Raw genomic sequence first — 55,450 nt, forward strand, 5'->3', positions numbered from 1 at the left:
ATCTTTCACAGAAAAAAACCTATCGTGCTATACACTAGCCACAATAGGTTTCCGTTGAGAACAAAGATCCCGACACCATTATTTCTTACTAATTTATCGACGTTCCATAAGATTGATACCTACTCCCATACAGACGACCCCGAATAAAACCATAAAACTTAATGGTGTTACCATGTCTAGAACACTATAGTCATATATGGCTGCTCCCTTTAAAGTGTCCATTGCATAAAAGATAGGCATTCCTTTGGAAAGCAGAAGCATAATATCATTTGTCACTATTTCAATTGGCCAAAAAGCACCCCCTAGCATGGCAATTGCAGTTGCAACAATTGGTATAATGGCTTGAAGCTGCTGTGATGTTCTTACTAAACCGATTAAAAGCATACCAAGAGAGACAATAGCAAACGTATAGCAGCCGATAATTACTAGCATAGTCCCATAGCGGTTTCCTAAGTCAAAGCCTAACACTTGCTGAAATAATAGGAACACAACAATAATTTGTGCATACCCAATCATAAAGCAGTACAGCAAATGTCCTAAGTAAACCTCCCATTTACGTAACGGGGAAACAATGAGTCGATTCCACGTCCCCCACTTTTTTTCCTCTGCTACATTCATTAAGCTAAAAAGAATGGTATAGATGACGAAAAATAATGTCATTCCAAATAAAACTTGAAGTCGTTCATCATGAATAAAGGAACCATCTACCCCTTCTATGGATGAGCTAGTTACTGTAAGAACAGGTTCTTCCATTGCTTGAGTAACGTCAGAACGAAAGTCTATTCCTACTCCACTATTTTCAATCTCTCTCAGTCGTAATTCCTCCATAAAGACTTGATTTACATAATTATCCACGATATAGCGTGTTTGTTCCTCTGCAGCCAATAGTATCCGGTAATCCTCCTCCATTAATTGGAGTGCAAGACTAACCTCCCCAGTCGCTACAGCATTTCTTGCCTCAGACTCCTCCATCCATTCAAAGTGGAAAACATCTGATTCATTTAACATATCTAACCATGCATCTCTTTCCTCTTCCCCAAGAGATTCATGGGAATACGTGTAGACGGTCAGTTGATTGGTAGAATGAATTCCAGCAATAAAAAATACAAATACAACCGTTAATAGAAACATAGCTAATACTAAGATAGGTGCCCTTCGAAATCTCTGCCACTGTAATAGAAAAACTGATTTCATGATGAGGCCGACCTCCTCTTTGGAAAAATAAACACACTAACAATTAATAGAAGAATAAATGTACCTACTATTCTGCTTAGGGGTGAAATTAATGTACTCATTTCTAACCCTTGCATCCATTGTAAGTAAGCTGTTAACGCTGCACCATTTGGTGTCCAGTTTCCAATTGTAGCTACCATCGCTGGCATATCTGATGTTGGAAAAAAACTTCCTCCAACAAAGGCAAAGAGGCTTACTAATCCTCCAGAGAAGATATGAGAAACGGAATCGCTATTTAAACGAATGGCAATAGATGTTAAAAGTGTAGCCACTCCACCGACGCATAAAGCTACAACGATAGATATAAATCCCATGCCTAACCAAAACTCTATTGTTTTTCCCCTAAATGCGCCAAAAATAAGGGTAGATAAGCTAAATAATATAACTAACTGTATTAGGGTAATCATGGCAGCAGAAATGGTTTTCCCACCTAAATACATGTAAGAAGGCTTACCGGAAAGCAAGATCCGATTAAATGTGTGATTCCTTTTCTCAACATAGGCTTTACTGGATATAGTAGCACCTACGAAAAGAACGAACATAACAGCCATTCCTATCGTGTAATATTGAAAGGAGTTAATAGGTTCTCCAGCAGAAATAGTTTCCGTTCCTCCTAAGTTCCTATCTATGGTAGATTCTCTAGCTGTATTCTCCCCAAGTGTTAAGGAAATAGCTGTTTCAAAATTAAGGTTGTGTGCAAAGCCATCAATAATGTCTTGAAACATACTTGCATATAAAGAACCATAATCATTTACTGTTATTTGTAGGTTACTCCCATCTCCTTGGTTCAATAGCATTTTATGCAAGCTGTCGTACGTAAAGTTTTCTGGAATCGTAAGGACCGCTACAATATTCCCATCCATTAATTCCTTTTCTGCTTCTTCTTCACCAAGCTCCATTACATGTATCATGTCCTGAAGGCTTTCTTCTTCTAACATATTTGTTAATAAGTGATATGGACTAATTTCAGAGGCAACTACTTGAAGTTCAGTATGCACCTCTTCTGGAAAACCTAATTCATGTAGCTCTTCACTAAATTTCTCTATTCCCACTTGCTCATTATCGTTAATAACCATGGCCACATCCATATTTAATTCGCCCGTATCTCCACCTAGTACTCCTCTTAAAGCGAAGCCTAAAATCCCAATTAAAATAAAGGGCATAAAGAGAAGAACAATTAATTCCGTTCTGTCACGAGCTATGACGAGAATATCCTTCTTTAAAAAATCTATCATCGTTTCTCCTCCCCCTTTAATCTCTAAGCTTACGACCTGTTAAATGTAGGAATACATCTTCTAACGTAGGAATTTGTACATTAACATTTAATATTTGCGCATGATGACGTTCTGCTATTTGGAATACTGTTCCTAGTAACCTGCTCCCTTTTGGAACAATAAGCTTTAAACCTTTCTCCGTTTCTAGTGCTTGAAGAATTGATTTATTCCCTTCAAGCTCCTTGAAAAGCTTCGGATGTTGACGATCTAAATCGATTAAGATCGTTTCCTCTCCAGACAGAATACTTTTCAATTCCTCTTTTGTTCCGGAAGCAATAACTCTACCGTGATCCATAATATAAACCCGATCACATAATCTTTCCACTTCCTCCATGTAATGGCTTGTATACAATACGGCTAATCCTTTTTTCTGATTTAACTCTCTCACAGTTTCAAGAATATGACTCCTTGATTGAGGATCTATTCCAACAGTTGGTTCATCCATAATAAGGATCTCTGGTTCATGAAGCATGGCAGCTGCCATATTAACACGCCGCTTCATTCCTCCAGAATAGGTTGTTACTACTTCCTTTTGTCGATCCTTTAATCCCACTAGTTCTATAACCTCTTGTACTTTTGATTCCAATAACTTTCCTCTAAGACCATATATCCTTCCAAAAAACTTTAAATTTTCGTAAGCAGTCAACTCTTCGTACAATGCAATTTCTTGTGGAACAACCCCCAATACTTGGCGCATATTCGTTGGATCCTTTATTATACTTCTCCCATGTAGCCTTACATCTCCAGAGGTTGGCTTAACTAACGAGGAAATCATGGAAATGGTTGTTGATTTCCCAGCCCCATTTGGTCCAAGTAACCCAATGGATTCCCCTTTATCCATGTATAAATTAACACCGTCCACAGCTGTTTTCCCTTTAAAAATCTTTCGCAATTCTTCCGTCTCTAGCATGAAGCATGCCTCCCTTTTCACTTCTATTTTTCCACGGAAAATGATTCCGCCCTTTTTGTAATATGTCATTTGGACTCTTTCATTTATGTATTTATCTTATATGAGAAAAAACATAGCTCCTAGTATCCTCCGTCACATAATAATTTTCCTTTCGTGACTTTAGTCATTTTTCTGAAAGACTTTTATAGGATTCTCTACTCATACTAATGAATTTGGCACCATGGAGGATGAAAATACTCAATAAGGTGGTTCATCCGTTCTATTTTGAGGGTAGACCGCCGATGCAAGTGGAGATTTGCACCATGGGAGGTGAAAATGTTCTTTCTAAAGTATACTACCTTCCGTCATTTCTTCCTTTTCCTGTTTGCAGGCTCATTAGCTGCCTTCTATACTACTGCAAACTTGTTTTTCCGATTTGCAGGCTCATTTGCGTCCTTCTATACTTCTGCAAACCTTCCTTTTCCGATTTGCAGGCTCATTGACGACCTTCTATATTACCGCAAACTTATTTTTCCGATTTGCAGGCTTATTGGCGTCCTTCTATACTACTGCAAACCTTGCTTTTCCGATTTGCAGGCTTATTGGCGTCCTTCTATATTACTGCAAACTTATTTTTCCGATTTGCAGGCTTATTGGCGTCCTTCTATACTACTGCAAACCTTGCTTTTCCGATTTGCAGGCTTATTGGCTGCCTTCTATACTACTGCAAACTTGTTTTTCCGATTTGCAGGCTCATTGGCTGCCTTCTATACTACTGCAAACTTGTTTTTCCGATTTGCAGGCTCATTGGCTGCCTTCTATACTACTGCAAACCTTCTTTTTCCGATTTGCAGGCTTATTGACGAACTTCTATATTACCGCAAACCTTCTTTTTCCGATTTGCAGGCTTATTGACGAACTTCTATATCACCGCAAACCTTCCTTTTCCTGTTTGCAGGCTTATTGACGAACTTCTATATTACCGCAAACCTTCTTTTTCTCCATTTGCTGGTACATAGGCTGCTTCTTTCGTATTTTCAGGAAGACCTAGAAAGTTAGAATACTAAATAGAAAGAAAACAGACAAAGGGAACAACGTTTAGTTGAACATCACGTTGTTCCCTTACCTCATACAATATTTCTCCGTATAGCATAAATAGCAATTTGCGTCCTGTCTCTTAGCTCTAATTTATCCAAAATAATGCTTATATGATTTTTAATTGTACCTACCGATAAGCCTAGCTCCTCTGAAATTTCCTTATTACTTCTCCCTTCACCAATTCTTCGTATAATATCAAGTTCACGAGGGGTAATGGACGGATCAGCTCCTTCACTTGCTTCTTTATTAATTAGCTTTGGCATCACCTTTGCTGCCACTTGATCCTGTAGCATAATTCCACCAGATAAACAGCTACGAATAGAACGAATCAATTCTTCCGGTTCTGCATCCTTTAGCATATAGCCCCTAGCCCCACTCTTCAGTGCCTCTAACGCATACTTATCATCATTAAAGGTTGTTAAAATGAGCACCTTCCGTTCTGGCCAACGAGAATGAATAATTCTACTTGCCTCTAAGCCATCCATGACGGGCATACGAATATCAAGGATAATAAGATCAAATTGGTGGGTTTCGCATAAAGTAACAGCATCCTTACCATTACTAGCTTCACCTGTAACCTTCAGCTCTGGATCCGTTTCTATCATCATTTTCAAGCCTTGACGAACCATCCCCTGATCCTCTGCTAACAATATTCGAATCATTTCCTCTTCCTCCCTCCATCACCAACGGTAAGGTACCTCTTACAATAAACTTTCCACCATATTGATTTACTTCTAACACTCCACCAACCTGCTCAACTCGTTCTTTCATTGATGATAATCCAAATCCTTCTCTATATGTAGACTGATCTTCATTTGTTTCATTCGTTACTTCAAAGCGAAAGGCTGTTCCTCCTGGAGCTTCAAATAAAATATCAACCTCTTTTCTCTTCCCGTGCTTCATCATGTTCGTTAATGCTTCTTGAACGCTTCGATAAACAACGACAGCCTGGTCATTACCAAGTGGTGCAGATAATGCTCCATGCTTAACAGTAAAGTGTACTCGAATAAAGCTCTCCACCTCAAGCTTTCGAATGAGACTAATGATTGCTGATAAGCCACCAGCATCGTCCTCTTTCAGTGCTTTTACCGCTTTTCTCGTTTCCTCTAAGCTTTCTTTTGCTAACATTTTTAAATCGTTTACACGTTCTTTTTTATCATTGTCTGTTTCCATACGAAAAACCTCAAGCTGCATTAATAACGCTGTTAGCTTATGTCCAACCGAATCATGAATGTCTCTTGCAATTTGTCCTCGTTCCTCTTGCCGTGCAAGCTGTTCACTAGTTGCTAACCGCCGCTTCATAAGTCGATATTCACTAAGAAAGGCTTCATTTCTTGCAGAAACCTCTTCCTCCAGCTGTAATGTATTACGGTATATTACGAATGCCGTTCCAAGTAAAACTGCATAGATGACTGTAAATAATGGTGGAAAAACAGCGTATCCAAAAAAATGAGGGACTAGCGCACCAACAAACAGGATGCCACCAACAATAGCGCCTTGAATGGAACGAAGGCGATATATAGCTTTCCCTGCAAGGATAGAAAAAACAAAGAGGATATAATAATTCAACTCACCTTCTTTTTCTGGCCATAGTACTACTATTGCTAAAATCGACACAACGGATAAAAGAACTGTTAATACTCCTTTGTTTTTTCTAAATAAAGGACATAGAAAAAACAGAGCAAAAAAGAAGGCTGTTCCTAAAATTCTCTCAGGCATTTCATTTATAGGTAACGAATAATGCGTAATTGCAAGATTCCACGAAATCACAAGAACTATTAACCAAATCCAAAATGAACCCATCTCATCCCTACTTCCCGAACATTTCTCTATTCACCGTAAGTATATAGACTTTTATTTACGTTGTACAAGGGGAATTTTTATAGCTAATTCACTATCACAATACCAAATAATATAAAATCGGGTATACTTCCAAATTAGAATTGACAGAATGACAAATTATAGAATAAAATGGTAATAAATAGAATCGAATGTGAATATATATACAAAGAAGTTCTAATCCTATTTATTAATAAACTAACAATTGAATGTGTACTTTCGAAATCTAAATTTCCTTATTAGAGATGCCTTCAATATATACGTTTTAGAATAGATGATACTTCTATGTTTAGCCCAAAATGTGTTTGACTTTATGGGCGTACCTATGCCTCCAATTCTAATTACTAGAAGAAGGAGGTATTTTTTGTATGAAGGATCTAGGACAGAGTACGTAAAGTTCCAAAAATAATTAATTGGGAAAGAAAAATAAATATCAGAAAATTATAAAAACTACTTGCAATAGTTTGGAACCAGAGGTAAAATATGTAACATGTGATATATCAGATATCATATATCAGTTAATTTAATGATACTCCCCCTTCTTACTGAAGATAGAAATACTTGATACGTCTCATATCATAAAACATTAAAACTTAAACTTGTAATTGAAATACTTAAATTTATAACATTTTCCTTCTCATAAATGTAAGCGTATTCATATCTATGGTTCTCAACAACTCTATCAATGAGATTAAAAAGGAGGGAAGAAAACTTCAGAACAACTTTATTTTTAAGGGGGAATGGAGGAATGAACTGTCAGAAGCTACAGGATAGTTTAGGAGTACCAATATCAATATTTAGCTAATCTAGTTTGTATGACGTATGCGTAGGTTTTTTTATCAAACAATGAGATTGATAGATCAATTAAAAATGGAGGAAAAAAATGAATAACAATAGACTTTTTCTTTTATTACTTACAGTTGTAGGGTCACTGTTTATTTTAGTTGGTTGTGGAGACGGTGCGGAGGATACTGGTGCTGAAGGGGCTGATTATCCCAAACAGGCAATTGAAATCTATGTACCAGCTAGCCCTGGAGGAGCAACAGATGCTTCTGCAAGGATTATTGCTAAACATATAAATGAGTACCTTGGTGAAGACTTTATCATCATTAATGAAAGTGGTGGTGGTGGTACATTAGCCTTTGAAACGGTTAGAAATGATGATACAAATGGATATAAACTTTTATACTTTCACCAGGCTTTACACACTGGATATGCAACAAATCGCTATGAATACCCCGCAACAGATCTTACTGCTATTGGAACATACAGTGCAGTAAACCAAGCTTATGTTGTTAGCGCAGACTCTCCATGGGATTCGCTAGATGATTTTGTAGAAGACGCAAAAAGTAATCCTGGTGAGTACAGTTTTGGTGCGCAGTTAAGTGGAACGACACACTTTATGGGGGCAATGCTAGCACAAGAAGCTGGAATTGAGTACGATATTTTAGATTTTGGAGCTGAATCTGATCGAATGGCTGCCCTTCTAGGCGGACAAATAGATATGATTGTTACTAGTGTAGGAAATGCCATAGAGTATGTAGAATCAGGAGATTTCAAGGTTCTTGCAGTTTTAAATGAGGAACGAGATCCAGCTGCACCAGATTTCCCAACAGCTGTAGAGCAAGGCTATGACATTGTGTTCTCAATTACTCATGCTTTGTTTGGACCAAGTGATTTACCAGAAAATGTTATTGCAGCTTTAAATGAGGCAACAGCTGAATTAGCTGAGGATGAAGCATATATTGAAGCATTAGGAAATTTAGGACACGTACATGTATTAAATGATAGTGAAGCTACCACCGATTTGATTGAAAGAGAATTTAACATTATTCAAGACCTTGGTAAAGAACTAGGGTTTTAATGCAAGGAAGGATATCGTGAAAAATTCACGATATCCTTACATATATCATCAGTATAGTAATTAAATAATATCGTCCATTGCTCCATTTCATTGATGATAAGGAGGGGGAAAAATGACTAAAGCTGATAGAAACATAGGAATAGTATTGATTATGATAGCTGTTATCATGCTTTATCAAGCATTAACTTTAGAACATCCTCATTTTAATAGGGATCCAGGGCCTGTTTTGATGCCTGTAATCTATTCTATATCTTTAATAATCTGTTCCTTAGGTTTACTATTTTGGCCACGAATAGCTGAGAATAAAAAGGAAAGTAAAACACAGCAATCAAAAGAGCAATATAGAAAAAATACAACTAAAATGGTTGGGTTATTTTTGTTTTTAGTGTTTTATGTTTGGTCTTTTAAAACTCTTGGTTTTATACTTAGCACTATTATTTTTTTAGGTGGTAGTATCCTCTTCTTAGCTAAAAAAAGAGAGAGGAAATTTATTATCATTTCTATTTTAACATCTATCCTTTGTACAGGATTTATCTACTATATATTTAAAATTCAATTAAAAATTCAACTTCCAGTGGGAGTATTTTTCTAGAGACGGGAGGTATTCACATGGATATATTAATTAGTAGCTTTCTAGATGTTTTTAGTCCCATCTCTTTTCTTTTACTCTTAGGCGGTATTGGGATAGGTATTATCTTTGGTTCGATTCCGGGATTAACTGCTACGATGGGAGTCGCCTTGTTACTTCCCGTTACATTTGGTTTAGGACCTGTTGCTGGTATCTTGTTGCTTGTTGGTGTTTATGTTGGGGGAATATCAGGTGGACTAGTTGCGGCAACTCTTCTCGGTATACCTGGAACTCCCTCTTCCATTGCAACGACGTTTGATGCATATCCAATGTCAAAGAATGGAGAACCTGTCCGAGCAATGGGGATTGGAATAGTTGCATCACTTATAGGTGGTATTTTTAGTTTCATTATTTTGATAACTATTTCTCCCTTTATCGCAAGAATTGCCGTAAAAATGGGACCCTCTGAGTATGTTGCATTGATTTTCTTAGCATTAACATTGATTGCAGTATTATCTTCTGGCAACATGATTAAAGGGATTACATCTGGAATTATTGGGATGTCCTTAGCACTAATTGGTTTTGCCCCTATTGACGGTACTGCAAGATATACTTTCGGACAATTACAATTAACTGCAGGAATTGACCTACTGCCACTTATCATGGGATTGTTTGCAATCACCCAAATTCATATGGAAATTCAGAAGGGGGAAATAAGTAAAGAAATCAATCTTAAAGTAAAAGGCTTTGCTGTCTCCATTAAGGAGTTACTAAATAACACAATAAACTTACTTCGTTCCTCCTCCATTGGTGTTGCTCTAGGAATGCTTCCAGGAATGGGGAGTGGCGCATCAAACCTAATTGCTTATGCTCAAGCAAAACAAGCCTCTAAAAATCCAGAGAAGTTTGGAAAAGGAGCTCCAGAAGGAATTTATGCTTCTGAATCAGCCAATAATGCAAGTGTTGGTGGTGCTCTAGTACCTATGATGACTCTTGGAATACCAGGGGATAGTGTAACAGCCATTCTTTTGGGTGGATTTATGATCCACGGTATTCAGCCAGGACCATTGTTGTTTACAAATAACGCAGGAATAGTAAATGTTGTGTTCATAGGGTTCTTTTTGTCTATTATTATTGTATTTATTCTACAATTTTTAGGAATGCGTCTATTTCCTAAAATCCTTACTATACCTCAACATTTCCTATATCCTATATTGTTGACCATGACTGTGGTTGGTGCTTTTGCAATGAACCATCGTATTTTCGATGTATGGATCATGCTCATCTTTGGAGTTGTAGGTTTTATTTTAATAAAAAATAATTACCCTATAGCCCCACTTATTTTAGGCTTTGTATTGGGACCGATGTTTGAAATATATTTAAGAAGAGCTTTCATGGCTGCTTCTAACCCTATTGAAATTTTATACAGTCCAGTGGCCGTAATCTTAATAACAGCTGCAATTGTAATATTAATCGTAACAACCGTAAGAGAAGTGAAAGATGTAAGAAAAAAAAGGAAAACAACTCCTCCAAATATTAATATTTGATAGACTCTCTTTAAGACGACAATTGACAATGTGTGGAAGCTAGCATAAAATGGCAGTAACATGTATGAAAGGGTGACTTTTACGACAATGAAGTACTAATCCTATTTTTCAAAAGCTATCAATTGAAGGTGTTTTTCGCAGCCGTGGTGCTGCTTTATTAGGAGTGCCTTCAATGAACGTTTTTAGAATAGGATTATATTTCTATAGTTAAACCGAAACAGAGTTCGTCTCTTTTTTGGCGTACCTATGCCTCCTATTCTAATTTCTAGATGGGGGCATTTTTATGTCTCCAGAAAAGGAGATGATACGATGTTGTTAATGGATGCTACGAATATTAAACACTATGTCATAGATCGATTACTTTTGGATATACCCAAGCTTCAAATTTTTTCAAAGGACCGTATAGGTCTTGTTGGAAAAAATGGAACGGGAAAAACCACACTGATGAATATACTTGCAAAAAGAATTACCCCAAGCGAAGGTTCCGTTAACATGGAAGGAACATACGACATTTTACCTCAGCTGAAGAGATCAGATACAACAAAAAGTGGTGGAGAGATAACACAGGAATATATTACTGCAGCACTAAGTAAGGATCCTGCCATTTTATTTGCTGATGAGCCTACCACAAACCTAGATACAAATCATATTGAATGGGTAGAAAAAAAACTTGCAAATTGGCAAGGAGCTCTCGTGATTGTCTCTCATGATCGGGCTTTTTTAGATGCCCTTTGCACAACTATTTGGGAGATCAGTGCGGCTGGAAAGCTTACCGTACACAAAGGAAACTACTCCGATTTTTCCACCAAAAAAGAGCTAGAGAAGCAACAACACGAAATGGCTTATGAAAAATATCAAAGGAAGAAAAAACAATTAGAAGAAGCCATAGATAGAAAATCAAATAAAGCAGATAAAGCAACGAAAAAACCGAAAAGTTTGAGCTCATCGGAGGCAAAAATAACTGGATCTAAACCCTATTTTGCTAAAAAGCAGAAAAAACTGCAGCAAAATGCAAAAGCAATCGAAACGAGATTGGAAAAGCTAGAGAAGGTTGAAAAGCCCTTTGAAACGAAGGGAATTAAGATGACCCTTCCAAATGAGGAGGATGTTAAGGGGCGAATTCTTTTACGTGCAGTAGAAGCTACTGGAATGGCTGGAAGTCGGAAGCTTTGGGATCCTGTATCCTTCCATATTCTTGGCGGAGAAAAGCTTGCCATTATTGGACCAAATGGTAGTGGCAAAACAACATTAGTGAAAATGATAATGAACAAATCTGAAAGTCTATCCCTTTCACCTTCAATGAAAATCGGATATTTTAGTCAAAATCTTAGTATATTGAATACGAACAGTTCCATATTGGAAAATGTTCAGACTACCTCTATTCAGGACGAAACGTTCATTCGTACCGTCCTTGCTAGACTTCACTTTAAGAGAGACGACGTGTATAAAAAAGTTGACGTACTTAGTGGTGGTGAACGTGTAAAGGTAGCTTTAGCTAAACTATTTGTTAGTAATAGTAACACGTTAGTTTTAGACGAACCAACGAACTACCTAGACATTGAAGCTGTGGAAGCTCTAGAGGGACTTTTACAGGAATATGAGGGAACCGTACTATTCGTCTCTCATGATCGGCGATTTGTAGAGAATATAGCTACCCGAATTCTAGCCATTAAACATCAGAAAATAGAATTATTTGATGGCACCTTGCAGCAATATCACGCTTACGAACCTGCTCAGGAACGTGATCTTTCGGTGGAAAAACTGGCTGTTCTAGAGACGAAAATTGCAGACGTTTTAAGTCGTCTCAGTATTGAACCAACTGCTGAACTAGAAGCTGAATTCCAAAAGCTATTATCAGAAAAACGGAGGCTAAAAAAACTGTAACGTCCTGTTTAAAGCGATAATCAATGTGTTGCCTTCTCCATCGAGGTAGAGTAAAAGTACTCCCTTGGCGAGAGGCAACACAATAAAATTTAAAATAGAAGGATGATCAATAATGGATACGATCTCATTTCATGACATTAACAAACTAGGAAATATTGTTGAAGAAACAGAACTATATAGGCAGTTTCACTTTCAAAAAATGCTCATTATGTACGATAGCAATTATTTAGAGTTTAAGAGGATGCCTTCCTTATTAGAGTTTAAAGAAAAAGAGAACTATTTGAAATCGTATCACCAAAAATATAAACAAAATCACTTAAAGTTTCATTTTCCTGAAAATGAAAAACTATCGGAGGAACTAAAAAACTACCTTGCCAACTCTCCATACGATATCGGCTTTAATGAACTATATACCATTTTGCCTAGTCAGTTCCCTTATGTAGATTCTAACGGAAAAATTGATATCCAAGTGGTAACGAACAGAAATCTACAGGCATTTCTAGATTTAAACTACAAACATGACTCGGAATATGGTAAGCAGTATGCTATTGAAAAAGGAGAACTTCTAAAGGAGCAATTTCACGACTCAAAACATTTACAGCTTGTAGCCAATTATGAAGGCATTTCAGTAGGCTATGTGCACATTATAATTTCCGACGGGATAGTGGAAATAGACAATCTCCATGTTGACCAGCCGTATCAGAAAAAAGGAATAGGTAGCCAGCTACAGAAAGCTGTAATGGATACCTTTCCTGACAAAAGGGTAATTTTAATTGCTGATGGGGAAGACACACCAAAGGAGATGTATCGGAAGCAAAACTATCAATACATGGGCTATCAATATGAAGCATTAAAAACTTATTAAAAAGGCATTCCTTTCTCCTTTTATAAATATTTATAATGATAAACGTAGTAGTAGGTAACGATTGCAACCAAGATGGAAATATGTGCTCATGCACTTTTCCATCTCCATGCAAAGGAAACCTTATCTGCAAATGCAATAATTTGACTACGTTATTATTATTTCCCTTTGGCTATTAAATCGCAATATTCTCTGTCGGTCTACCAAGAGCATAACCTTGACCAAAGTGGACTCCAATTTCTCGTATATAATTCAGATCATCAACTTGCTCAATCCCCTCTGCTATTACTTTTGTTCCTGATTCATTAGCGAATTCTAATAATAAGCTAGTCATCTTTTGAAGACTTTCTTTTTTACTAATATTATCTATTAGTGAACGATCCAATTTAATAAATTCTGGCTTAATATGTACGATTGACTTTAAGCTGTTAAAACCGCTTCCTGCATCGTCTACCGCGATACGAAACCCTTGGGAACGATAATTGGACAGGACCCTTTCAAACATTACATAATCGGAAACAGCTTGTTTTTCAGTTATTTCAAAGATTATTTGACTCGGATGAATGTTTAATTGTTTCAGTAGCTTCATTGTTTCCCCACTTTTGTAGTCTGAATCCATTAATACCTGAGGATGGATGTTTAAGAATAATAATCTACTTCTATGTTCTTTCTGATCAGACGTACTTTCATAAAATTTGGCAATGGAGAGATTTCTACATAATAGATCTAGATGAAATACTTGATTAGTCTGACCAATAAACTCATAAAAATTTTCAGTAGTGGGAAACCACTTAGACATAGGGGGGCGATTTAAAGCTTCATAACCAATTGGTTCATCTTCTTGAAGTTGATAGATAGGTTGAAAAAAGGTTTTTAATTTATTTTCCCTCATAATATTTTTTAATTCAATAAATTTTAATAGTCTATTAAAGTCGTTATTTTTCCTTTTCCTACAATATAGAATGTAGGAAAGCACATCAGAAAATCCAGCTTTCATCTTTATACTTTTATTCATGGAATAATTTACACATCCCCTGTAGATATTTGTTAATGTATGTCCTATATATACTATCAGCACTTTGTTAACTATTGATAAATATTTTGTAAATATTTTGTAATCGATTATCACCTTCTCCCTTTCAATACCCTACTCTTTTTTGTTACCATAAAAAGAACAGTCAAAGTAAGGGGAAGGCGAAATTGTCCTTACTGAAATGGGAGGATTTAATTAATGGATGACGGTTATTTGTACGTACTAATAAACCCTTCTATAGAGGGAAATGTAAAAATAGGGACGTGTAAACAAGACCCCGCTTCTATACTAGATGAATTGACGAAAGAACCGAATGTAGCAACCAACTCCACTTTAGTCTATCGAGATTATGTTGAAAGAAATTGTGAGATTCTTGAAAAAGAAATTTATCGTAATTTACTAGAATCCTATAGCGTTCAACAGGATGACCTTGGTTTTTTAAAAGTGGAGCCGTATGAAGCAATTGAATGCATCCAAAAAGTGAAAAGTAGCCCGTTGCCAATTTCACATACAAGTTCCATGCAAAATGATATTCCTAAAAGGGCATTCGAGTTATTTGATGAAGCGTGTAACTATTATTACGGTCGAGGAAGCACGGTGCAAGATTATAGAGAGGCAGAAAATCTATTTAAACAATCTAGTGAGCTCGGCGTTCTCCCTTCCTACATATATTTAGGACGAATCTATGAATACGGCGATGGTGGTGATCCAAACATAAAGAAAGCTTTAGAATACTATGAAGCTGGGGTGAGAAGCGGTAGCAATGTATGTAACGCTAAAATTGCCTGTCTTTATTGGAGAGATACCGAGATAAAAGACATTGAGATTGGGAAAAAATATTGGAAGACGTATTTTAAACAGTTAGACCATAGTATTATCACAAAGGATGATTATGCTAACTTTTCTTTCTATCTTTCCTTATCGAAAGAGAATCACTTGGAGATAGATTATAAGGATATTTTAGGAGCATATAAAAAGCCATTGTTAAAGCTTCTACAAATACGTAAAGATGTTTGCCTTGAGCAGCACGCTGGTAACCAACCATTTAGAGACTATATGTTAAGCATCATTCATGAAGAAATGGATTTTGTTGATGCTTTGGCGCCTGTCCACTTAGAGGATGGATACAGTAATTTTGCCATTAGCTCAGATCTTCTTCATATTACAAATATGGGAACGATACTCCTAGCAGATGTGGAGAGAGGAGCCTTTCATGTAGGAGATGATCTCGAAATTTCAGCACCTGGCATCTCTGTAAAATCTACTATAAAAAAAATTGATAAATACGGCCAATTCATCGAAAAAGCTTCTGAGGGAGATAGCGTAGGGTTCCTTGTTACAGGTAGTGAAGAAGAACTAAAATTCGTAAAATTGGGTGCTTCCATTTTAAAAAGTATATGAAACGATCGTACAGCTCATAGTAATAATTTTTTCCCGGGACGAATGGGGACGGTTGGACGGTTCCAACTTGCCATTTTGTACAAGGTAGATAAATTTCTTCACAAACGTAATATAAGAAGAGTGTGAAGACGATAAAAAAATCAATATACACTCTTCTTTCGAGAAACGGGCCAATGGGAACCGTCCCGGTTGGCCTCAATTCTCGTTGGGTGTGTTGCTGTGGGATCGATCTTCTAGGGTTGAACCTTTATCCTCGATGTCTCTACACATAATGGGATTTATTGATGTTTGGTAATTTTATTAGTGGAAAGGTGAATAAAATTATCCTTGAAGTAATTGCATATAATACAATGTTTCACCTTCTAGTTCTACACTCAAAATACCTACATCTATTTCATTTTCACTAGTGAAGTAAATTTTTGTTCCAACTGGTAGTTTAGTAGCTGTATAATCTCTAAAAAATAACCAGTTTGTGGATTGGTTCTTTATTTCTCCGATTAGACCATGCTTTGTATACTCCTCCTTTCTCTCTTGGAACCATTCAAGTTCTGTCACATTATTGTACATCATCCCATTATATTGAAAAACATCTGCATCAGAATTTCGATTTAGTACATCTCTTGCAGTCACTTTTCCGCCATCGGCTACACCGCAACCCAAAAGAAAAATCAAAGGTAAGATTACAAGTAAAAATGCAATAAATGATTTTTTAATGGTCAACACTCTCCCTTCAAATACACGCTTATTTAAGGTGAATTTTAAATTAAACATCATGTTAGAGAATATAACATCGTATGCTACAAGGGGAAAATTTCTTTAAAATGGTTATCTTAGAAATCAACTCTTCAAACAGAAATGATTTCTGATTAGTTATCACTATTATTCTTATCCTTTTCCATTTCAAGTTTATTTAGTTTTTCCATTTCCTTTTCTCGTTTATTTAGTTTATCTATTTCTTCTTCAGACATTGGTTGAGTCTCTGAAAATTTAGCAATATAAGGATTTGATTTTAATAATTTATCAATATTCGTTTCATCAAACGTTCTATGCATATTGACAGAATGTGACTTATCTAATTTAGCTGTAAATTCGTTCCCTTGAATTTCAAAATGACCTTGTCCCAATCCTACAAGTCGATAGGCATCATCGATAACTGGACCCTCATATTTTACAAGGAATAATAATGCAGGTTTATTATTAATTAGTGGATCATGATCTCCTAGATCAATTTGCAATAATGTTAGTTTACTTATACCTTCAAGTTCTTTATTCACATCACGATAAATAGAATCAATTTGTATTTCAGTCTTATAGAAAATAACATCACTATATTTAAATTCTAACTAGACCAATTTTTATGATACCATTCGTTCAAATATAATTCCTTCGGGTGACTAGTATAGTATGCTCTACCAACCCATCCAACATCTCCATAATCATCGCTAACCCACATAGCATTTGCATTATGTGGACTTACCCAAGAAAAGTTAAAAAAGCTAAAGCTATCTCTCCATACGTTTCCTCCAAGGAGTATTCGATTACTATATCCATATTGTCCACGTTGGTCATAAGCATAATTTATGTTTACATTACCATTTGAATCAGGGTTCCAACCTCCGTAAAAAAAGTAAGTAGAATAACAATTTGAGTTGGAGATATAAGCATCATCATGAGCTTTTATAGTTGTTGTAGAAAATATTTCTCCTATTAAACCAATTAGAAAAATAATAGTTTGTAACTGGTACAATTAAAATAAACTGAAATATGTTAATAAAACAGACCTTATAAGTTAGTTTTAAACACCTCCTTGTTTCAATACCAGACAGCATATTTAAATAAAACTCTTGAAGAATGCTATTAATCTAAAGACGGTTTATTTTGAAAAATAGTTTCCGAAATATCGAATTTTTTTGAATGAACTTTACAAATTTTAGCCTACATAGCTCCTATAATAATTTTACACTGCAGTACCCATTAATTTTGGCTGCCAATAATACTAATGACGATCAGGATACTGTTGATAAAAAAGTACGGTTAGTTTCAGGATTTATAGATAACTTCATATGCCCCTGCTAAAAAGTCGGTTCTCGTCCCCTCCCCCTCCTCACTCCCCTCAAACCCTTGCCACTCTAAGCCCCACCCCTCTTATCTCGCCTTTTTTCTTCATTCCATTATGCTAAAAAGTTCTTCCCTCAAAAGGCTTTTTTTTCTCCATTATCCCTCTTTTTTCTGTTCTGGATTGTATAGAATATTCGGACAATGTTATTAAGTTGGTACCGATAATGGAGAGAAGAATCAGGAGAAAAGAAAGGAAATGCAGCTATACTAGGATGGTATTGCAGTTAGCAAACACACGGAATAGAGGTTGAATATCCTACGGTTCTATGAGTTGAAATAACACTGAAACGCTTATTGGACAAGGGGTTGAAGATATATTGGATAAAAGAAAAAAGACTGGACCCGTATTGGATCCAGCCAGAGTTTTGATTGATTTAACGATTGAAATAACGTGATTGTCTCTTTGTTCTTTCTCCCCCGTTCTTCCCTCCGTAATACCAACAATTTAGCAGTAGGTACCGACTTTTTAGCGTGGGGAAAGAGAATTTAGCAGGGAGATAGTTGTTTATACATCTCCAGGAAGAAACTATAAATAAGCCTTATTTCAAACAAAAAGAGCTATCCAACTGGATAACTCTTTTCAAGTTTTTTAAACTATCTCTCTCCCGTACATAGTATAATTACTCTGTTTAGTTCCAACTTTTTTTGTCCTCAACACACACTTTTTCACGGACCTTTTTACTATTCCACCGTCACGCTCTTGGCTAAATTTCTTGGTTTATCTACGTCACAGTCTCTGTGAAGTGCTGCGTAGTAGGCAATTAGCTGGAGTGGAATCACTGTTACTAATGGTGTTAAATAATCGTGAACATGTGGGACCACTAGTTGATCGTCCTCATCTTCGAAACCTTCCATACTAATCATGCATGGGGATGCACCGCGAGCAACGACTTCCTTCATGTTTCCACGAATGCTTAAGTTTACGTGCTCTTGAGTTGCTAACCCAATAACAGGTGTCCCATCCTCAATTAACGCAATGGTACCGTGTTTTAATTCTCCACCAGCAAATCCTTCTGCTTGAATATAAGAGATTTCCTTTAGCTTTAATGCGCCTTCAAGGCAAACGTAGTAATCAATTGCACGGCCAATGAAGAAGCAGTTTCGTGTAACGCTTAGGTATTCTCTTGCGATTTTTTCTAACACTTCTTTTTTATCTGTCAATGTTTCCATAGCACTAGCAACGATAGCAAGCTCCTGCAGTGGATCAAAGGACATATCAATTCCTGCTGCTTTTGCTGTATCAACAGCAAGAATAGCTAATACAGCCATTTGAGCTGTATAGGCTTTTGTTGAAGCAACAGCGATTTCTGGTCCTGCATACGTGTGTAAAGTGTAATCCGCTTCTCGGGATAATGTTGATCCTGGCACGTTCGTAATCGTTAACGCCTTGTGCCCCATTTTCTTCACACTTACAAGTACACCTCGGCTATCTGCTGTTTCTCCGCTTTGAGAAATGAAAATAAAGAGTGGTTTTTTACTTAATAAAGGCATGTTGTATAAAAATTCGCTAGCAATGTGTGTTTCCACAGGTTTATTGGCAATACGTTCAATCAATTGTTTTCCAACTAAACCAGCGTGGTAACTCGTTCCTGCTGCAATAATATAAATACGATCAGCATCAAGCATCGCTTGGCGAATATCTTCATCAAGCTTGATGTTTTCATTTTCATCCTTATATTTTGAAATAATATTTCGGATGACGTACGGCTGCTCATCAATTTCCTTTAACATGTAGTGAGGATATGTTCCCTTTTCAATATCGCTTTCATCTAATTCAGCAATATAAGAATCTCTAGATACAACGTCCCCTTGTAACGTTTTAATTGTGGCTCCTTTTCTCGTAACAACGACAATTTCTTTATCCATTAGTTCCACAAATTCATTCGTCACCTGAAGCATTGCCATAGCATCACTGGCTACAACGTTTACCCCATCGCTTAATCCTACAAGAAGGGGACTTTTATTTTTACCAACATAGATTGTATCTGGACTTTCACTGTCTAATAATGCCGTAGCATAAGAACCCTTCAACAAGTCTAATGTTTTACTGAAAGCCTCTTCTGTAGATAGTCCTTCGCTTGAAAAGCGTTCTACTAACTGAACGATAATTTCTGTATCTGTATCACTAGCTAAATTTACGGCTTGAAGATACTCACGAGTAAGCTGAGCATAATTTTCGATTACTCCATTATGAACGATCGTGTAGCGCTTCGAAGCACTTTGATGGGGATGAGCATTTATTTGACTAGGTACACCATGTGTTGCCCAGCGTGTGTGACCAATCCCAATAACCCCTTCTTCATTTTGGTCAACAACACTACGAAGGGTGGCAATTCTACCTTTTTCTTTATATACGTGAACCCCTTCTTCGTTTACAATGGCTAAACCAGCTGAATCATAGCCTCTATATTCAAGTTTTTCTAATCCTTTTAATAAAATTTCTTTAGCATCCTCTGTTCCTACATATCCAACAATTCCGCACATATATATAATTTCCTCCCTCAGTGGGGCGAAAAAGCCTTTGGGGCATTCTCGCCCCACTCTTATATTCTGTATTATTTCTTCGGTGTCATCTACTATCACCATGGCAATTACTTTTGTTCGAAAAGTCACCTTCTCGTTTTAGGTAATTGCTTACGATCGTGATGATACGACCGGGAGGTATCCGCCGAAACCTTCGATAATCCTCCTCCTCGTCAACTATCTTTTGTTTCCGACCAAAGATAGTTCAGGCGCTTTCATTACTTCTTCCCTTTGTCTATCCTCCTTCCTTTTTTTTGAATCTTTTTCATCATACTACACTACGAGAAAATTGGTCAATCAAAATTTTACAATTTACATCCAATTTTCGTCTAATATTCTCCTATGACCACCTCCCTTATAAGTAATTATCTCTTATCTAAATTTTATCTTTATAAAAATAAAATATGCATGAATAGCATTTGATGTGCTATTCATGCATTTTCATTCTATTCTATAGAGCCTAGCTCCCTTTTTACTACATCAACAATCTTTTGGACATACTTATCACACATTTCTTCGGTCGGTGCCTCAGCCATTACTCGGACAAGTGGTTCTGTCCCTGAAGGGCGAACTAAAATCCTTCCTTCTCCTTGCATTTCTGCTTCCACTTCATCAATTTCTGCGGCAATAACCTCATTATTCGTTAATGCGTGTTTATCACCTACACGAACATTAACAAGCTTCTGAGGATACTTAGGCATTTCAGCAGCTAACTCTGATAAAGGCCTACCAGTTGCTTTTAAGATAGCACAAAGCTGAAGACCCGTTAATAATCCATCACCAGTAGTGGAGTAATCAAGGAAAATAATATGGCCGGATTGTTCACCACCAAGATTATAGCCACCTTTTCTCATTTCCTCCATCACATATCTATCACCAACTGAAGTTTGCCTCGCTTCTACATCTATGTCTTTAAGAGATTTGTATAAACCAAGATTACTCATAATAGTCGTAACGACAGTACTATGCTTCAGGCGACCTTGTTCCTTCATGTATTTTGCGCAAATATACATGATTTGGTCTCCGTCGATTACCTTTCCTTTTTCGTCAACGGCAATTAATCGGTCTGCATCCCCATCAAAGGCAAGGCCAATATCAGCACCTTTTTCTACGACTAAAGAAGATAGTGTATCTGGATGAGTTGATCCAACACCGTCATTTATATTTACACCATTTGGAGATGAACCAATCGTTGAAATCTGGTCAGCTTCTAAATCAGCGAATAAATGAGCTGCTAAAGGAGATGCGGATCCATGAGCACAATCCAAGGCAATATGTAAGCCTGTAAAGTCCTCTGAGATCGTCTGTTTTAAAAATTGTAAGTATTTCTGTCCACCCTCGAAGTAGTCATTAACCTGCCCAATATCTCCACCTACAGGCCTAGGTAGGTCATCCTCCATATTATCTTCTAAATGTAGGAGCTTTTCTATTTCCTCCTCTTGACTATCCAGGAGTTTAAAACCATCTGACCCAAAAAACTTAATTCCATTATCACCTACTGGATTATGAGAAGCTGATATCATCACACCTGCATCAGCGCTTAATGCCTTAGTTAAGAAGGCAACCCCTGGAGTTGAAATAACTCCTAAGCGCATGACCTCAGCCCCAATAGATAAAAGTCCTGCAACAAGTGCCCCCTCAAGCATATGACCAGAAATACGTGTATCTCTTCCAATTAAAATTTTTGGTTTATTCCTTTCCTTTGTTAGTACATAGCCACCGAATCTCCCTAATTTAAAAGCAAGCTCTGGTGTTAACTCTTTGTTTGCTACCCCTCTCACTCCATCAGTTCCGAAAAACTTTCCCATATAAATCTCTCCTTAAGATTTTTCATGTCATATTCGAATGATAAGACTTTCTATCTTTTTCTAATTACGAGGTATCTTCATTCTGTTCATTTAATTGTTCCTGTTCTATTTCATTGCTTTCTTCATTTTCAACTATGTCATTATCAACTTCTTCGTCATTACTAAAAATAACAAGTTGAACATGAGAACGCCCTGCATCCATCCGAACATTCTGTGGACTATTAAACTGTATTGGAACATCATGTTCCCCTTCTGAAAGATCACTTATATCAATATATAAATGAAGATCACTACGTTCTAAGCGGCCGATTACATTTGAACTACCCATTAGATTTAGGTTTAATGTTCCATCCTCAGGAGAGATGAACTGATAATCTAATCCGTCCTCTAAACCGATAACATCAATGATAAAGTCTGAAAACACTCGTGTATCCTCTTCCGAAATATCAATTCTTATTGTTACGTTTTCAGGAGACACTCTTTCTACATTATTTGGAACTGGTACAGTAACTTCTAATTCTGTATCTTCCGTTACATCACTTAAGTCTACATCCATTAATTCAATAAATGAAATATCATTAATCACATCTATTGGACCATAAATGGTTACTGAGCTTGGTTCTGCTGTAATAGATTCAATAGCAAACCCTTCTGGAAGAGTCCCTTCCCTCCCAATTCTTAAAGGTACTTCCTTATTTGGACTTGTAATAGGAACAGTAACATCTACGGCTGGAGGTGTCGTGTTTATATTTAATTCATTACCGTTTTGATCTAGAACAACAACCCTAGCTGCTTCCTCAAAAGTAGCATCTCTTCCAACAACATCCACATATGCTCGAACTGCTGCGATTTGATCAATCACACCTGTTCCAGCAGTAATTTCAACATTTGATGGATTTGCTGTAGGATTTCCAATTGTATATCCAGGTTCTATGTCCCCTTCATTAAGCAATTCTATATGAACTGGGAAGGAAACTGTCTGCCTTTCTTGAATGTTAACCCTCACTGTACTTGGTCGAACATTCACAGTAAGACCGTTTGGAAAATTTCTATGCTGTACATCTACATAATACTCTCCAGGCTCCCTGTCTCTCACATCTATATAAACCTCATAATCTGACCTCAGTGAGAGTAACGTTAATACATTTTGTGGTCCTCTTAAGGTAACTTCTACCGTCTCAGGAGCAACTGTTATGACATGACTCTCCTCATCATAATAAACATGTAAATCTACATCTCCTAAAACCTTTGAATTGTTCGTAATTGGTAACCCTGTTGGCTGGGTTCCACTTTCAAGATTTACAATTAAAAAGAGCATAATGGCAATAAGTAAAGAAACACCTTTAATTGCCCACGGGTTCTGAAACCACTTATCCATTTTTCTTCCCTCCCCACTGCCAGCGAGAAGTTGTATTAACTGGGTCATTATTTAAAAGCTCATCTTCTAGTAATTTTCGAAGGGCATCTTCTTCTAAATTTCGGTGAATCTCCCCGTTTTTTGTAAGTGATATACCACCAGTTTCCTCTGAAACAACTAACGTGATAGAATCTGTAACTTCACTAACGCCTAATGCAGCTCGGTGTCTCGTTCCTAATTCTTTCGATATAAATGGGTTTTCAGACAATGGTAAGTAGCATCCTGCAGCCATTATTTCATTGTTTTTAATAATTACTGCCCCATCATGTAGTGGTGTATTAGGAATAAAGACATTTATTAAAAGCTCAGAGGTAAGCTTTGCATTCATAGAAATCCCTGTTTCTATGTAATCTGTCATGCCAGTTTCCCGTTCTAATGATATGAGTGCACCAATACGTCGTTTACCCATATAATTTGCTGATTTTATAATATGTTCAATTGAAGCTTTCAGATCTTCCTCTTCTGCTATAGACCCTTTTGAGAATAATCGCCCTCGTCCAAGCTGCTCAAGAGCTCTTCTCAATTCTGGTTGGAAAATAATAATAATAGCTAAAGGTCCATAAATAACAGCTTGTTGCATGACCCATTCTAGCGTTATTAATCCAAATAGCCTACTTAGATACCAAACACCTAAGATCACTGTGATACCTTTAACTAACTGTACAGCACGAGTTCCACGAATAACTAAAATTAATTTATAAATTACATACGCCACTAGTAATATGTCAATGACAACAATAAAAAGTCGAAGTATTGTAATATCTTCAAGGAGTGTAATATTTTCAAACATTTCATATCCCCCAAATGGAATTAGGTAATCTTAACACCTATTATGAGTATGTTACACAACTGGTAACTTTAACATTATAACATAAATAATGTTAAAGATTCTTTCCTATCATCCTATGTACACGAAAGGATGTCTCAACAGGTGTTCCTCATCGAGACATCCTTCCTTATTTATTATTAGCGTTTCCGAAAAGGTTAATAACATCAGAGAAAAACGATTTGGTGTGATACCATAACCATTCAAAAATCATATTAATTTCTTTTATTTCCCCAGTTACTTGCCCTGCTGAGGCTAAATACTGCTCTCCATTTATAACAGTAATATTTCCTAATACTTCCCCTTCGACCTCAATGTTACCATTTCGTACAATTAGATCCCCTGAAATAGTATGACCTTCTGGTATGACGACAACCCTTCGTTCTTCATCAACAATAAAATGCCCATCTCCCTTTACAACGATCTCTTTACCTCCATCAGTCCAAATGGAATTTAAGCTTATGATAAAAACGAGAAAAAATACAGCTGCTGTTATGATGTAAGGGTGTTTTCTAATCCATGTTTTCCATTTTTGGTTATTTGACTGCTTTGGAAGATTCCCCATCACATTAGCAGTAAAATCTTTAGGGGCTTCTATATGGGAGGCACTTTGAATAATGGCAACTGTTTTACGAAGCTCCCTTAAATGCTGTTCACACGCTTCACATTCAACAAGATGACTTTCAAATTTTTTCTTTTCAAGCAGTGTAATTTCTTCATCTAAGTATTTATGCATTACTTCTGCATTTTTTTCACTACAAGCCATTACCGTTCCTCCTTTCTCCAAATTATGAATTTCTAAGTCGTTTTCGTAATGCTTCCCTACCTCGATGTATTCTCGTTTTCACCGTAGCTACAGGAAGATTTAATATGTTACTAATCTCCTTTAAAGAAAGGTCCTGCATATATTTTAGTATAATTGCTGATCGATATTTAGGCGGTAACTCCATTATTTCTTCTTGAATCCATGCTTTCATCTCTAATTGTACTACTTGATCATCAGGAAGTTCTTCATTTGCTGCTATTTGAGAATAGTACGTAAGATCCTCTGTCCCAGCTACTTGGTCTTCTAAATGAAAATCAGGCTTTTTCTTACGTATTCGATCAATTGCAAGGTTTGTTGCAATCCTAAACAGCCAAGTTGAAAACTTCCGGTTCATATCATATGATTCTATATTTACATAAGCGCGTAAAAAGGCTTCTTGGGCTACGTCTTGTGCTTCATGAACGTTGCCTAGCATTCGATAAGCTATTTGATATACCTTATCTTTGTATAGTTCAACTAGCTCAGCAAAAGCTTGCTGATCACCTTTTTTCACTTCCCTTATGATTTTTTTGACCGTTACATCCATAACCGTATAACCTCCACTTCTCTACGGTTATCTCCTTTACGAAAACAACCTATAAAAGGTTTCAAGTAATACTATTATTTTATCATTGGTTTTCAAAATTTCCATTAAAATTTATGGACAAATCCACGTTTCACCACTGTAAGCAGTGGGTAAAATAATAACTAAGACAGGGGAGAACTTAATTATTTTTAAAGGAGGTTCTCATGAATAAAGCTATTTCTAAAAAAGAGTTGTTAAATGAGATTGAATTTGCTAGAGATAAAATGCATCAATTGTCCTGTAAAATGGATCGAACATCTGATGAAGTTGTAGAAGTTAGTACACATCTAGACCAACTGCTTAACGAGTATCAGCATATGTATTATCAAAAAAAGTAATTTGTACTACTAAAACATCTATTATGTCATTTAGATATCGATCACAATAAAAGCTAGAACACTAGGACAAGTCCGTTCGTAAAAGAGTTTTTTTCCTGTATTCCATCCCACTGCTGTTAATTTTAATCCATCTATACATTTTTAAAAGAAAGCTATACATAGGGCTTTCTTTTTTATTATTCCAGGACTGCAAAAGAAGAAATGGTGGTAATTGAATATAATTCCCCGTTGGTCTACATACAGCATCCTAAACCAAACATTTAGTATAAGTGCGTGTTCAAAAAGGAGGATAAAAATAGCCGAGTCGGCTAAAGTCGCAACGTCCTGTTGCAACGCCGACACTAGCACGTCCTGTGCGTCGAAAGATCAAGGCGGCGTAGCTTTAAGTACCGCAGCGTTTGCTTTTAATACGTGAGGAACGGAAAAGCAAGCCAACGCAGAGATTCGACAGATATTTTTCCCGGACTTTTTGAACATCCTCTATAATTACCTTACCTATAAATTGCATTATAAAAAAACCTTGGATTTCTTTTTCATCCAAGGAGTAGTAGTATTATTGGTGGAGCCTAGCGGGATCGAACCGCTGACCTCCTGCGTGCAAAGCAGGCGCTCTCCCATCTGAGCTAAGGCCCCGATCTTTTTTATTAAATTATAAATGGTGAGCCATGAAGGACTCGAACCTTCGACCCTCTGATTAAAAGTCAGATGCTCTACCAACTGAGCTAATGGCTCGTAGAAAATTCAATGATGGTTATCACGAAGCTTACGGACGATGTTTCCCTTTGTTGTCTTACCTGTTCCTCCCTCTACTAGCTTTGCTTTGTAGTGTATGCGCCGGAACAACTCGTAGAAGTAGATTGCCCTCGCTGTTATTTCACATTCGACGAAGTAAATGCTCGTAACTGAGCTAATGAGTCGTAGTAAATTCAATGATGTCTATCACGAAGCTTACGGACGATGTTTCCCTTTGTTGTTTTACCTGTTCCTTCCTCTACTAGCTTTGCTTTGTAGTGTATGCGCCGGAACAACTCGTAGAAGTAGATTGCCTTCGCTTTTATTTCACATTCGACGAAGCGTCTAGTTAGTTCATCTTTCTTAAAAAAATGGCTGGGCTAGCAGGATTCGAACCTGCGGATCACGGAATCAAAATCCGATGCCTTACCGCTTGGCTATAGCCCAACAAAAATTGTTTAAAACAAACGGAGAATCTCTTAGGCAGACACGCTACTGTGCAACGCAAAGTGTGCTCCAGTATATGTATAGAAATAGCCTTTTGGAGCTTCCTAGCGGGCTTGAACCGCTGACCTCATCCTTACCATGGATGCGCTCTACCTACTGAGCTAAGGAAGCGTGGCTCCACAGGTAGGACTCGAACCTACGACCGATCGGTTAACAGCCGATTGCTCTACCAACTGAGCTACTGTGGAATAGTTCAATATGTTGTGAAAACTCCCTTGCTTTACATGCTGTTGTTAGAAGAGAAAATCTCTTAATAAACAAGCTTTCTTTGAGACATTTGATATGATACTATTTATTTTTCAAAAATGCAAGGGATTTCACTAAAAAAATTAATGATTCCATTTCAATCTAATAAAAATTACTGTCTGCCCAATAAATATAACTTCGTTAATATACCAAGTCCTAAATTATATGTCAATCTGTTTTAGATTCTTTATATTTGTTTGTAAATTGTTTTGTTCTCACATACTTTAAATACTCCTTTTGGGATGTAAATCGTTTATATAATTTAAAAATCATCTGGTACCTTTCTTCCATAGCTTGTTTTACAAGGTTATCAATTCGAGAATCTGAAAGATCTAATAAAAGTTCCTCAAGCTCTCTCTTCAGTAAATATTCCATTTCTTTCGATTCCTTATTCGTTAACATCATACCAAGCATTTTACGATTCCTCCTAAAAAGTCCGTGTATCTGAAATTATTTTCGTTTTTTCCAATTTTTATTCATAAATGCCTGTCCATCGAATAGATATTAATTAAGCTTGGACAAGAAAAGGGGGGTTGGGAATGAATTTTATATGGGTTTGGAATGCAAAAACAATAAAGCGTTATATGATAATTGCCATCGCTGCTTTTTTCACAGCAGGAATTCTATTCGTAGAAAGATCACAAATTCCTGTCTTTTCAACTGACGAAGAACCGTTTGCCATTTATAAAGTGGATGCAGAAGACAAAGAAATAGCTCTTACATTTAATATTAGCTGGGGAGAGGAACGAGCTACTCCAATTTTAGATACGCTAAAGGAATTAGATATTGCTGGGACATTTTTTGTATCTGCTGAATGGGCTGAAAGGCACCCTGAGATTGTGGAACGTATTTTGGAGGATGGACATGAATTAGGTAACCACGGATATGAGCATGATCACTATACAAAATGGGATGATGAGAAGATTAAATCTGATATTCAAAAATCCAATCGCATTATTACTGAAGTAAGCAATGAAACACCAAAATACTTACGTCCTCCGAATGGTACTTTCGATGAACGCGTCTTAAATATCGCTGCAGATTTAAATTACGATGTTATACACTGGAGTATTAATTCAGAGGACTGGAAAAATCCTGGTGTAGATACTATTGTTGAAAATGTAATCTCTGAAGTAACAAATGGTGACATTGTACTCATGCACGCATCAGATTCAGCAAAACAAACGAATGAAGCATTACCAGAAATAATTGATCAGTTAAAGAGTAGTGGCTTTAACTTTAACACTATTTCAGAGCTTTTATCCGGTGCTGAAATTTCTTCAAAAGAAGTACATTAGATTAAGAAAAGCACAAGGCGCCCCAATTTAACCTAAGAACACCCACGTCCTGTGGGCAAAGGTTAAATCATCGACGTCCTGTCTCCTATACATCGTTAGAAAAAACTTATAAATTCTACTCTTTAAAAAAACTCGGCCATCATTTAGATGGTCGAGCTTTCACTTTTGTACGATTATTTTTTGTTTGAACGTTTTTATCCTTTTCATCCTTTTGATTTAAGTGATGAAGCACTAAAATTTGCCACGTATTTGCAACTAGTAACGGAACAATGGAGCTTATTAAAAACGTTAATTCATTCTCCCTTAAAGCTGGAATCCACTCAATTGATGTAACTACCACCATAAAAAATACAGTTGGGATAAAAGCTGAGATATTCGTTTCTTTCGTCTTTATATACGCAACAATTAATGCATATGCTAATAATAAAATAGGTAATATTGTATAGCCAAGCATCGATTCCCCGTCTTCTGCAAATAATAAGTGTCTGAAAAACATTAAATCAAATAGAACAAAGGCGATGATAATAACCTGTACCCTATTCCACAACTGCATAGATTTAAATATCCCTAGTCCGAATCGATGAACTGTTAAATAAGCGAAAAATCCCATTTGCGCAATAACAGTCCAAATAGCTGGTGTAATAATAATCATAATAAAACCACCGAATTGTAAATCAGCTAAGTCATTTATATGAGTTCTCCAATCTAAAATAAAGGCAATAATAAATCCAGCTGTAGTACCGATTAGCAATGTTGTATTAAATAAAAAAACAACTTTTCTTGTATTCAATGTAGTTCCTCCCGTAATATGTCAGTCCATTTACTATTTTATCAAAATTTCTTTTTCTTTCGCCAGCTTTTTCTATTTTTTACTCCATTTCTTTTGCTTGTAGAAAGATAACTGTATAATCCCCCTAATGAACATCCATATTATAAATGAAAAAAATAATATTAAATTTATTGAATATCCCTTTTTGCTCTAAATGAATATAAGCGTCGTTATAAGTGATTTTGATGAGATCAGAACAAATGAGACTCCTCGAAAATGTTATCACATTTTCACCTTTCTCAATAAATTAGGTAAGTTATTTCTAAAATCAATTTATTTCCGGAAAAACTGTCGATGGAAAGGAGCCGCTACCAGTGTGGCATTTAAACCGTAACATTCTCTATATTGGTATTATCTTCATTTTGTTAGCTACTAGCACTGGATGTGCAGCAATGGAGGAACAAAATACATCTCAGCCTAGTTATGAAAGCACTAAAAAGATGATGGTAGACATGCTTCAAACAGAAGAAGGAAAAAAAGCAATACAAGAAGTGCTTAAGGATGATGAAGTAAAAACAGCACTTGTTATAGAACAAGATTACGTTCGAGAAACGATACAATCTACATTAACATCAGAAGAAGGAAAAGAATATTGGCAAAAAGTCATGCAGGATCCTGAATTTGCAAAATCATTTGCAGAAAGTATGCAGAATGAGAATGAAAAGCTGTTAAAAAATTTAATGAAGGACCCTGAGTATCAAGAAATGATGATTTCTGTATTGAAAGATCCAGAGATGGAAGAAGAATATTTAGAATTAATGAAAAGTAAGGAATACCGTCAACAAATTATGACTGTAATGACAGAAGCATTTGAAAGCCCTTTTTTCGTAGCTAAAATTAATGAAATTTTGGCTAGAGTTGCCGAAGAACAAATGAAAAAAGATGATGATCAAGAGCAGAAGAAAGAAGATGAAGAAGAAGAATAAAGTTATATTAGTAGAGGAAGAGAAATGAATATGTGAAAGCATCCGCATAGAATGAATCACTCTAGAAAAAGAATATTTTCATTCACCATGGTGCAAATTTCCTATTGAATGGGTGGTCTACCCTGAAAATAGAAGCGTTCTAGAAGCCCAAAAAGCTGGAAAATCATAAGATGTGTTTGCAGTTAAAGGAAATCTTCATACTTCATGGTGCAAGTTTAACTTGCATGAGAATACCCTGAAAATGAATGAAAGGATGTATTTACTGTATTAATACCAGTAAATACATCCTTTTTTATTATTTATTCGTTTTCAATTTTATTAATAACATTGTCTGCCATCTCTAAATAAATTTTCCCAATTGGATGATCTTCTCCATATATGGATGGGGCAAAGTCATTTTCATCAATTTCAGGCTGTCCTAGAGGGATTTGTGCCAAAACTTCACTTTGAAGTTCTTGAGCAAGCTTGTCTCCTCCGCCAGTTCCAAATACATACTCCTTCTCACCAGTTAATTTACTTTCAAAGAAGGACATATTTTCCACTACCCCTAATATTTCATGGTCTGTCTTAATAGCCATAGCACCTGCTCGAGCCGCTACGAAAGCTGCTGTTGCATGGGGTGTTGTTACTATAATTTCCTTTGACTGAGGAATCATCGTATGAACATCTAACGCTACATCCCCTGTTCCTGGCGGTAAATCAAGAATGAGGTAATCAAGCTCTCCCCACTCTACTTCTTCAAAGAAATTTTTCAGCATTTTACCTAACATAGGTCCACGCCAAATAATTGGTGAATTATCTTCAACGAAAAAACCCATTGAAATTACTTGTACATCAAAACGGTTCACTGGAAAGATTCTCTGTCCCTCTACTTTTGGTCTTTCTTCAATGCCCATCATATCTGGAACACTAAAGCCGTATATATCGGCATCAATTATTCCAACTTTTTTCCCTTTTCTCGCTAAAGATGTAGCTAAATTTACAGAAACTGTAGATTTACCTACACCGCCCTTACCACTTGTTACTGCAATAAAGGTGGTGTTTGTCTGATCTAACAACGACTTCTTTTCTTCCGTTGCTTGGCCACCATATTGTTTTACTTCTTCATCTGACATTTTTTCAAAACGTAACCCTACAGAATCAGCTCCAGCTCCTTTTACAGCTGTTACTACCTCCTGTTGTAACTGCATCTGCTCTGCCGTACCTGGTTGAGAGATGGCTAATTTTAAGCTTACCATATTATCTTTAATTTTAAGCTCCTTAACTGCTTGAAGCTCAATAAGGTTTTTTCCTAATACAGGCTCTTGCACGCTTTTTAATGCTTCAAGCACTTGTTCTTCTGTTACCATAGTTACACCGCCCTTTACTAACATCTATGAGTTGGATTCCCGTTTAGTATAACATAAACGTCTAATATTCATGATGATTTACATCACACACATTTAAAAAACTTGGTAAAATACCAAGTTTTCATGGATAAATACTATATTGTTTTAACTACCTGCATTGGGTAAAGGATCATCAGCCATATATCGAAGGATACCTTCATAAATAGAAGCTGCAACCTTTTGTTGGTAATCTTTCGTATCTAATAATTCCGCTTCTGATGGATTTGATAGAAATCCTACTTCAACCAATGCTCCTGGTATATTTGCTTGCTGAAGAACATATACGCTATTTATTGATTTTGCTTCACGATTGGTGTTCTCAAGATTTCTCCTTAATTCCCCTTGAATATGTTTTGCTACATTTTCATTTCCCTCAATTGTTCGATTATAGAAAGTTTGTGCTCCTCGCCATTTTGGAGACGGAATGGAATTTAAATGAATGGATACAAATAAGTCAGAATTGGATTCATTTATTAATGAAACCCTTTTTCGCAAATCCTCTACTTTTCGTGAACGGACACGCTGAGTACTATCCGAAGCTAAATCATAATCCCCTTCTCTTGTCATGAGAACTAAAGCACCAGCTTGCTGCAAATAGTCCCGCAATAAGAAGCTGATTTGGAGAGTCACATCCTTTTCTAATGTACCTGTTTTTGACGAAGCACCACCATCTATACCACCATGTCCTGGGTCTATAACAATTACCTTCCCAGACAAAGGCAAGTGCCACCCCGTTGAACTTCTACTTAAAAACTGTATTTCAATAATTGCAATTAGTAATCCGATTATTAACGCGATGGCAACAAGCTTCCACAATCTTTTCATGTCCTCGTCCCCCTTTGTCCTCACTTTTTATTTATATGGGACAGGACATTTTTTATGATTATTAATGTAGACGAAGTCGGTATTTCTTTTCTCCCTCTTTAAAACCTAAGGTCCACCATTTTTTAATGAATCCAGCACTTCTATGCCATTGCTGCTCCTCTTCTTTTGAATCCAATGAAAACCATGAAGAAAACTGACTAGTCGTTTGTCTAATATAAGTGTTTAGCTCTTCTTTACACCTTTCTTGCACTTGTTCCTCTGTTTCTCCATAATATCCAAACCTTCCATATTCAGAACCAAGTAAATAGGCATCAATCCCAATATCTAAGCAATAATCAATTAGATACAACTTTCCGACTGACTGACCAACTAAATTTTGGAAAAACCGTTCATGTACATCCTTTCTCATATCTTCAATGGATAACGCCCTTAACATGCTACGTTCAAATTTCCATTGCTTCTTTCGCCTTCTTTCGCCTAAATCCGTTACAACGTTCATAATTTAATCGCCTCTACTTTTTTACTCTTATTGTTTATATAGAGGTCACAATCAATTAGGCTAAATACTTGGCATCATTAGTGGATTTACACCATGGGAAACATTACTTTTATATTGTGGTGACTGCAAATAAGAGCTTTTCAATCTATTTTCTAAAGAGACTTCTGGAGAATTTGGCATAATCTCACTCACCATCAAAAGGAAATTTTATAAATTCTAAAACAACAACAAAAACGCAAGTAAAAAGTACATTTACTTGCGCTTGATCTTTATTGTTTAGTCCTCTCTTATTTGACTTTCAATAATTTCATCACGTATAGCCGGTTCATCCATCTCTTTAGAATAGGTGTGTGTTTTTTTGTCCTCCTCGTTCACAAGCTTTGAGGTTTTTATGGTAGCTGATGAAAGGTTTAAATTCGGTGCACCTTCTTCATTCCATTTATTACTCATTCATTCACTTCCTTTCGAAAAAAGAACTACCTATTTGTTAAGGATTATCATACCCATAAGTTCAAAAATAATGAATGAAAAGTTATCATTCTTGAGATAGTAAAATTGATCGATACTTTTGCGAAACCAATTGGGAGGAAAATTATGCCTTACAGAGATAAAAAACAATATCAAGTAACAAGTGGGAGTTTAAAGGACAGCGGTGTGGAAGCGACTTATTCCTATACAACCGGTAATAAACCAGGCACGACAAATAGAAAGAATACAACAAATAAGGATGTAGGACGATAGCTAGCTCATTTTTAGTTATTAAATGATTGTACGTAGACGAAGGAATGTATTTCCGAGGAAATCACAAAAAAGTATGCACTACATTGGTACGAGACTCCCTGTATGAAAAGCAACTGCTACTACGAGCATAAAGCCGATTACTTATCCATAATAAGAAAAGCGCAAGGCGCCCCAATTCCGCCTAAGTACAGCCTACGTCCTGTAGGCAACGGCGTAATATCGACATCCTGTCTCCTAGACACCTTACGTAGAGTGAAAATTTTATACTTTTGTTTCTTATCTTTAAAAAAAGATCTCATCCGATAAGGATGAGATCTTTTGAATATAACAATATTAACGCTTCGAGAACTGAGGAGCACGACGAGCTGCTTTAAGACCGTACTTCTTACGTTCTTTCATTCTAGCATCACGTGTTAAGAAGCCAGCCTTCTTAAGGCTTCCACGGTACTCAGGATCTGCACCTAAAAGGGCACGAGCAACACCGTGACGGATTGCACCCGCTTGTCCTGTGTAGCCTCCACCTTTAACAGATACAAGGACGTTATAAGTACCTTCTGTTTGTGTTTCTACTAGTGGTTGTTTAACAATTAATTTTAACGTTTCAAGGTTAAAGTATTCGTCGATATCTCGGTTGTTGATCACGATGCTTCCGTCTCCCGGAACTAAACGCACTCGTGCAACGGAGTTCTTACGACGACCTGTTCCATAATATTGAACCTGTGCCAAAAAAATTACCTCCTTCTATATTAACCGCGTAGTTCGTATACTTCCGGTTGTTGGGCTTGATGTGGGTGTTCACTGCCTGCATATACGTGTAGTTTCATGCCTTGTTTACGACCTAAAGAATTCTTTGGAAGCATTCCTTTAATCGCTAACTCAAGCATTTTTACTGGCTTACGATCACGCATTTCTTGAGCAGTCATAGTTTTTAATCCGCCTGGATGTTGGCTGTGGCGGTGATAAAGCTTACCTTGTAATTTGTTACCTGTTAAATGAATCTTTTCCGCATTAATAATGATCACATTATCTCCAGTATCAATATGCGGAGTAAATGTTGGTTTATTTTTACCGCGAAGGATGCTCGCAACTTCTGTCGCTAAACGACCAAGTGTTTGTCCTTCTGCGTCAACAACATACCAATTACGTTCTACTTCACTTGGCTTTGCCATATATGTCGTACGCATTTATTTCCCTCCTAATTAACTATCACAAAAACAATTCTGTCAGATCAACTAATTCTTTCTTCGATTCCGTACCCGGGGCTAGTGGGCATAAGAATACCATAGATCATCTTATAACATTTCAAGCCCTATGTCAATAAAATGTTACACCAGGATTCGTTGTCTTTTATATTTTTTTGAAGATTAATTATTTTTACCTCTAGCTTCTTCTATAGCTTTTTGTAATTCTTTCTCCTTATAAAACACTCTAACTAAATAAAGGCCATTTCCAGGAATGGTGAGACCTGCCTCAAATCTGTTTTTTGCTTCAAGAATTTCGGAGATACGATAAGGTGCGAGTTTCCCTGTACCCACATCTAATAAGGTTCCTGTTATAATACGAACCATTTGATACAAAAAACCACTGCCTATATAGCGGAATGTCCAATCATCTCCATCTCGTTCAATGGTAGCAGAAAAAAGGGTTCTTGTTTTTTCCTTTACCGTTGTTTTTGGTGAGGAAAAGCTTGTAAAGTCATGCTTCCCTTCTAAAAGCTTTGCTCCTGCCATCATATCATTATATGACAGCTTCACTGGATGGTGATACTTGTAATGCCTATCAAAAACATTTTTAATCTTATTCGTATATACTCTATAAATATATTCCTTTCCAACCGCATCGTATCGAGCTTGGAAATTAGAATCTACATAGGTCACATGACGTACAAGAATATCTTCAGGAAGAATACTATTTAAAGCCTGTGGCCATCGTTCTTCAGGGATGGACAGGGGGGTATCATAATGTATGGTCTGTCCTACACCATGAACTCCTGCATCTGTTCTACCTGAGCCGTAAACTTTCCAATCATCCACTTTATGCATTTTAGCCAACGCTTTTTCAAACTCACCTTGAACTGTTCTCTTGTTAGGCTGTACTTGATAGCCTGAAAAGTTCGTACCATCATAGGAAATAATTGCTTTTATCCGCTGCATTTTCTATCACCTTTCTCAAGAAAAAAACCTTTCTGTAATGGCTAATAGGGAAAATAGTAAAAATACGATGATGGCTATCGTATCAATCCAACCCCATTGTAACTTTCTAAATTTTGTTCGCTGATTGCCACCTGTATACCCTCTTGCTTCCATAGCAACAGCTAAATCTTCTGCTCGTTTAAAAGACCGAACAAATAGTGGGACAAGAATGGAAACAAATTTTTTTACTCTTTGGATTAGTGACCCTGTTGAAAAATTAGCCCCACGGCTTATTTGTGCATTCGTTATTTTTCGTGTTTCCCCAAGCAATGTTGGAATAAAACGAAGTGCAATTGACATCATAAATGCTAGTTCATGTATGGGAATTCGTAGTTTTTCTAAAGGACGAAGCAGGGTTTCCATTCCGTCAGCAAGGTTAACTGATGTGGTAGTCAATGTTAATAAAGATGCCATGGTTACCAATGTTAGTAACCGTATAGCTATAATAAAGCCTTCTATTACACCTTCTACATAAATAGTAATAAAGAATACCTCAAATAAAATACTTCCTTCGCCAGTTATTATGAGGTGCATCATAAACGTAAATAAGATTATGATTCCGATGAGACGCATTCCCTTTAAGAAGAAACGTAAAGGGACCTGTGATAAATAAAAGGAAACAATCGTAATAAATAGGCCAATGGCTATTATTAATGGATGAGAACTAAAAAATAGAAAGACCATGAATAAAACGATGCAAATTAATTTAGCTCGTGGATCCATTCGATGTATGTAAGAGTCCCCTGGAACGTATTGACCAATGATATTGTTATTTAGCATATCCCCCATTAGTCCCTTTCTAAAAACATTAGTAATTCTTCCACAGTATTATATAAGTCAAACTTTGCTGTATTTATTTTTTTATCTCCACTAGTTTCTTTTAATAAGTGTAACAGTTTCACAGTATCTGGAATACCCAATCCTAGCTGAAGTAATTTATCTCGTTGCTGAAATACCTCTTCTCTTTTTCCACACATCTCTAATTCACCATTATTCATAACTACAATGTTCTGTCCATATTTCACAGCTTCCTCCATCTGATGAGTAACTAAAATAACAGATCTGTCTCCTCTTTCCTTATACCATTCATAAAAAAGCTCCATTATTTCATATTGCCCTTGTGGATCTAGTCCAGCAGTTGGTTCGTCCAAAATTAATATTTTCGGTTCACTTGCTAGGACTCCTGCAATAGCAACACGTCTCATCTGACCACCACTTAACTCAAAGGGGGAACGATTAAATAACATATCAGAGATTCCAACTCTCGATAAAGCATTTCTTCCTATCTCTTCTGCTTCACCTTGTGGAACACCAAAATTTATGGGGCCAAAGGATACATCCTGTAAAACGGTATCATGAAACAGTTGGTTCTCAGGATACTGAAACACCATTCCAACATGCCTTCTAAGCGAAAAAATATCTTTTTCCTTCGTTTTACTGGAAATAATGTACTCCCCTATCTCCATTTTTCCCTCTGTAGGTTGAAGAAGACCATTTATCAATTGAATCAATGTGGATTTACCTGAACCTGTTCGCCCTATAATGACATTATATGAATTCTCCTCAAATGTAACGTTTACTTGTTTCAATGCTTCTCGTTCAAAAGGAGTATTAGGCATATACTTATAAACTATGTTTTTCGCTTTAATTTGCATAACATGTCCACCAGCTTTTTTTCATCGATAATTTCATCTGGTATTACAATTCCTTTTTCTCTTAAAGTATTTATAACTTCATAGATAAATGGTCGTTTAAGTTTCGCCTCTGTTAAAACCTTTTCATCAAAAAGAATGTCTTGTGGTTTTCCATTACGAATGATTTTCCCATCTTTTAGGACAATCAGGCGATCAGCCATCATTGCTTCTTTCATATCATGAGTAATGGTAATTAGCGTAATGTTTTTGTCTTTATTTAATCTTTGTATAGATGAAAGTACCTCCATCCTCCCAGCAGGGTCTAACATGGATGTAGCTTCGTCAAACACAAGGATGCTTGGTTTCATGACTAAAGCACCTGCTATTGCAACTCGCTGCTTTTGTCCTCCAGATAAACGGTGTGGCTCCTGTTTTTCCAGTCCTGCCAAGTCCATTTCATGAATAGCCTCTTGTACTCTTTGTACCATCTCTTCATACGGTACACCCATATTTTCAAGTCCAAAAGCAACATCGTCTTCTACTGTAGGTGCAATAAATTGATTATCTGGATTTTGAAAAACCATCGTAACATTTTTTCGTATCGCTAGAAGATTCTTTTCTTCACAGCTATTCAAACCTACAATAAAAACGTGACCATCCGTTGGAACTAACAGTCCGTTTAGAAATTTTCCTAATGTCGATTTCCCAGATCCATTACGTCCAACAATAGAAACCCATTCACCTGAATGGATGGACAAATGTATATTCTTTAATACATCAACGTCATTGGAGCTATAACGAAAAGAAAGGTTATTAATACGAATGATTTCGTTACCCATGAGATGTCCCTCCATTCTACATTTGTATGATTGGGATCACTATACAAAAAAAGGGCACAGAACCCAAATCTGAAACCAGATCTGGTGTCTCGCCCTTTGAAGAATCAATTAATTGTTAAGCTATTACTACACGAGCTCAATAATCGCCATTTCTGCACCGTCTCCACGGCGAGGTCCAAGCTTAAGCACACGTGTGTATCCACCTTGGCGTTCCTCATAGCGTGGTGCGATATCATCAAATAACTTTTGAACAGCGTTTGTACCTGCCTCTGCATCTGCAACTTCATTACGAATGAATGCTGCTGCTTGACGACGAGCATGTAAGTCACCACGCTTACCTAGTGTGATCATTTGATCAACGATAGAACGTAGTTCTTTTGCTTTAGGTACTGTTGTTTCAATACGTTCGTTGATGATTAAATCAGTAGCTAAATCACGAAATAATGCTTTTCGAGCGCTGCTATCACGACCTAATTTTCTATAGCCCATGAGTGTCCCTCCTTCTCAAGTCAAAATTTCTACGTATTTTCATAGTGAGATGAAGTATGGGAAAAAATATTAATAGTTTGTTCAAAAGTTTTTCAACTTCTTAAACTACGAATTTCTATTCTTCCTTACGAAGGCCTAGGCCTAATTCACCTAGCTTTTCTTGTACCTCTTCTAAAGATTTTCTTCCGAGGTTTCGAACCTTCATCATATCTTCTTCTGATTTGTGCGTTAATTCTTGTACTGTATTAATACCAGCACGCTTTAAACAGTTATAGGAACGAACGGACAAATCTAATTCTTCGATTGTCATCTCAAGAACTTTTTCTTTTTGGTCTTCTTCTTTTTCGACCATAATCTCTGCATGTTGTGCTTGATCAGTTAAGCCAACAAAAATATTTAAGTGCTCAGTTAAGATTTTTGCGCCCAAGGAAACTGCTTCTTCTGGACGAATACTTCCATCTGTCCATACATCAAGGGTCAATTTATCATAGTTTGTAATCTGACCTACCCGTGTGTTTTCAACTTGATAGTTCACACGTGCAACAGGAGTATAGATAGAGTCAACTGGAATAACTCCGATTGGTAATTCTTCAGAGTTATTTCCTTCAGCAGGAACATACCCTCTTCCAGTGCTCGCAGTAACTTTCATATGAAATTGAGCTCCCTTTGAAAGAGTTGCAATATGGAGGTCAGGGTTTAAAACCTCCACATCACTATCATGCATAAAGTCTGCAGCAGTGACAACCCCTTCTCCTTGCGCTTCAATTTCTAACGTTTTTTCTTCGTCTGAGTAAATTTTAAGAGCGAGTTTCTTTAAGTTTAAAATGATAGACGTTACATCTTCTACTACACCTTCAATGGTAGAAAACTCATGGAGAACACCATCAAACTGGACGCTAGTTACAGCTGCCCCTGGTAGAGAAGATAATAGAATTCGGCGGAGAGAATTCCCCAAAGTTGTACCATAACCACGTTCTAACGGTTCTACTACAAATTTCCCGTACGATGCATCTTCACTTATTTCAATCGCTTCAATTTTTGGCTTTTCTATTTCGATCATTAAACAAACCCTCCTTCAAAACGTCGAAACCCCGGTTGAAGTCCATTCGTTCAACCGGAATCCCTCATTGGGTACATCCCGACCTGTCACGAAACCGTCAATATCTTACAAAGAGTAGCCATTTCGGCAAACGACTCTTAAACCATTATTGACAAGGGTATGGACTTCCATACCTCTGATGCGACTATACTCTACGACGTTTTGGTGGACGGCAACCGTTATGTGGAACTGGAGTTACATCTTTAATCATGTTTACTTCTAACCCAGTAGCTTGAAGTGAACGGATTGCTGCTTCACGTCCAGCGCCAGGTCCTTTTACTGATACTTCTACAGTTTTCATACCATGTTCCATTGCTGCTTTAGCTGCTGTTTCAGCTGCTGTTTGAGCTGCGAATGGAGTAGACTTACGTGAACCTTTAAATCCTAAAGCTCCCGCACTAGCCCAAGAAATCGCATTACCACGTGTATCAGTGATCGTTACGATTGTATTGTTAAATGTAGAACGAATGTGCGCAATACCGGATTCAATATTTTTACGTTGACGACGCTTATTACGAGTCGTTTTCGGTTTAGCCATAATCGACCATTACCTCCTTTACTTCTTCTTATTTGCTACAGTACGACGAGGACCTTTTCTTGTTCGTGCATTATTTTTGGTTTTTTGCCCACGAACAGGAAGACCACGACGGTGACGAATACCGCGATATGATCCAATTTCAATCAAACGCTTAATGTTTAAAGAAACTTCACGTCGAAGGTCACCTTCGACTTTATATTTATCCATAACTTCACGGATTTTACCTAATTCGTTTTCCGTTAAGTCACGTACGCGTGTATCCTCAGAAACACCAGCTTCTTTTAAAATCTCACTAGCACTGGTTTTCCCGATTCCAAATACGTACGTTAATGAAACGACAACTCGTTTGTCACGAGGAATGTCGACACCAGCTATACGTGCCATTCCTTACACCTCCTGTGAATTAGCCTTGTTTTTGTTTGTGCTTAGGGTTTTCGCAAATTACCATAACGGTACCTTTTCGACGAATAACCTTACATTTTTCGCAAATTGGTTTAACGGATGGTCTCACCTTCATGCTTTTTACCTCCTTGTGTTGCGGAGTAATATTGATCTGTTTGTCTTTATTTATAACGATACGTGATACGACCACGAGTTAAATCATACGGAGACAATTCTACGGTTACTTTATCACCTGGTAGTATACGAATGAAGTGCATGCGAATTTTACCAGAGACGTGAGCCAAAATTTTATGTCCATTTTCTAGTTCAACTCGGAACATTGCATTAGGAAGTGGCTCAATTACAGTTCCTTCAACCTCAATTACATCTTCTTTGGCCATGAATTTACTCTCCTTCCTTCAGTAAATTATCATCAATATATGTTGAAATTGCAAATCGCAATTTGGCATTGGTAACACGACCCGTTTCAACGATGCTACTTTTCACTTCAGGAACTAGAATGTTTAGCTGCTCAACATGTTGAATGTTCTTCTTTTTTGCACGATCTACTTTCCGTTTATCACCGTCAGCAATTCGAACAAAACGATCATCCAATATTTCTATTATACAAGCAAACTGTCCTTTGTCCCTTCCATTCAATATTCGCACAAGCTCACCCACTTGTGGAATCGATTCAGGATCTTTCATTTAGTGACCACCTTTTTTCATTCGGTTTTTGTCAAAATTTCACATCCTGTATCAACAATAGCAATTGTATGTTCAAAATGGGCACACATTTTCCTATCTGTTGTTACGACCGTCCAATTATCCTTTAACGTTCGGACATGCCGTGAACCTGCATTTACCATCGGTTCAACAGCTAAAACCATTCCTGGTCTTAATATAGGACCTTTTCCCGGAGGACCAAAGTGAGGTATTTGTGGATCCTCATGAAGATCCTGCCCAATTCCATGTCCTACATATTCTCGAACGACTGAAAATCCATGTTCTTCAACATATGATTGAATGGCATGTGAAATGTTGGATAGACGATCGCCTGGTTTTGCTTCCGCAAGTCCTTTATATAGTGATTCTTCGGTGACTTTAAGTAGCTTACGGTTTTCTTCTGAAGTTTCTCCCACTGGATAGGTCCATGCAGAATCTCCGTGATACCCTTTATACTTAGCGCCAATATCAATACTAATAATGTCGCCTTCGTTGAGTACCCGATTTCCTGGGATACCGTGTACCAATTCTTCATTTACTGAAGCACAGATGCTCCCAGTAAATCCATTATAGCCTTTAAAAGATGGAATCGCATCATGTTGTCGAATAAAATTGTCTGCAATACTATCCAATTCCTTCGTTGAGATACCAGGCTGGATATGTTGCTGTAATTCTTGGTGTGTTAGTGCAACTATTTTACCTGCAATACGCATTATTTCTATTTCTCTAGGCGTCTTACAAATAATCATTTATTGCTCCCAATTAGAATATTATCTATATCATTAAAAACTTCATGGATCTCTTTGTTTCCATCTAAGCTTCGTAAATATCCTTTACCTTGATAGAAATTAACTAAAGGCTGAGCCTGCTCAAGGTTAACTTCTAATCTTTTTCCAACGGTTTCTGGTTTATCATCATCCCGTTGAATTAATTGGCTACCATCTTTATCACATTTCCCAGCTACTTTAGGAGGATTATATAATTCATGATACGTTGCTCCACATGTTGGACAAATCCAACGACCTGTTAAGCGTTTAAACAAATCCTCTTTTGGTACTTCGATATATAAAACATGATCGAGTTGACGACCAAGATCTTTTAACATTTCTTCCAAAGCTGTTGCTTGTGCAACTGTTCTCGGAAAACCATCAAGTAAAAAGCCGTTATTACAATCCTCTTTACTTAATCGTTCACGGACAATTCCTATAGTCACTTCATCAGGTACAAGATTTCCTTCATCCATAAAAGCTTTTGCTTTTAGTCCCAACTCTGTACCGTTTTTTATGGCTGCTCGGAACATGTCTCCTGTGGATATATGAGGAATTCCGTATTTTTCAACTATTTTTTCTGCTTGGGTTCCTTTTCCAGCTCCTGGAAGCCCCATAAGTATCAAATTCATCTCTACCCCTCCACCGTTATTATACTATTGAAAGCTAAGGGAGAAGTACTCCCTTATCCTATTTTATAAAACCTTTATAGGATCGTTGTATCAATTGGCTTTCAATTTGTTTCATCGTATCTAAAGCTACACCAACAACAATCAATAATCCTGTTCCTCCAATTTGAACTGCTGGAGGTAACCCTGCCAGTGATGTAAAAAACACTGGAATTATTGACACTGCTGCTAGAAATAGAGCTCCGACAAATGTCAAACGATAAAGAATTCGAGTGATATATACTTGTGTCGTTTGACCAGGACGAATTCCAGGAATATAACCACCTTGTTTTTTCAGGTTATCAGCCATCTGCTCTGGATTCACTTGAACAAACGTATAGAAATATGTGAAACCAATGATTAAAGTTGCATAAACAACGAGACCAAGCGGATTCTCATAATTAAAGTTTGTAGTAATCCATCCAGCAATAGCATTTTCATCCCCAATAAAACCTGCTACAGTCGGTGGAAAAATGAAAAGTGACATTGCAAAGATGACAGGAATTACCCCCGCTGAGTTTACTTTTAAAGGAAGGTGAGTTGATTGACCTCCTTGTGGCTTCCCAGCAACTACCCGTTTAGCATATTGTACAGGTATTTTCCTTAATGCTTGTTGAACGAATACAATTCCAACGATGATTGCTAACATAGCAAGAATTAATAATGCGATGATCACGATATTAATAAACAACGCATCCCCTGCTTCTTGAATATGTGTAGCATAAATTTGGTTTACACCAACGGGAATTCCGGCAGCAATACCACCGAAGATGATAATAGAAATACCATTCCCAACACCTTTTGCTGTAATTTGTTCCCCAAGCCACATAAGAAACGCTGTACCAGCTGTAAGCGTAGTAGCAATTAACAAGTATGTTGTAACACTTGGATTTGGAACAAGTCCAGTAAACAGATTGTTAAATCCAATAGACATTGCTAACGCTTGGAAAAATGCAATGACAATCGTACCGTATCTCGTTACTTGCGCTAATTTTCGACGACCAGCTTCACCTTGTTTTGACCATTCGGCAAATTTAGGTACAACATCTAATCTTAAAAGCTGAACGATAATAGATGCTGTGATATACGGCATGATTCCCGTTGCAAAAATAGAAAAATTCTCTAATGCTCCACCGCCAAAGGTATTTAAAAATCCAAAGGCGTTCATTTCTCCAGCAAAATCTAATCTTGCTGGATCAACACCTGGAGCAGGAATATGAGCACCGATACGAAAGACGACCAACATCGCTAAGGTGAAAAAGATTTTATTTCTTAAATCACCGATACGCATTATATTGGAAATCGTTCGAAACATCAAACCACCTCAGTCGTTCCGCCAGCAGCCTCAATCGCTTCTTTTGCAGAAGCTGAGAATTTATGAGCTTTTACAGTAAGTTTTGTTTCTAACTTACCATTTCCAAGAACTTTAATCCCGTCTTTTTCGTTGCTAATAACGCCTGTTTCAATTAATAGTTCTGGCGTTACTTCAACGCCATCTTCGAAACGATTTAACGTTTCTACATTAACTATTGCGTATACTTTTCGAGTCGGATTTGTAAAACCACGTTTTGGTAAACGCATGTAGATTGGCATTTGGCCACCTTCAAATCCAGGACGTACTCCACCACCAGAACGAGAGTTTTGTCCTTTATGTCCTCGACCAGCAGTTTTACCGTTACCTGATCCAATACCACGTCCAACACGGTTACGTACTTTTCGTGATCCTTCAGCAGGTTTCAATTCGTGAAGTTTCATGTTGACACCTCCTCAACTGTTTATCGATTATGCTTCAATTTCTTTTACACTGACGAGATGAGAAACTTTTGTTACCATTCCGCGAATTGCTGGATTGTCCTCTTGAACGACAGTGTGATTCACTTTTCGAAGACCTAATGTCTTCACAGTGACGCGCTGATCTTCTGGGCGTCCGATCAAGCTACGTTTGAGGGTGATCTCTAATTTGTTTGCCATGCCAAATCCCTCCTTAACCTAGCAGCTCTTCTACTGATTTGCCGCGTAGTTTCGCAACATCTTCTGGACTCTTCAACGCTTCTAATCCTTGAATTGTTGCACGTACCATATTGATTGGGTTGTTAGTTCCTAAAGATTTAGAAAGAATATCTCCAACACCAGCAAGTTCAAGTACAGCACGAACAGGTCCACCTGCAATAATTCCAGTACCTTCAGATGCTGGTTTTAATAGCACACTACCTGCTCCAAATTTTCCAGTAATTAAATGCGGAATAGTTGTGCCTTGAATAGGAACACTAATTAAGTTCTTCTTAGCATCTTCAATTCCTTTACGGATCGCTTCTGGTACTTCTTGGGCTTTCCCCATACCAAATCCTACGTGTCCGTTTTTGTCTCCTACTACAACTAATGCAGCAAAGCGGAATCGACGTCCACCTTTAACAACCTTTGCTACACGGTTGACAGTAACGACTCTTTCTTCAAGTTCCAATTTATTTGGGTCGATACGCATGAATTTATTTCCCTCCTTCTAGCCTTGATTAAAACTTCAGACCAGCTTCGCGGGCTGCATCTGCAAGCACTTGTACGCGACCATGATATAAATATCCACCACGATCAAATACTACTAATTCATGACCTTTTTCAAGGGCACGCTTTGCAACTAATTCGCCTACTTGGCGCGCTGCTTCCTTATTTCCGCCGTTTTCAAGTTTTAGTTCTTTATCTAAGCTTGAAGCACTAGCAACCGTAACGCCAGAAACGTCATCGATTAATTGTGCATATATTTGCTTATTAGAACGGAAAACGTTCAAACGAGGACGTTCAGCAGTACCAGTGATCGTACGACGAACATGTGCGTGTCTTTTCTTACGTACCGCGTTCTTTTTAGTCTTAGTGATCATTGAACGTCAGTCCTTTCTTTCCGTTATTTAGCTTTATTTACCTGTCTTACCTTCCTTACGTCTTACAAATTCACCTTCATAGCGAATTCCTTTACCTTTGTAAGGCTCAGGTTTTCTTACAGCGCGGATATTTGAAGCTAACGCTCCTACGCGTTCCTTATCGATACCTTTAACAGTAATCTTTGTATTTGCAGGAACGTCTATTTCAATACCTGCTTCAGGTGTAAATTCAACCTGATGAGATAGACCTACGTTTAAAACTAATTTATTACCAGACTTTGTTGCTCTGTATCCAACCCCTACTAATTCAAGGTTCTTCTCGTAACCCTTTGTAACACCTTCAACCATGTTATTGATTACGCTACGAGTAGTACCATGAAGAGCACGGTGAGTTTTATGATCTGAAGGACGTTCTACGAAAATTTGGTTCTCTTCATGCTTGATAATCATATCAGCATGAAGGTCACGCTTAAGTTCGCCTTTCGGTCCTTTAACTGTAATGTTATTTCCGTCAAGTTTAACTTCTACTCCTGATGGAATCTCAACTGGTTTTAAACCAACACGAGACATACCTTACACCTCCATTCTGTTCCATTCAACTTACCAAACGTAAGCTAATACTTCTCCTCCAACTTGTTGTTGGCGAGCTTCTTTATCCGTAAGAACTCCGTTAGATGAGGAAACTATTGCAATTCCTAATCCACCAAGTACGCGCGGCATTTGATCTGCTTTCGCGTAAACTCGAAGTCCTGGCTTACTAATTCTCTTAAGTCCAGTGATAACACGTTCGTTATTTGCACCATACTTAAGGAAAATACGAAGAATACCTTGTTTGTTATCTTCAATATATTCGAAATCGCGAATGAAACCTTCGCGCTTTAAAATGTCTGCTACTTCACGCTTAACTTTAGAAGCTGGAAGCTCTAAGCTATTGTGTCGTACAGTATTCGCATTGCGAATACGAGTCAGCATATCAGCAATTGGATCTGTCATGACCATCGTATTTACCTCCTTCCCTAAACGGAATTACCAGCTAGCTTTTTTGACGCCCGGAATTTGACCTTTATATGCAAGTTCTCGGAAGCAGATACGGCAAAGTTTGAACTTGCGAATTACACTATGTGGGCGACCGCAGCGTTCGCATCGAGTATAATCTTGCACTTGAAATTTTTTAGGCCTTTTATTTTTCGCAATCATCGACTTTTTAGCCAAGGTCTTCACTCCTCTCTTTTAGCACGTTGTTATTTTTGAAACGGCATGCCCATTTGAGTGAGAAGTTCACGTGCTTCTTCGTCTGTATTTGCAGTCGTAACGATGACGATGTCCATACCGCGAACTTTATCAACTTTGTCATACTCGATTTCTGGGAAAATTAATTGTTCTTTAACTCCCAATGTATAGTTACCTCGTCCGTCAAATGCTTTCTTTGAAATACCACGGAAATCACGTACACGTGGTAAAGAAACAGATACTAACTTGTCGAGGAATTGGTACATACGCTCTCCACGTAAAGTAACTTTAGCACCGATTGGCATTCCTTCACGTAGTTTGAATCCTGCGATTGACTTCTTTGCTTTTGTAATTAATGGCTTTTGACCAGCAATTACGCTTAATTCTTCAACCGCTTTATCTAAAACCTTAGAGTTTTGTACAGCGTCACCAACACCCATGTTGATAACGATCTTTTCAACTTTAGGTACTTCCATTACAGAAGAGTAATTGAACTTCCCTGTCATTGCAGGAACGATCTCACTATTATATCTCTCTTGAAGACGATTCATTGAGTAAACCTCCTTTCACCCACTGACAATTACTTATCTAAAACTTCGCCAGATTTTTTTGCAATTCTTACTTTTTTGCCATTCTCCACTTTATACCCAACTCGAGTAGGTTCTTTCGTTTTTGGGTCAATCGGCATCACGTTAGAGACATGAATTGGCGCTTCTTGATTAATGATTCCACCTTGTGGATTTGCTTGAGACGGTTTTGAATGCTTATGGATTAAGTTTACACCTTCTACAAGCACACGAGATTGACTTGGGTAAGCTTCTAAAATAGTACCTTCTTTACCTTTGTCTTTCCCTGAGATCACCTTTACAGTATCTCCTTTTTTTACATGTAATTTCGGTTGTGACATGAGGGCACCTCCTTAACACCTAAATTTCCGTTCATATATTATTAAAGTACTTCAGGAGCTAAAGATACGATCTTCATGAACTGATTATCACGTAGTTCACGTGCAACTGGTCCGAAGATACGTGTTCCACGCGGGCTCTTATCATCACGTACAATTACTGCAGCATTTTCATCAAATTTGATGTAAGAACCGTCAGGACGACGAGCTCCACTCTTTGTACGTACGATTACCGCGCGAACAACTTCACCCTTTTTGACAACGCCTCCAGGTGTTGCTTGCTTTACAGAACAGACGATAACGTCTCCAATGTTCGCGGTTTTGCGACCTGTTCCACCAAGCACTTTAATGCAAAGTACTTCACGGGCTCCTGAGTTGTCAGCTACTTTTAATCGACTTTCTTGTTGAATCATAGATTCTTTACCTCCCTTCAGGTAAGCAAACTTCTATTAAATAATTACCGCTTCTTCGACGACCTCTACAAGACGGAATCTTTTGTCCTTAGATAATGGACGAGTTTCCATAATGCGAACGATATCGTTTAGTTTAGCTGTGTTGTTCTCATCATGAGCTTTTAACTTTTTAGAGTATTTAACACGCTTTCCATAGAGCGGGTGCATTTTATACGTTTCTACAAGAACAGTAATCGTTTTGTCCATTTTATCTGAAACAACACGACCAGTATAGCTCTTGCGATTATTACGTTCTGTCACAGTGCAAACCTCCTCTCAGGATTATTCGTTAATAATTCCAAGTTCTCTTTCACGCAATACCGTTTTTGCACGAGCAATAGCTTTTTTCACTTCGCGAATACGGGCTGGATTATCTAACTGTCCAGTCGCAAGTTGAAAGCGAAGATTGAATAGCTCTTCTTTTAATGATTTTGATTTTTGTTCAATCTCGGCAGTGGTAAGGTTGCGAATCTCATTAGCTTTCATTTGCGTCACCACCCACTTCTTCGCGTTTTACAAATTTAGTTTTAATCGGTAGTTTATGAGAAGCTAGACGTAATGCCTCACGAGCTACTTCTTCAGAAACCCCAGCAATTTCAAACATAATTTTCCCCGGTTTTACAACCGCTACCCATCCTTCTGGAGCACCTTTACCGGAACCCATTCGAACTTCTAATGGTTTAGATGTATAAGGCTTATCTGGGAAAATTTTAATCCATACTTTACCTCCACGTTTCATATAACGTGTCATTGCAATACGTGCTGCTTCGATTTGTCTGTTTGTAATCCAAGAAGCCTCAAGCGCTTGTAAGCCGTAATCACCAAAAGTTACTTCTGCGCCACCTTTAGCGCGGCCACGCATTTTACCACGATGTTCGCGGCGGAATTTTACACGTTTAGGCATTAGCATGATTATTTTCCTCCTTCCTCTTGTTTCGTTCCTTTCGTTGGAAGGACTTCACCACGATATACCCACACTTTTACTCCAAGCTTCCCGTAAGTAGTATCTGCTTCTGCAGTACCATAATCGATGTCAGCTCTTAAAGTGTGTAGTGGTACTGTTCCTTCGCTGTATGATTCAGAACGAGCAATATCAGCTCCACCAAGACGACCAGATACTTGTGTTTTAATACCTTGAGCACCTGAACGCATTGTACGTTGAATAGCTTGCTTCATCGCACGGCGGAATGAAATACGATTTTCTAATTGACGAGCAATATTATCAGCAACTAAGCGTGCATCCATGTCTGGAGTTTTCACTTCGTTAATGTTGATGTGTACACGCTTGCCAGTTAATTGATTTAATGCTTTGCGTAATGCTTCAACTTCAGATCCACCTTTACCGATAACCATTCCTGGCTTAGCAGTGTAGATTGTAACGTTAACGCGGTTTGCTGCACGTTCAATTTCGATGGTGGATAAAGCAGCATCTTTTAAACGCTTCTCTAAGTATTCACGAACTTTAATGTCTTCGTGAAGTAGATCAGCATAGTCTTTGTCGGCATACCATTTTGACTCCCAGTCTTTAATAATACCGACACGAAGTCCGATTGGATTTACTTTTTGACCCACACTTATCCCTCCTTCTTCTCTGTTAGAACTACCGTAATATGGCTAGTTCGTTTGTTAATTCTACTTGCGCGTCCCATTGCACGAGGACGAAATCTTTTTAATGTAACACCTTCGTCTACATATACTTTACTGATAACTAAATTATCAGGTTCCATTTCATAGTTATGCTCTGCGTTCGCAATAGCTGAATTTAATAACTTTTCAACTACTGGAGATGCTTTTTTCGGAGTGAGGCGTAAGATGGAGATTGCTTCTCCAACACCTTTCCCACGAATTAAGTCAACCACTAGGCGAACTTTACGAGGAGCAATACGCACTTGTTTTACAACTGCTTTTGCTTCCATGGTAAGTACCTCCCCTCTTTATTAACGTCGAGTTTTCTTATCATCTGCTGCATGGCCTTTGTAGGTTCTTGTTGGAGCAAATTCACCAAGCTTGTGACCAACCATGTCTTCAGAAATGTATACCGGTACGTGTTTGCGACCGTCGTAAACGGCAATTGTATGACCGATGAATTCTGGGAAAATTGTAGAACGGCGAGACCATGTTTTAATAACTCGTTTATCGTCACCCATTGCTTCTACTTTTTTCATTAAATGATCATCGACAAAAGGTCCTTTTTTCAGGCTGCGACCCATAGTTGTACCTCCCTTCGCGACTGTTCTACGGTTCTTCTGATTGAGAACCGTAGCTCAATCCCGTTATTTTTTGCGACGACGTACAATATATTTATCCGTGTCTTTGTTTTTCTTACGTGTTTTGAATCCAAGAGTAGGTTTACCCCATGGAGACATTGGTGATTTACGTCCGATTGGCGCACGACCTTCACCACCACCGTGTGGGTGATCGTTAGGGTTCATAACAGAACCACGAACTGTAGGGCGCTTACCTAACCAACGAGAACGTCCAGCTTTACCGATGTTAACTAGTTCGTGCTCAACATTTCCAACTTGCCCAATAGAAGCGCGGCATGTAGAAAGGATGAGGCGAGTTTCACCAGAACGTAAACGTACTAATACGTAATCTCCTTCTTTACCTAAAAGCTGAGCTTCTGATCCTGCAGAACGAACTAATTGTCCGCCTTTACCAGGACGTAATTCGATATTATGAATGATAGTACCGACTGGAATATCTTTTAGTTGAAGTGCATTACCAACTTTAATATCCGCGTCTTTACCAGACATAATTTCCATACCAACTTTTAGATTTTTTGGAGCTAGGATATAACGTTTTTCTCCATCAACGTAGTTGATTAAAGCGATGTTAGCAGTACGGTTCGGATCATATTCGATCGTAGCAACGCGCCCTGGAATTCCATCTTTATCACGCTTAAAATCAATTACACGGTATTGGCGCTTATGTCCACCACCTTGATGACGTACAGTTAACTTACCTTGGTTGTTACGACCACCTTTTCTCTTTGATGGTTCTAAAAGAGATTTTTCTGGCTTATCAGTAGTGATTTCTTGGAAATCTAAAACAGACATACCACGGCGACCGTTTGTGGTTGGTTTATACTTTTTGATAGGCATTAGTTTTTCCTCCCTTCACTGTAAACTTATTAAACACCTTCAAAGAATTCTAATTCTTTGCTGTCCGGTGTGAGTTGTACAATGGCTTTCTTGCGCTTACTAGTGTAACCAGTGTAGCGTCCGAAACGCTTGAATTTACCTTTATAGTTCATCGTGTTTACTTTAGCAACTGTTACACCAAAGATTTCTTCAACAGCATCTTTGATTTCAGTTTTATTGGCACGAGGATCTACTTCAAACGTGTATTTTTGCTCAGCCATAAGATCTGTAGAACGTTCTGTAATGACGGGGCGCTTAATAACATCACGTGCATCTGCCATTATGCAAGCACCTCCTCTACCTTTTTCACAGCGTCTTGTGTAATAACTAAGTTGTCATAATTCACAACATCTAGTACATTTACACCTTCAGCAGTGATAAATTTTACACCAGGAATATTACGAGCAGATAGAGCAACAGAATCATTGTAGTCCGCTGTAACCACTAGTGTTTTTTTCTCCACTGAAAGTCCGTTAAGTAAACTTAACATATCCTTCGTTTTTGGAGAGTCTAAGTTCAATCCATCTAACACTTTGATTTCTTCTGCATTTACCTTAGAAGAAAGAGCAGATTTCAACGCTAAACGGCGTTGTTTTCTTGGTAATTTATATGCATAGCTACGAGGTGTTGGTCCAAATACTACACCACCACCAACCCATTGAGGTGATCGGATCGATCCTTGTCTCGCACGACCTGTTCCCTTTTGTCGCCACGGTTTACGTCCGCCACCGCGAACATCAGAACGACCTTTTACTGCGTGAGTTCCTTGTCGTTGGGATGCTTGTTGCATCACTATAGCGTCATATAGAACACTTTCATTAGGTGTGATTCCGAACACGCTGTCTGAAAGTTCAATATCGCCAACTTGTGAGCCAGTTTGATTGTACAAAGTAACTTTTGGCATCTGGGCTCCTCCTTTCTTTAACTAACTTATTGAGCTGCTTTTACTGCAGTTTTTACTGTAACGTAGCTCTTTTTAGCTCCTGGTACGTTCCCTTTAACTAACAGTATATTACGTTCTGTATCAACACGAACGATTTCTAAATTTTGGATAGTTACTTGCTCTCCGCCCATACGTCCAGGTAATAACTTCCCTTTACGTACGTGGTTTGGATCTACAGGACCCATTGAACCAGGACGACGGTGATAACGAGAACCGTGAGACATTGGTCCGCGAGATTGGTTATGACGCTTAATTGCACCTTGGAAACCTTTCCCTTTCGATTGACCAGTGACATCAACGATGTCTCCTACTGCAAATGTATCTACCTTGACTTCTTGACCAATTTCATATTCCGCTGCACTTACATCACGGAATTCTTTCACGAAGCGCTTAGGGGTTGTCTTCGCTTTCTCAGCATGCCCTTTTGCTGGTTTGTTTTGTAGACTTTCTTTCTTGTCTGCAAAACCAAGTTGAATCGATTCATAACCTTCTCCCTCTACTGTCTTCTTTTGAAGGACAATGTTTGGAGTGGCTTCGATAACTGTTACAGGAACAACTTCTCCATTTTCAGCAAAAATTTGAGTCATACCTAATTTTCTACCTAAGATTCCTTTGGCCATGAGTCACACCTCCTATTAATCATGTAATTTGATTTTGTTTGATTTATTATAGCTTTATTTCGATGTCGACGCCTGATGGCAGATCTAATCGCATTAACGCATCCACAGTTTGTGGAGTTGGGTTCAAAATGTCGATTAAACGCTTGTGAGTTCTCATTTCGAACTGTTCACGAGAGTCTTTGTACTTATGAACCGCACGTAGAATCGTATAAATAGATTTTTCTGTAGGTAGTGGAATCGGTCCAGCAACACTTGCTCCGGAACGCTTTGCTGTTTCCACAATTTTCTCTGCAGACTGATCTAAGATTCTGTGATCATATGCTTTTAAACGAATGCGAATCTTCTGTTTTGCCATTGTATTACCTCCTTTTTCGCCCATTTTTGGAAATAGACTTGCTCCGCGAAAATTTCCACACACTAGCCATGGCAAAGGGGCCTGGTGTGTCAGCAACCTTCCGCATCGTAGCCTGTCAGTGACCAACATTCAACATTATATATAAAATCTGTACTCAATGCAAGTAGTTTTATACATTTTTTTCGTTGTTTCACACTTTTTCTATTATACATGGGGGATTAGGTCATTTCAACCGCTAATAATACGGCTTTTATTGGAATTTGGTGATAACCATATCTAAGTTATGTGGAAGTTAGTTAAGGGAAAAAATTATCAGTACGCAGAGTAGTTCTAGAGGGGTGGCTATTTCTTCTATATATATTGACAAATATATTTTGGTCTAAACTAGGATTTTTAAAATGTTCTTTGCTGAAACTTGATATTTATAAAGGAAGTTTTAGGAGGATGCTATTGAAGATCATCTAAATCTAAAAGATATTTTCTATCTTTGGTTGTACCGGTATGTTTAAGTTTCAAGGATGATAAAATCTTTTGTGAAATAGACCTTGAGTAAACTAACAAAAATTCTCTTAACTGTTTATTCGATATTTCTTTACTATAAATGAGAACATAATCCCGTAAAGCTTTTAAGTGCGCATTCTTCGATTTATGATTACACTTTTTGCAAATCCATATTCCATTATATCTTATCATTCCAAACATAAAGCACGCATCGCATTGAATTCCCTTTATAATATCATTCGAAGCTATACTAAGTTTTGATAGATAGTCAGGGATATCAGGCTTATGTTGCTTCCATATCTGTTTAACCAGTTTTTTAATCTCTTTTTCTGCTATAGTTTCTACTGAAAAGTAGTTGTGATAATATTCAATTCGCGATAACAGGGCTTGAGATCTCATAATCCTTTCATCAATTTTTGCGCTTTGAAGAGATAATTCCAAAAGTACACTGGGGTTAGTAAAAACTACGATGGACCTTAGTGGCATTTGAGGCACTTTCATTTTATTCATCCACTTCTTTAATCTATTTTCCTGTAGTGTAACTTGTAGCAACGGATCTGAATATACTTTTTCTTTCCCGTTATAATGTTGGAGGATCTGTTTAAGTTCAGTGTCAAAAGTAATCTTTCCTGCTAAGTATTTCGAATCAATAATTAACATGAAAGATTTAGAAATAACTAATGCATCTATTTGAAAGAATCCATTTGTATCTTCCAATCTTATATTTTGAAGAATAAAAAATTCAGCTTTGTTTAAAAACTTCAAATAATAATCCAACACAACTTCTCCCTTGTATCCTGCTAATTCTCTATTTAATGTATCTTCTATTAACATTTTTTGAGGATGTGAGAGTGGGAGCCTTTCATTTACAGCCTCCAATTTTTGAATTTTTATTGGTTTTATTAATTGTTTAACTGTCATAAATTAATCACTCCTTATTCTATTGTGAATTTCCTTATTAGGGGCTTTTTTAAATTTAATGGGTACTATTTTTTAGAAAGATTGATGAGGCACTAAATTTAGTAGGAATAACGAAGAAAAAAATGCTGTTTTTCGAGTTAGAAGATAAGGAATTGCGCTGGTTCATGACTGAATTGCGCCAGTTCATCGTTCAATCGCGCCGACTTATGGCTGAATCGCGCCAACTCATCGTTTAATCGCGCCGACTCATGCCTGAATCGCGCCATGTCCA

70 protein-coding genes and 5 tRNA genes are annotated in these 55,450 nt (G+C 37.5%); 11 read left to right on the forward strand and 64 right to left on the reverse strand.

Going from position 1 to position 55,450, the window contains the following annotated elements; all coding sequences use genetic code 11:
- Nucleotides 1-93: 93 nt before the first annotated feature.
- Genes QA612_RS11160 through QA612_RS11170 form a run of 3 tightly spaced genes read right to left on the reverse strand, consistent with a single transcriptional unit; the run spans nt 94 to nt 3,417 of the window.
- Nucleotides 94-1,194 (reverse strand): ABC transporter permease, encoded by a 1,101-nt coding sequence (locus QA612_RS11160; RefSeq protein ID WP_278283894.1) that lies wholly within the window; start codon nt 1,192-1,194, stop codon nt 94-96.
- On the reverse strand, nt 1,191-2,468 hold the full coding sequence (locus QA612_RS11165) for an ABC transporter permease (RefSeq protein WP_278283895.1): 1,278 nt from the start codon (nt 2,466-2,468) through the stop codon (nt 1,191-1,193). Before QA612_RS11165 ends, QA612_RS11160 begins: the two co-directional genes overlap by 4 nt.
- A 16-nt stretch (nt 2,469-2,484) precedes the next feature.
- Entirely contained in the window at nt 2,485-3,417 is a 933-nt protein-coding gene (locus QA612_RS11170; RefSeq protein WP_278283896.1) for an ABC transporter ATP-binding protein, read from the reverse strand.
- A 315-nt stretch (nt 3,418-3,732) separates the two neighbouring features.
- Here QA612_RS11170 and QA612_RS11175 point away from each other — a divergent pair, with 315 nt between their 5' ends.
- Complete coding sequence (locus QA612_RS11175; protein ID WP_278283897.1) at nt 3,733-4,311, forward strand: hypothetical protein; 579 nt, start codon at nt 3,733-3,735, stop codon at nt 4,309-4,311.
- Nucleotides 4,312-4,523: 212 nt separating this feature from the next.
- Here QA612_RS11175 and QA612_RS11180 read toward each other — a convergent pair whose 3' ends face one another.
- Together QA612_RS11180 and QA612_RS11185 are read right to left on the reverse strand one after the other, a co-directional pair.
- Nucleotides 4,524-5,156: a response regulator gene (locus tag QA612_RS11180; RefSeq protein ID WP_278283898.1), complete on the reverse strand. Its 633-nt coding sequence runs from the start codon at nt 5,154-5,156 to the stop codon at nt 4,524-4,526.
- Nucleotides 5,062-6,297 (reverse strand): sensor histidine kinase, encoded by a 1,236-nt coding sequence (locus QA612_RS11185; protein ID WP_278283899.1) that lies wholly within the window; start codon nt 6,295-6,297, stop codon nt 5,062-5,064. Before QA612_RS11185 ends, QA612_RS11180 begins: the two co-directional genes overlap by 95 nt.
- A gap of 919 nt (nt 6,298-7,216) precedes the next feature.
- Between QA612_RS11185 and QA612_RS11190 the strand changes: the two genes are divergently transcribed.
- The 5 genes from QA612_RS11190 (at nt 7,217) to QA612_RS11210 (ending at nt 13,061) form a co-directional block, all read left to right on the forward strand.
- Nucleotides 7,217-8,197 carry a tripartite tricarboxylate transporter substrate binding protein gene (locus QA612_RS11190; RefSeq protein WP_278283900.1) on the forward strand — a complete coding sequence of 327 codons (981 nt, stop codon included), beginning with the start codon at nt 7,217-7,219 and terminating at the stop codon, nt 8,195-8,197.
- A 112-nt stretch (nt 8,198-8,309) separates the two neighbouring features.
- Entirely contained in the window at nt 8,310-8,789 is a 480-nt protein-coding gene (locus tag QA612_RS11195; protein WP_278283901.1) for a tripartite tricarboxylate transporter TctB family protein, read from the forward strand.
- Between the two features lie 17 nt (nt 8,790-8,806).
- Nucleotides 8,807-10,312, forward strand: a complete 1,506-nt coding sequence (locus QA612_RS11200; RefSeq protein ID WP_278283902.1) for a tripartite tricarboxylate transporter permease — start codon at nt 8,807-8,809, stop codon at nt 10,310-10,312.
- Nucleotides 10,313-10,621: 309 nt separating this feature from the next.
- On the forward strand, nt 10,622-12,196 hold the full coding sequence (locus QA612_RS11205; RefSeq protein ID WP_278283903.1) for a Vga family ABC-F type ribosomal protection protein: 1,575 nt from the start codon (nt 10,622-10,624) through the stop codon (nt 12,194-12,196).
- 112 nt (nt 12,197-12,308) lie between these two features.
- Nucleotides 12,309-13,061: a GNAT family N-acetyltransferase gene (locus tag QA612_RS11210; RefSeq protein WP_278283904.1), complete on the forward strand. Its 753-nt coding sequence runs from the start codon at nt 12,309-12,311 to the stop codon at nt 13,059-13,061.
- Nucleotides 13,062-13,233: 172 nt separating this feature from the next.
- On the opposite strand, the gene QA612_RS11215 is transcribed toward QA612_RS11210, so the two are convergent.
- Nucleotides 13,234-14,073, reverse strand: coding sequence for an EAL domain-containing protein (locus tag QA612_RS11215; RefSeq protein WP_278283905.1), 840 nt, complete (start codon nt 14,071-14,073; stop codon nt 13,234-13,236).
- Nucleotides 14,074-14,289: 216 nt separating this feature from the next.
- Between QA612_RS11215 and QA612_RS11220 the strand changes: the two genes are divergently transcribed.
- On the forward strand, nt 14,290-15,492 hold the full coding sequence (locus QA612_RS11220; RefSeq protein WP_278283906.1) for a hypothetical protein: 1,203 nt from the start codon (nt 14,290-14,292) through the stop codon (nt 15,490-15,492).
- 321 nt (nt 15,493-15,813) lie between these two features.
- On the opposite strand, the gene QA612_RS11225 is transcribed toward QA612_RS11220, so the two are convergent.
- The 9 genes from QA612_RS11225 to sigW form a co-directional block, all read right to left on the reverse strand.
- Complete coding sequence (locus QA612_RS11225; protein ID WP_278283907.1) at nt 15,814-16,212, reverse strand: hypothetical protein; 399 nt, start codon at nt 16,210-16,212, stop codon at nt 15,814-15,816.
- 146 nt (nt 16,213-16,358) lie between these two features.
- A complete protein-coding gene (locus QA612_RS11230; RefSeq protein WP_278283908.1) occupies nt 16,359-16,766 on the reverse strand; it encodes a hypothetical protein in 408 nt (135 codons plus the stop codon).
- Nucleotides 16,767-16,831: 65 nt separating this feature from the next.
- Nucleotides 16,832-17,239 carry a hypothetical protein gene (locus QA612_RS11235; protein ID WP_278283909.1) on the reverse strand — a complete coding sequence of 136 codons (408 nt, stop codon included), beginning with the start codon at nt 17,237-17,239 and terminating at the stop codon, nt 16,832-16,834.
- Nucleotides 17,240-18,291: 1,052 nt separating this feature from the next.
- Entirely contained in the window at nt 18,292-20,094 is a 1,803-nt protein-coding gene (gene glmS / locus QA612_RS11240) for a glutamine--fructose-6-phosphate transaminase (isomerizing) (RefSeq protein ID WP_278283910.1), read from the reverse strand.
- A 485-nt stretch (nt 20,095-20,579) separates the two neighbouring features.
- Nucleotides 20,580-21,941 carry a phosphoglucosamine mutase gene (gene glmM / locus QA612_RS11245; RefSeq protein WP_278283911.1) on the reverse strand — a complete coding sequence of 454 codons (1,362 nt, stop codon included), beginning with the start codon at nt 21,939-21,941 and terminating at the stop codon, nt 20,580-20,582.
- A gap of 64 nt (nt 21,942-22,005) precedes the next feature.
- Nucleotides 22,006-23,319, reverse strand: coding sequence for a CdaR family protein (locus QA612_RS11250; RefSeq protein WP_278283912.1), 1,314 nt, complete (start codon nt 23,317-23,319; stop codon nt 22,006-22,008).
- Nucleotides 23,312-24,148 (reverse strand): diadenylate cyclase CdaA, encoded by an 837-nt coding sequence (cdaA, locus tag QA612_RS11255; protein ID WP_278283913.1) that lies wholly within the window; start codon nt 24,146-24,148, stop codon nt 23,312-23,314. Before cdaA ends, QA612_RS11250 begins: the two co-directional genes overlap by 8 nt.
- Nucleotides 24,149-24,314: 166 nt before the next feature.
- Nucleotides 24,315-24,950 (reverse strand): zf-HC2 domain-containing protein, encoded by a 636-nt coding sequence (locus tag QA612_RS11260; protein ID WP_278283914.1) that lies wholly within the window; start codon nt 24,948-24,950, stop codon nt 24,315-24,317.
- A gap of 22 nt (nt 24,951-24,972) precedes the next feature.
- Nucleotides 24,973-25,536: an RNA polymerase sigma factor SigW gene (sigW, locus tag QA612_RS11265; RefSeq protein ID WP_278283915.1), complete on the reverse strand. Its 564-nt coding sequence runs from the start codon at nt 25,534-25,536 to the stop codon at nt 24,973-24,975.
- A gap of 203 nt (nt 25,537-25,739) precedes the next feature.
- On the opposite strand from sigW, the gene QA612_RS11270 reads away from it, so the two are divergent.
- Entirely contained in the window at nt 25,740-25,913 is a 174-nt protein-coding gene (locus tag QA612_RS11270; protein WP_278283916.1) for an aspartyl-phosphate phosphatase Spo0E family protein, read from the forward strand.
- A gap of 557 nt (nt 25,914-26,470) precedes the next feature.
- Here the strand turns inward: QA612_RS11270 and QA612_RS11275 are convergent.
- The 6 genes from QA612_RS11275 to QA612_RS11300 all read right to left on the reverse strand — a co-directional run bounded on the left by QA612_RS11275 (nt 26,471) and on the right by QA612_RS11300 (nt 27,812).
- Nucleotides 26,471-26,546: transfer RNA gene (locus tag QA612_RS11275), tRNA-Ala, on the reverse strand.
- 23 nt (nt 26,547-26,569) lie between these two features.
- Nucleotides 26,570-26,645 (reverse strand) — tRNA-Lys (locus QA612_RS11280).
- A gap of 372 nt (nt 26,646-27,017) precedes the next feature.
- Nucleotides 27,018-27,092 (reverse strand) — tRNA-Gln (locus QA612_RS11285).
- A 95-nt stretch (nt 27,093-27,187) separates the two neighbouring features.
- Nucleotides 27,188-27,263 (reverse strand) — tRNA-Thr (locus QA612_RS11290).
- A 1-nt stretch (nt 27,264) separates the two neighbouring features.
- Nucleotides 27,265-27,340 (reverse strand) — tRNA-Asn (locus tag QA612_RS11295).
- Between the two features lie 226 nt (nt 27,341-27,566).
- Nucleotides 27,567-27,812, reverse strand: a complete 246-nt coding sequence (locus tag QA612_RS11300) for a hypothetical protein (protein WP_278283917.1) — start codon at nt 27,810-27,812, stop codon at nt 27,567-27,569.
- 125 nt (nt 27,813-27,937) lie between these two features.
- On the opposite strand from QA612_RS11300, the gene pdaB reads away from it, so the two are divergent.
- Nucleotides 27,938-28,696, forward strand: coding sequence for a polysaccharide deacetylase family sporulation protein PdaB (gene pdaB, locus QA612_RS11305; RefSeq protein ID WP_278283918.1), 759 nt, complete (start codon nt 27,938-27,940; stop codon nt 28,694-28,696).
- 139 nt (nt 28,697-28,835) lie between these two features.
- Here pdaB and QA612_RS11310 read toward each other — a convergent pair whose 3' ends face one another.
- A complete protein-coding gene (locus QA612_RS11310) occupies nt 28,836-29,486 on the reverse strand; it encodes a KinB-signaling pathway activation protein (protein WP_278283919.1) in 651 nt (216 codons plus the stop codon).
- 353 nt (nt 29,487-29,839) lie between these two features.
- Between QA612_RS11310 and gerD the strand changes: the two genes are divergently transcribed.
- A complete protein-coding gene (gene gerD, locus QA612_RS11315; protein WP_278283920.1) occupies nt 29,840-30,451 on the forward strand; it encodes a spore germination lipoprotein GerD in 612 nt (203 codons plus the stop codon).
- Between the two features lie 299 nt (nt 30,452-30,750).
- Here gerD and QA612_RS11320 read toward each other — a convergent pair whose 3' ends face one another.
- From QA612_RS11320 to QA612_RS11335, 4 genes are all read right to left on the reverse strand, one after another.
- The gene (locus QA612_RS11320; protein ID WP_278283921.1) at nt 30,751-31,800 is read right to left on the reverse strand and encodes an Mrp/NBP35 family ATP-binding protein; all 1,050 of its coding nucleotides are present in this window, start codon (nt 31,798-31,800) and stop codon (nt 30,751-30,753) included.
- A gap of 144 nt (nt 31,801-31,944) precedes the next feature.
- The gene (cwlD, locus tag QA612_RS11325) at nt 31,945-32,664 is read right to left on the reverse strand and encodes an N-acetylmuramoyl-L-alanine amidase CwlD (protein ID WP_278283922.1); all 720 of its coding nucleotides are present in this window, start codon (nt 32,662-32,664) and stop codon (nt 31,945-31,947) included.
- Nucleotides 32,665-32,725: 61 nt separating this feature from the next.
- Entirely contained in the window at nt 32,726-33,163 is a 438-nt protein-coding gene (locus tag QA612_RS11330; RefSeq protein WP_278283923.1) for a DUF2521 family protein, read from the reverse strand.
- A 276-nt stretch (nt 33,164-33,439) separates the two neighbouring features.
- Entirely contained in the window at nt 33,440-33,613 is a 174-nt protein-coding gene (locus QA612_RS11335) for a hypothetical protein (protein ID WP_278283924.1), read from the reverse strand.
- A 144-nt stretch (nt 33,614-33,757) separates the two neighbouring features.
- On the opposite strand from QA612_RS11335, the gene QA612_RS11340 reads away from it, so the two are divergent.
- Nucleotides 33,758-33,904, forward strand: coding sequence for a hypothetical protein (locus tag QA612_RS11340; protein WP_278283925.1), 147 nt, complete (start codon nt 33,758-33,760; stop codon nt 33,902-33,904).
- Nucleotides 33,905-34,237: 333 nt separating this feature from the next.
- Here QA612_RS11340 and rpsI read toward each other — a convergent pair whose 3' ends face one another.
- The 38 genes from rpsI to QA612_RS11530 form a co-directional block, all read right to left on the reverse strand.
- Complete coding sequence (rpsI, locus tag QA612_RS11345; RefSeq protein ID WP_278283926.1) at nt 34,238-34,630, reverse strand: 30S ribosomal protein S9; 393 nt, start codon at nt 34,628-34,630, stop codon at nt 34,238-34,240.
- Between the two features lie 20 nt (nt 34,631-34,650).
- Nucleotides 34,651-35,088 (reverse strand): 50S ribosomal protein L13, encoded by a 438-nt coding sequence (gene rplM / locus QA612_RS11350; protein WP_278283927.1) that lies wholly within the window; start codon nt 35,086-35,088, stop codon nt 34,651-34,653.
- A 180-nt stretch (nt 35,089-35,268) separates the two neighbouring features.
- On the reverse strand, nt 35,269-36,057 hold the full coding sequence (truA, locus tag QA612_RS11355; RefSeq protein WP_278283928.1) for a tRNA pseudouridine(38-40) synthase TruA: 789 nt from the start codon (nt 36,055-36,057) through the stop codon (nt 35,269-35,271).
- A gap of 15 nt (nt 36,058-36,072) precedes the next feature.
- Nucleotides 36,073-36,876: an energy-coupling factor transporter transmembrane component T family protein gene (locus tag QA612_RS11360; protein WP_278283929.1), complete on the reverse strand. Its 804-nt coding sequence runs from the start codon at nt 36,874-36,876 to the stop codon at nt 36,073-36,075.
- Nucleotides 36,877-36,884: 8 nt separating this feature from the next.
- Nucleotides 36,885-37,751, reverse strand: a complete 867-nt coding sequence (locus QA612_RS11365) for an energy-coupling factor transporter ATPase (RefSeq protein ID WP_278283930.1) — start codon at nt 37,749-37,751, stop codon at nt 36,885-36,887.
- Nucleotides 37,727-38,569 (reverse strand): energy-coupling factor transporter ATPase, encoded by an 843-nt coding sequence (locus QA612_RS11370; RefSeq protein ID WP_278283931.1) that lies wholly within the window; start codon nt 38,567-38,569, stop codon nt 37,727-37,729. Before QA612_RS11370 ends, QA612_RS11365 begins: the two co-directional genes overlap by 25 nt.
- 126 nt (nt 38,570-38,695) lie before the next feature.
- Nucleotides 38,696-39,058, reverse strand: coding sequence for a 50S ribosomal protein L17 (rplQ, locus tag QA612_RS11375; RefSeq protein ID WP_278283932.1), 363 nt, complete (start codon nt 39,056-39,058; stop codon nt 38,696-38,698).
- A gap of 115 nt (nt 39,059-39,173) precedes the next feature.
- Complete coding sequence (locus QA612_RS11380; RefSeq protein ID WP_278283933.1) at nt 39,174-40,118, reverse strand: DNA-directed RNA polymerase subunit alpha; 945 nt, start codon at nt 40,116-40,118, stop codon at nt 39,174-39,176.
- A gap of 184 nt (nt 40,119-40,302) precedes the next feature.
- A complete protein-coding gene (gene rpsK / locus QA612_RS11385) occupies nt 40,303-40,695 on the reverse strand; it encodes a 30S ribosomal protein S11 (protein ID WP_278283934.1) in 393 nt (130 codons plus the stop codon).
- An 18-nt stretch (nt 40,696-40,713) separates the two neighbouring features.
- A complete protein-coding gene (rpsM, locus tag QA612_RS11390) occupies nt 40,714-41,079 on the reverse strand; it encodes a 30S ribosomal protein S13 (RefSeq protein WP_278283935.1) in 366 nt (121 codons plus the stop codon).
- Nucleotides 41,080-41,098: 19 nt separating this feature from the next.
- Nucleotides 41,099-41,212, reverse strand: coding sequence for a 50S ribosomal protein L36 (gene rpmJ / locus QA612_RS11395; RefSeq protein WP_003322638.1), 114 nt, complete (start codon nt 41,210-41,212; stop codon nt 41,099-41,101).
- Between the two features lie 46 nt (nt 41,213-41,258).
- Nucleotides 41,259-41,477 carry a translation initiation factor IF-1 gene (gene infA, locus QA612_RS11400; protein WP_010896341.1) on the reverse strand — a complete coding sequence of 73 codons (219 nt, stop codon included), beginning with the start codon at nt 41,475-41,477 and terminating at the stop codon, nt 41,259-41,261.
- Between the two features lie 4 nt (nt 41,478-41,481).
- Nucleotides 41,482-41,784 (reverse strand): KOW domain-containing RNA-binding protein, encoded by a 303-nt coding sequence (locus tag QA612_RS11405; RefSeq protein ID WP_278283936.1) that lies wholly within the window; start codon nt 41,782-41,784, stop codon nt 41,482-41,484.
- Between the two features lie 17 nt (nt 41,785-41,801).
- A complete protein-coding gene (gene map, locus QA612_RS11410; RefSeq protein ID WP_278283937.1) occupies nt 41,802-42,551 on the reverse strand; it encodes a type I methionyl aminopeptidase in 750 nt (249 codons plus the stop codon).
- A complete protein-coding gene (locus QA612_RS11415; protein WP_278283938.1) occupies nt 42,548-43,201 on the reverse strand; it encodes an adenylate kinase in 654 nt (217 codons plus the stop codon). The genes map and QA612_RS11415 overlap by 4 nt, the downstream gene beginning before the upstream one ends.
- 58 nt (nt 43,202-43,259) lie before the next feature.
- A complete protein-coding gene (gene secY / locus QA612_RS11420) occupies nt 43,260-44,552 on the reverse strand; it encodes a preprotein translocase subunit SecY (RefSeq protein ID WP_278283939.1) in 1,293 nt (430 codons plus the stop codon).
- Complete coding sequence (rplO, locus tag QA612_RS11425; RefSeq protein WP_278283940.1) at nt 44,552-44,992, reverse strand: 50S ribosomal protein L15; 441 nt, start codon at nt 44,990-44,992, stop codon at nt 44,552-44,554. The genes secY and rplO overlap by 1 nt, the downstream gene beginning before the upstream one ends.
- Nucleotides 44,993-45,019: 27 nt before the next feature.
- On the reverse strand, nt 45,020-45,208 hold the full coding sequence (gene rpmD, locus QA612_RS11430) for a 50S ribosomal protein L30 (RefSeq protein WP_278283941.1): 189 nt from the start codon (nt 45,206-45,208) through the stop codon (nt 45,020-45,022).
- Nucleotides 45,209-45,221: 13 nt separating this feature from the next.
- Nucleotides 45,222-45,719: a 30S ribosomal protein S5 gene (rpsE, locus tag QA612_RS11435; protein ID WP_278283942.1), complete on the reverse strand. Its 498-nt coding sequence runs from the start codon at nt 45,717-45,719 to the stop codon at nt 45,222-45,224.
- A gap of 28 nt (nt 45,720-45,747) precedes the next feature.
- A complete protein-coding gene (gene rplR, locus QA612_RS11440; protein WP_278283943.1) occupies nt 45,748-46,110 on the reverse strand; it encodes a 50S ribosomal protein L18 in 363 nt (120 codons plus the stop codon).
- Nucleotides 46,111-46,143: 33 nt separating this feature from the next.
- Nucleotides 46,144-46,680 (reverse strand): 50S ribosomal protein L6, encoded by a 537-nt coding sequence (gene rplF, locus QA612_RS11445; protein ID WP_278283944.1) that lies wholly within the window; start codon nt 46,678-46,680, stop codon nt 46,144-46,146.
- A 30-nt stretch (nt 46,681-46,710) separates the two neighbouring features.
- The gene (gene rpsH, locus QA612_RS11450) at nt 46,711-47,109 is read right to left on the reverse strand and encodes a 30S ribosomal protein S8 (RefSeq protein WP_278283945.1); all 399 of its coding nucleotides are present in this window, start codon (nt 47,107-47,109) and stop codon (nt 46,711-46,713) included.
- Between the two features lie 27 nt (nt 47,110-47,136).
- Entirely contained in the window at nt 47,137-47,322 is a 186-nt protein-coding gene (locus QA612_RS11455; RefSeq protein ID WP_278283946.1) for a type Z 30S ribosomal protein S14, read from the reverse strand.
- Between the two features lie 29 nt (nt 47,323-47,351).
- Nucleotides 47,352-47,891 carry a 50S ribosomal protein L5 gene (gene rplE, locus QA612_RS11460; protein WP_278283947.1) on the reverse strand — a complete coding sequence of 180 codons (540 nt, stop codon included), beginning with the start codon at nt 47,889-47,891 and terminating at the stop codon, nt 47,352-47,354.
- A 29-nt stretch (nt 47,892-47,920) separates the two neighbouring features.
- Nucleotides 47,921-48,247, reverse strand: coding sequence for a 50S ribosomal protein L24 (gene rplX, locus QA612_RS11465; RefSeq protein ID WP_278283948.1), 327 nt, complete (start codon nt 48,245-48,247; stop codon nt 47,921-47,923).
- Nucleotides 48,248-48,288: 41 nt separating this feature from the next.
- Nucleotides 48,289-48,657 carry a 50S ribosomal protein L14 gene (rplN, locus tag QA612_RS11470; RefSeq protein WP_278283949.1) on the reverse strand — a complete coding sequence of 123 codons (369 nt, stop codon included), beginning with the start codon at nt 48,655-48,657 and terminating at the stop codon, nt 48,289-48,291.
- Between the two features lie 36 nt (nt 48,658-48,693).
- Entirely contained in the window at nt 48,694-48,957 is a 264-nt protein-coding gene (rpsQ, locus tag QA612_RS11475; protein ID WP_278283950.1) for a 30S ribosomal protein S17, read from the reverse strand.
- 21 nt (nt 48,958-48,978) lie between these two features.
- Nucleotides 48,979-49,182 (reverse strand): 50S ribosomal protein L29, encoded by a 204-nt coding sequence (gene rpmC, locus QA612_RS11480; protein ID WP_013486763.1) that lies wholly within the window; start codon nt 49,180-49,182, stop codon nt 48,979-48,981.
- Nucleotides 49,172-49,606, reverse strand: coding sequence for a 50S ribosomal protein L16 (rplP, locus tag QA612_RS11485; protein ID WP_278283951.1), 435 nt, complete (start codon nt 49,604-49,606; stop codon nt 49,172-49,174). The genes rpmC and rplP overlap by 11 nt, the downstream gene beginning before the upstream one ends.
- A gap of 2 nt (nt 49,607-49,608) precedes the next feature.
- A complete protein-coding gene (rpsC, locus tag QA612_RS11490; protein WP_278283952.1) occupies nt 49,609-50,268 on the reverse strand; it encodes a 30S ribosomal protein S3 in 660 nt (219 codons plus the stop codon).
- A 2-nt stretch (nt 50,269-50,270) separates the two neighbouring features.
- A complete protein-coding gene (gene rplV / locus QA612_RS11495; protein WP_278283953.1) occupies nt 50,271-50,612 on the reverse strand; it encodes a 50S ribosomal protein L22 in 342 nt (113 codons plus the stop codon).
- A 21-nt stretch (nt 50,613-50,633) separates the two neighbouring features.
- Nucleotides 50,634-50,906: a 30S ribosomal protein S19 gene (gene rpsS / locus QA612_RS11500; RefSeq protein ID WP_278283954.1), complete on the reverse strand. Its 273-nt coding sequence runs from the start codon at nt 50,904-50,906 to the stop codon at nt 50,634-50,636.
- Nucleotides 50,907-50,969: 63 nt separating this feature from the next.
- The gene (rplB, locus tag QA612_RS11505) at nt 50,970-51,800 is read right to left on the reverse strand and encodes a 50S ribosomal protein L2 (RefSeq protein WP_278283955.1); all 831 of its coding nucleotides are present in this window, start codon (nt 51,798-51,800) and stop codon (nt 50,970-50,972) included.
- Between the two features lie 29 nt (nt 51,801-51,829).
- On the reverse strand, nt 51,830-52,120 hold the full coding sequence (gene rplW / locus QA612_RS11510; protein ID WP_278283956.1) for a 50S ribosomal protein L23: 291 nt from the start codon (nt 52,118-52,120) through the stop codon (nt 51,830-51,832).
- Nucleotides 52,120-52,743, reverse strand: coding sequence for a 50S ribosomal protein L4 (gene rplD, locus QA612_RS11515; protein WP_278283958.1), 624 nt, complete (start codon nt 52,741-52,743; stop codon nt 52,120-52,122). Before rplD ends, rplW begins: the two co-directional genes overlap by 1 nt.
- Before the next feature lie 26 nt (nt 52,744-52,769).
- Nucleotides 52,770-53,402: a 50S ribosomal protein L3 gene (gene rplC, locus QA612_RS11520; protein WP_278283959.1), complete on the reverse strand. Its 633-nt coding sequence runs from the start codon at nt 53,400-53,402 to the stop codon at nt 52,770-52,772.
- 46 nt (nt 53,403-53,448) lie between these two features.
- Nucleotides 53,449-53,757 (reverse strand): 30S ribosomal protein S10, encoded by a 309-nt coding sequence (gene rpsJ / locus QA612_RS11525; RefSeq protein ID WP_278283960.1) that lies wholly within the window; start codon nt 53,755-53,757, stop codon nt 53,449-53,451.
- A gap of 447 nt (nt 53,758-54,204) precedes the next feature.
- Nucleotides 54,205-55,179 carry a nuclease-related domain-containing protein gene (locus QA612_RS11530; protein WP_278283961.1) on the reverse strand — a complete coding sequence of 325 codons (975 nt, stop codon included), beginning with the start codon at nt 55,177-55,179 and terminating at the stop codon, nt 54,205-54,207.
- Between the last annotated feature and the right edge of the window lie 271 nt (nt 55,180-55,450).

It is taken from the genome of Evansella sp. AB-P1, assembly GCF_029688925.1.
In the GTDB taxonomy this organism is placed as follows: domain Bacteria; phylum Bacillota; class Bacilli; order Bacillales; family Salisediminibacteriaceae; genus Evansella.

What these genes read in the sequence shown, in the direction of transcription:
- rplN (WP_278283949.1), bottom strand. Translation starts at nt 48,657, where the DNA reads ATGATTCAACAAGAAAGTCGATTAAAAGTAGCTGACAACTCAGGAGCC.
- infA (WP_010896341.1), bottom strand. Translation starts at nt 41,477, where the DNA reads ATGGCCAAAGAAGATGTAATTGAGGTTGAAGGAACTGTAATTGAGCCA.
- QA612_RS11175 (WP_278283897.1), top strand. Translation starts at nt 3,733, where the DNA reads ATGTTCTTTCTAAAGTATACTACCTTCCGTCATTTCTTCCTTTTCCTG.
- QA612_RS11165 (WP_278283895.1), bottom strand. Translation starts at nt 2,468, where the DNA reads ATGATAGATTTTTTAAAGAAGGATATTCTCGTCATAGCTCGTGACAGA.
- QA612_RS11160 (WP_278283894.1), bottom strand. Translation starts at nt 1,194, where the DNA reads ATGAAATCAGTTTTTCTATTACAGTGGCAGAGATTTCGAAGGGCACCT.
- rplP (WP_278283951.1), bottom strand. Translation starts at nt 49,606, where the DNA reads ATGCTAATGCCTAAACGTGTAAAATTCCGCCGCGAACATCGTGGTAAA.
- sigW (WP_278283915.1), bottom strand. Translation starts at nt 25,536, where the DNA reads ATGGATGTAACGGTCAAAAAAATCATAAGGGAAGTGAAAAAAGGTGAT.
- rpsE (WP_278283942.1), bottom strand. Translation starts at nt 45,719, where the DNA reads ATGCGTATCGACCCAAATAAATTGGAACTTGAAGAAAGAGTCGTTACT.
- QA612_RS11335 (WP_278283924.1), bottom strand. Translation starts at nt 33,613, where the DNA reads ATGAGTAATAAATGGAATGAAGAAGGTGCACCGAATTTAAACCTTTCA.
- rplC (WP_278283959.1), bottom strand. Translation starts at nt 53,402, where the DNA reads ATGGCCAAAGGAATCTTAGGTAGAAAATTAGGTATGACTCAAATTTTT.
- QA612_RS11370 (WP_278283931.1), bottom strand. Translation starts at nt 38,569, where the DNA reads ATGGGTAACGAAATCATTCGTATTAATAACCTTTCTTTTCGTTATAGC.
- rplW (WP_278283956.1), bottom strand. Translation starts at nt 52,120, where the DNA reads ATGGCAGATGCACGTGATGTTATTAAGCGCCCCGTCATTACAGAACGT.
- QA612_RS11330 (WP_278283923.1), bottom strand. Translation starts at nt 33,163, where the DNA reads ATGAACGTTGTAACGGATTTAGGCGAAAGAAGGCGAAAGAAGCAATGG.
- QA612_RS11365 (WP_278283930.1), bottom strand. Translation starts at nt 37,751, where the DNA reads ATGCAAATTAAAGCGAAAAACATAGTTTATAAGTATATGCCTAATACT.
- QA612_RS11360 (WP_278283929.1), bottom strand. Translation starts at nt 36,876, where the DNA reads ATGCTAAATAACAATATCATTGGTCAATACGTTCCAGGGGACTCTTAC.
- QA612_RS11260 (WP_278283914.1), bottom strand. Translation starts at nt 24,950, where the DNA reads ATGGCTTGTAGTGAAAAAAATGCAGAAGTAATGCATAAATACTTAGAT.
- rplE (WP_278283947.1), bottom strand. Translation starts at nt 47,891, where the DNA reads ATGAATCGTCTTCAAGAGAGATATAATAGTGAGATCGTTCCTGCAATG.
- rplQ (WP_278283932.1), bottom strand. Translation starts at nt 39,058, where the DNA reads ATGGGCTATAGAAAATTAGGTCGTGATAGCAGCGCTCGAAAAGCATTA.
- truA (WP_278283928.1), bottom strand. Translation starts at nt 36,057, where the DNA reads ATGCAGCGGATAAAAGCAATTATTTCCTATGATGGTACGAACTTTTCA.
- cwlD (WP_278283922.1), bottom strand. Translation starts at nt 32,664, where the DNA reads ATGAAAAGATTGTGGAAGCTTGTTGCCATCGCGTTAATAATCGGATTA.
- secY (WP_278283939.1), bottom strand. Translation starts at nt 44,552, where the DNA reads ATGTTTCGAACGATTTCCAATATAATGCGTATCGGTGATTTAAGAAAT.
- rpsJ (WP_278283960.1), bottom strand. Translation starts at nt 53,757, where the DNA reads ATGGCAAAACAGAAGATTCGCATTCGTTTAAAAGCATATGATCACAGA.
- QA612_RS11185 (WP_278283899.1), bottom strand. Translation starts at nt 6,297, where the DNA reads ATGGGTTCATTTTGGATTTGGTTAATAGTTCTTGTGATTTCGTGGAAT.
- rplX (WP_278283948.1), bottom strand. Translation starts at nt 48,247, where the DNA reads ATGTCACAACCGAAATTACATGTAAAAAAAGGAGATACTGTAAAGGTG.
- rpmJ (WP_003322638.1), bottom strand. Translation starts at nt 41,212, where the DNA reads ATGAAGGTGAGACCATCCGTTAAACCAATTTGCGAAAAATGTAAGGTT.
- rpmD (WP_278283941.1), bottom strand. Translation starts at nt 45,208, where the DNA reads ATGGCAAACAAATTAGAGATCACCCTCAAACGTAGCTTGATCGGACGC.
- rplF (WP_278283944.1), bottom strand. Translation starts at nt 46,680, where the DNA reads ATGTCTCGTGTTGGTTTAAAACCAGTTGAGATTCCATCAGGAGTAGAA.
- QA612_RS11270 (WP_278283916.1), top strand. Translation starts at nt 25,740, where the DNA reads ATGAATAAAGCTATTTCTAAAAAAGAGTTGTTAAATGAGATTGAATTT.
- QA612_RS11380 (WP_278283933.1), bottom strand. Translation starts at nt 40,118, where the DNA reads ATGATCGAAATAGAAAAGCCAAAAATTGAAGCGATTGAAATAAGTGAA.
- rplV (WP_278283953.1), bottom strand. Translation starts at nt 50,612, where the DNA reads ATGGAAGCAAAAGCAGTTGTAAAACAAGTGCGTATTGCTCCTCGTAAA.
- QA612_RS11195 (WP_278283901.1), top strand. Translation starts at nt 8,310, where the DNA reads ATGACTAAAGCTGATAGAAACATAGGAATAGTATTGATTATGATAGCT.
- glmS (WP_278283910.1), bottom strand. Translation starts at nt 20,094, where the DNA reads ATGTGCGGAATTGTTGGATATGTAGGAACAGAGGATGCTAAAGAAATT.
- QA612_RS11250 (WP_278283912.1), bottom strand. Translation starts at nt 23,319, where the DNA reads ATGGATAAGTGGTTTCAGAACCCGTGGGCAATTAAAGGTGTTTCTTTA.
- QA612_RS11530 (WP_278283961.1), bottom strand. Translation starts at nt 55,179, where the DNA reads ATGACAGTTAAACAATTAATAAAACCAATAAAAATTCAAAAATTGGAG.
- QA612_RS11220 (WP_278283906.1), top strand. Translation starts at nt 14,290, where the DNA reads ATGGATGACGGTTATTTGTACGTACTAATAAACCCTTCTATAGAGGGA.
- rpsH (WP_278283945.1), bottom strand. Translation starts at nt 47,109, where the DNA reads ATGGTCATGACAGATCCAATTGCTGATATGCTGACTCGTATTCGCAAT.
- QA612_RS11205 (WP_278283903.1), top strand. Translation starts at nt 10,622, where the DNA reads ATGTTGTTAATGGATGCTACGAATATTAAACACTATGTCATAGATCGA.
- QA612_RS11405 (WP_278283936.1), bottom strand. Translation starts at nt 41,784, where the DNA reads ATGAAAGATCCTGAATCGATTCCACAAGTGGGTGAGCTTGTGCGAATA.
- QA612_RS11190 (WP_278283900.1), top strand. Translation starts at nt 7,217, where the DNA reads ATGAATAACAATAGACTTTTTCTTTTATTACTTACAGTTGTAGGGTCA.
- QA612_RS11215 (WP_278283905.1), bottom strand. Translation starts at nt 14,073, where the DNA reads ATGAATAAAAGTATAAAGATGAAAGCTGGATTTTCTGATGTGCTTTCC.
- QA612_RS11200 (WP_278283902.1), top strand. Translation starts at nt 8,807, where the DNA reads ATGGATATATTAATTAGTAGCTTTCTAGATGTTTTTAGTCCCATCTCT.
- QA612_RS11415 (WP_278283938.1), bottom strand. Translation starts at nt 43,201, where the DNA reads ATGAATTTGATACTTATGGGGCTTCCAGGAGCTGGAAAAGGAACCCAA.
- rplR (WP_278283943.1), bottom strand. Translation starts at nt 46,110, where the DNA reads ATGATCACTAAGACTAAAAAGAACGCGGTACGTAAGAAAAGACACGCA.
- pdaB (WP_278283918.1), top strand. Translation starts at nt 27,938, where the DNA reads ATGAATTTTATATGGGTTTGGAATGCAAAAACAATAAAGCGTTATATG.
- QA612_RS11210 (WP_278283904.1), top strand. Translation starts at nt 12,309, where the DNA reads ATGGATACGATCTCATTTCATGACATTAACAAACTAGGAAATATTGTT.
- cdaA (WP_278283913.1), bottom strand. Translation starts at nt 24,148, where the DNA reads ATGTTTGAAAATATTACACTCCTTGAAGATATTACAATACTTCGACTT.
- QA612_RS11300 (WP_278283917.1), bottom strand. Translation starts at nt 27,812, where the DNA reads ATGCTTGGTATGATGTTAACGAATAAGGAATCGAAAGAAATGGAATAT.
- rplM (WP_278283927.1), bottom strand. Translation starts at nt 35,088, where the DNA reads ATGCGTACGACATATATGGCAAAGCCAAGTGAAGTAGAACGTAATTGG.
- rplD (WP_278283958.1), bottom strand. Translation starts at nt 52,743, where the DNA reads ATGCCAAAAGTTACTTTGTACAATCAAACTGGCTCACAAGTTGGCGAT.
- glmM (WP_278283911.1), bottom strand. Translation starts at nt 21,941, where the DNA reads ATGGGAAAGTTTTTCGGAACTGATGGAGTGAGAGGGGTAGCAAACAAA.
- rpsK (WP_278283934.1), bottom strand. Translation starts at nt 40,695, where the DNA reads ATGGCTAAACCGAAAACGACTCGTAATAAGCGTCGTCAACGTAAAAAT.
- QA612_RS11170 (WP_278283896.1), bottom strand. Translation starts at nt 3,417, where the DNA reads ATGCTAGAGACGGAAGAATTGCGAAAGATTTTTAAAGGGAAAACAGCT.
- QA612_RS11340 (WP_278283925.1), top strand. Translation starts at nt 33,758, where the DNA reads ATGCCTTACAGAGATAAAAAACAATATCAAGTAACAAGTGGGAGTTTA.
- rplO (WP_278283940.1), bottom strand. Translation starts at nt 44,992, where the DNA reads ATGAAACTTCACGAATTGAAACCTGCTGAAGGATCACGAAAAGTACGT.
- rpsS (WP_278283954.1), bottom strand. Translation starts at nt 50,906, where the DNA reads ATGGGTCGCAGCCTGAAAAAAGGACCTTTTGTCGATGATCATTTAATG.
- QA612_RS11180 (WP_278283898.1), bottom strand. Translation starts at nt 5,156, where the DNA reads ATGATTCGAATATTGTTAGCAGAGGATCAGGGGATGGTTCGTCAAGGC.
- rplB (WP_278283955.1), bottom strand. Translation starts at nt 51,800, where the DNA reads ATGCCTATCAAAAAGTATAAACCAACCACAAACGGTCGCCGTGGTATG.
- rpsM (WP_278283935.1), bottom strand. Translation starts at nt 41,079, where the DNA reads ATGGCACGTATAGCTGGTGTCGACATTCCTCGTGACAAACGAGTTGTC.
- QA612_RS11320 (WP_278283921.1), bottom strand. Translation starts at nt 31,800, where the DNA reads ATGGTAACAGAAGAACAAGTGCTTGAAGCATTAAAAAGCGTGCAAGAG.
- map (WP_278283937.1), bottom strand. Translation starts at nt 42,551, where the DNA reads ATGATTATTTGTAAGACGCCTAGAGAAATAGAAATAATGCGTATTGCA.
- rpmC (WP_013486763.1), bottom strand. Translation starts at nt 49,182, where the DNA reads ATGAAAGCTAATGAGATTCGCAACCTTACCACTGCCGAGATTGAACAA.